53 protein-coding genes and 2 pseudogenes (2 of these 55 running past the window's edge) are annotated in these 57,389 nt (G+C 61.6%); 27 read left to right on the plus strand and 28 right to left on the minus strand.

The genetic code is table 11. The features are described from left to right. On the plus strand, positions 1–188 hold the 3' end of the coding sequence (locus tag AC07OT_RS28105; RefSeq protein ID WP_027605060.1) for a lipocalin family protein. The gene continues 382 nt to the left of window position 1, outside the view; the window shows 188 of its 570 coding nt (coding positions 383–570); its start codon lies off the left edge, out of view; the stop codon is at positions 186–188. Positions 189–243: 55 nt separating this feature from the next. Here the strand turns inward: AC07OT_RS28105 and AC07OT_RS28110 are convergent, their stop codons facing one another. Continuing rightward, the gene (locus tag AC07OT_RS28110) at positions 244–1,608 is read right to left on the minus strand and encodes a formimidoylglutamate deiminase (RefSeq protein WP_495109605.1); all 1,365 of its coding nucleotides are present in this window, start codon (positions 1,606–1,608) and stop codon (positions 244–246) included. Positions 1,609–1,755: 147 nt separating this feature from the next. On the opposite strand from AC07OT_RS28110, the gene hutC reads away from it, so the two are divergent. The 22 genes and pseudogenes from hutC (at position 1,756) to AC07OT_RS28220 (ending at position 28,332) form a co-directional block, all read left to right on the plus strand. Then, positions 1,756–2,466 carry a histidine utilization transcriptional repressor HutC gene (hutC, locus tag AC07OT_RS28115; protein ID WP_223841674.1) on the plus strand — a complete coding sequence of 237 codons (711 nt, stop codon included), beginning with the start codon at positions 1,756–1,758 and terminating at the stop codon, positions 2,464–2,466. Next, a complete protein-coding gene (locus AC07OT_RS28120) occupies positions 2,463–3,023 on the plus strand; it encodes a HutD/Ves family protein (RefSeq protein ID WP_495109606.1) in 561 nt (186 codons plus the stop codon). Before hutC ends, AC07OT_RS28120 begins: the two co-directional genes overlap by 4 nt. 406 nt (positions 3,024–3,429) lie before the next feature. Continuing rightward, positions 3,430–5,100, plus strand: a complete 1,671-nt coding sequence (hutU, locus tag AC07OT_RS28125; RefSeq protein WP_065940753.1) for a urocanate hydratase — start codon at positions 3,430–3,432, stop codon at positions 5,098–5,100. A 69-nt stretch (positions 5,101–5,169) separates the two neighbouring features. Continuing rightward, complete coding sequence (locus tag AC07OT_RS28130; protein ID WP_495109607.1) at positions 5,170–6,618, plus strand: purine-cytosine permease family protein; 1,449 nt, start codon at positions 5,170–5,172, stop codon at positions 6,616–6,618. Between the two features lie 70 nt (positions 6,619–6,688). Further along, entirely contained in the window at positions 6,689–7,654 is a 966-nt protein-coding gene (locus AC07OT_RS28135) for an ABC transporter substrate-binding protein (RefSeq protein WP_495109608.1), read from the plus strand. 71 nt (positions 7,655–7,725) lie between these two features. Beyond that, positions 7,726–8,577, plus strand: a complete 852-nt coding sequence (locus tag AC07OT_RS28140; RefSeq protein ID WP_027605053.1) for an ABC transporter permease — start codon at positions 7,726–7,728, stop codon at positions 8,575–8,577. Further along, positions 8,574–9,398, plus strand: a complete 825-nt coding sequence (locus AC07OT_RS28145) for a quaternary amine ABC transporter ATP-binding protein (RefSeq protein WP_051429333.1) — start codon at positions 8,574–8,576, stop codon at positions 9,396–9,398. Before AC07OT_RS28140 ends, AC07OT_RS28145 begins: the two co-directional genes overlap by 4 nt. A 54-nt stretch (positions 9,399–9,452) precedes the next feature. Then, the gene (gene hutH / locus AC07OT_RS28150; RefSeq protein WP_495109609.1) at positions 9,453–10,961 is read left to right on the plus strand and encodes a histidine ammonia-lyase; all 1,509 of its coding nucleotides are present in this window, start codon (positions 9,453–9,455) and stop codon (positions 10,959–10,961) included. Positions 10,962–10,994: 33 nt separating this feature from the next. After that, positions 10,995–12,533, plus strand: a complete 1,539-nt coding sequence (gene hutH, locus AC07OT_RS28155; protein ID WP_495109610.1) for a histidine ammonia-lyase — start codon at positions 10,995–10,997, stop codon at positions 12,531–12,533. A 160-nt stretch (positions 12,534–12,693) separates the two neighbouring features. After that, complete coding sequence (locus tag AC07OT_RS28160) at positions 12,694–14,103, plus strand: amino acid permease (protein ID WP_065925740.1); 1,410 nt, start codon at positions 12,694–12,696, stop codon at positions 14,101–14,103. 15 nt (positions 14,104–14,118) lie between these two features. Beyond that, the gene (gene hutI, locus AC07OT_RS28165; RefSeq protein WP_495109611.1) at positions 14,119–15,324 is read left to right on the plus strand and encodes an imidazolonepropionase; all 1,206 of its coding nucleotides are present in this window, start codon (positions 14,119–14,121) and stop codon (positions 15,322–15,324) included. An 11-nt stretch (positions 15,325–15,335) separates the two neighbouring features. Next, positions 15,336–16,136 (plus strand): N-formylglutamate deformylase, encoded by an 801-nt coding sequence (gene hutG, locus AC07OT_RS28170; RefSeq protein WP_495109612.1) that lies wholly within the window; start codon positions 15,336–15,338, stop codon positions 16,134–16,136. A gap of 131 nt (positions 16,137–16,267) precedes the next feature. Beyond that, on the plus strand, positions 16,268–17,215 hold the full coding sequence (locus AC07OT_RS28175) for a choline ABC transporter substrate-binding protein (protein ID WP_495109613.1): 948 nt from the start codon (positions 16,268–16,270) through the stop codon (positions 17,213–17,215). 336 nt (positions 17,216–17,551) lie between these two features. Next, the gene (locus AC07OT_RS28180) at positions 17,552–18,481 is read left to right on the plus strand and encodes an alpha/beta hydrolase (RefSeq protein WP_495109614.1); all 930 of its coding nucleotides are present in this window, start codon (positions 17,552–17,554) and stop codon (positions 18,479–18,481) included. A gap of 103 nt (positions 18,482–18,584) precedes the next feature. Then, positions 18,585–19,556 carry a prolyl aminopeptidase gene (gene pip / locus AC07OT_RS28185; protein WP_027605045.1) on the plus strand — a complete coding sequence of 324 codons (972 nt, stop codon included), beginning with the start codon at positions 18,585–18,587 and terminating at the stop codon, positions 19,554–19,556. Then, positions 19,553–19,990: a D-aminoacyl-tRNA deacylase gene (gene dtd, locus AC07OT_RS28190; protein WP_076951701.1), complete on the plus strand. Its 438-nt coding sequence runs from the start codon at positions 19,553–19,555 to the stop codon at positions 19,988–19,990. Before pip ends, dtd begins: the two co-directional genes overlap by 4 nt. 323 nt (positions 19,991–20,313) lie before the next feature. After that, a complete protein-coding gene (locus AC07OT_RS28195) occupies positions 20,314–21,993 on the plus strand; it encodes a glucan biosynthesis protein G (RefSeq protein ID WP_495109627.1) in 1,680 nt (559 codons plus the stop codon). Next, positions 21,986–24,558: pseudogene (mdoH, locus tag AC07OT_RS28200) on the plus strand (glucans biosynthesis glucosyltransferase MdoH); the annotation flags it as partial. The gene AC07OT_RS28195 and the pseudogene mdoH, both read left to right, overlap by 8 nt. Before the next feature lie 175 nt (positions 24,559–24,733). Continuing rightward, positions 24,734–25,543, plus strand: a complete 810-nt coding sequence (locus AC07OT_RS28205; protein WP_495109615.1) for a transporter substrate-binding domain-containing protein — start codon at positions 24,734–24,736, stop codon at positions 25,541–25,543. Positions 25,544–25,753: 210 nt separating this feature from the next. Next, complete coding sequence (locus AC07OT_RS28210; RefSeq protein ID WP_065940764.1) at positions 25,754–26,551, plus strand: transporter substrate-binding domain-containing protein; 798 nt, start codon at positions 25,754–25,756, stop codon at positions 26,549–26,551. A 94-nt stretch (positions 26,552–26,645) separates the two neighbouring features. Next, entirely contained in the window at positions 26,646–27,605 is a 960-nt protein-coding gene (locus tag AC07OT_RS28215; RefSeq protein ID WP_065925730.1) for an amino acid ABC transporter permease, read from the plus strand. Continuing rightward, positions 27,598–28,332, plus strand: a complete 735-nt coding sequence (locus AC07OT_RS28220; protein WP_027605038.1) for an amino acid ABC transporter ATP-binding protein — start codon at positions 27,598–27,600, stop codon at positions 28,330–28,332. Before AC07OT_RS28215 ends, AC07OT_RS28220 begins: the two co-directional genes overlap by 8 nt. Before the next feature lie 12 nt (positions 28,333–28,344). Here AC07OT_RS28220 and AC07OT_RS28225 read toward each other — a convergent pair whose 3' ends face one another. The 12 genes and pseudogenes from AC07OT_RS28225 to ubiE form a co-directional block, all read right to left on the minus strand. Beyond that, positions 28,345–30,252: a methyl-accepting chemotaxis protein gene (locus AC07OT_RS28225; RefSeq protein ID WP_495109616.1), complete on the minus strand. Its 1,908-nt coding sequence runs from the start codon at positions 30,250–30,252 to the stop codon at positions 28,345–28,347. A gap of 165 nt (positions 30,253–30,417) precedes the next feature. Then, entirely contained in the window at positions 30,418–31,290 is an 873-nt protein-coding gene (locus tag AC07OT_RS28230) for a methyl-accepting chemotaxis protein (RefSeq protein ID WP_371856075.1), read from the minus strand. Continuing rightward, a pseudogene (locus tag AC07OT_RS28235) lies at positions 31,276–32,334 on the minus strand (methyl-accepting chemotaxis protein); the annotation flags it as partial. The gene AC07OT_RS28230 and the pseudogene AC07OT_RS28235, both read right to left, overlap by 15 nt. Before the next feature lie 127 nt (positions 32,335–32,461). Then, entirely contained in the window at positions 32,462–33,169 is a 708-nt protein-coding gene (locus AC07OT_RS28240; RefSeq protein WP_141156526.1) for a 16S rRNA (uracil(1498)-N(3))-methyltransferase, read from the minus strand. Then, positions 33,166–33,957, minus strand: coding sequence for a twin-arginine translocase subunit TatC (gene tatC / locus AC07OT_RS28245; protein WP_092490204.1), 792 nt, complete (start codon positions 33,955–33,957; stop codon positions 33,166–33,168). Before tatC ends, AC07OT_RS28240 begins: the two co-directional genes overlap by 4 nt. Beyond that, positions 33,954–34,382 (minus strand): Sec-independent protein translocase protein TatB, encoded by a 429-nt coding sequence (gene tatB, locus AC07OT_RS28250; RefSeq protein WP_141156527.1) that lies wholly within the window; start codon positions 34,380–34,382, stop codon positions 33,954–33,956. The genes tatC and tatB overlap by 4 nt, the downstream gene beginning before the upstream one ends. 10 nt (positions 34,383–34,392) lie before the next feature. Then, a complete protein-coding gene (locus AC07OT_RS28255) occupies positions 34,393–34,671 on the minus strand; it encodes a twin-arginine translocase TatA/TatE family subunit (RefSeq protein WP_003171180.1) in 279 nt (92 codons plus the stop codon). Between the two features lie 26 nt (positions 34,672–34,697). Then, on the minus strand, positions 34,698–35,030 hold the full coding sequence (locus tag AC07OT_RS28260; RefSeq protein ID WP_027605032.1) for a phosphoribosyl-ATP diphosphatase: 333 nt from the start codon (positions 35,028–35,030) through the stop codon (positions 34,698–34,700). Between the two features lie 2 nt (positions 35,031–35,032). Next, entirely contained in the window at positions 35,033–35,425 is a 393-nt protein-coding gene (gene hisI / locus AC07OT_RS28265) for a phosphoribosyl-AMP cyclohydrolase (RefSeq protein WP_012721796.1), read from the minus strand. Positions 35,426–35,466: 41 nt separating this feature from the next. Further along, on the minus strand, positions 35,467–37,071 hold the full coding sequence (ubiB, locus tag AC07OT_RS28270; protein ID WP_495109617.1) for a ubiquinone biosynthesis regulatory protein kinase UbiB: 1,605 nt from the start codon (positions 37,069–37,071) through the stop codon (positions 35,467–35,469). After that, the gene (locus AC07OT_RS28275; RefSeq protein ID WP_495109618.1) at positions 37,068–37,691 is read right to left on the minus strand and encodes a ubiquinone biosynthesis accessory factor UbiJ; all 624 of its coding nucleotides are present in this window, start codon (positions 37,689–37,691) and stop codon (positions 37,068–37,070) included. The genes ubiB and AC07OT_RS28275 overlap by 4 nt, the downstream gene beginning before the upstream one ends. Next, entirely contained in the window at positions 37,691–38,461 is a 771-nt protein-coding gene (gene ubiE, locus AC07OT_RS28280) for a bifunctional demethylmenaquinone methyltransferase/2-methoxy-6-polyprenyl-1,4-benzoquinol methylase UbiE (RefSeq protein WP_003171186.1), read from the minus strand. Before ubiE ends, AC07OT_RS28275 begins: the two co-directional genes overlap by 1 nt. Positions 38,462–38,605: 144 nt before the next feature. Between ubiE and AC07OT_RS28285 the strand changes: the two genes are divergently transcribed. From AC07OT_RS28285 to AC07OT_RS28295, 3 genes are all read left to right on the plus strand, one after another. After that, the gene (locus AC07OT_RS28285; RefSeq protein ID WP_065940772.1) at positions 38,606–38,881 is read left to right on the plus strand and encodes a polyhydroxyalkanoic acid system family protein; all 276 of its coding nucleotides are present in this window, start codon (positions 38,606–38,608) and stop codon (positions 38,879–38,881) included. Positions 38,882–38,986: 105 nt separating this feature from the next. After that, the gene (locus AC07OT_RS28290) at positions 38,987–39,409 is read left to right on the plus strand and encodes a phasin family protein (protein WP_065940773.1); all 423 of its coding nucleotides are present in this window, start codon (positions 38,987–38,989) and stop codon (positions 39,407–39,409) included. Positions 39,410–39,421: 12 nt separating this feature from the next. Then, complete coding sequence (locus AC07OT_RS28295) at positions 39,422–40,387, plus strand: phasin family protein (protein WP_065940774.1); 966 nt, start codon at positions 39,422–39,424, stop codon at positions 40,385–40,387. Positions 40,388–40,455: 68 nt separating this feature from the next. Here AC07OT_RS28295 and AC07OT_RS28300 read toward each other — a convergent pair whose 3' ends face one another. The 6 genes from AC07OT_RS28300 to AC07OT_RS28325 form a co-directional block, all read right to left on the minus strand. Beyond that, positions 40,456–40,986: a fimbrial protein gene (locus AC07OT_RS28300; RefSeq protein ID WP_495109619.1), complete on the minus strand. Its 531-nt coding sequence runs from the start codon at positions 40,984–40,986 to the stop codon at positions 40,456–40,458. Between the two features lie 18 nt (positions 40,987–41,004). Beyond that, positions 41,005–41,940 carry a fimbrial protein gene (locus tag AC07OT_RS28305; protein WP_065940981.1) on the minus strand — a complete coding sequence of 312 codons (936 nt, stop codon included), beginning with the start codon at positions 41,938–41,940 and terminating at the stop codon, positions 41,005–41,007. Between the two features lie 70 nt (positions 41,941–42,010). Beyond that, positions 42,011–44,587 (minus strand): fimbria/pilus outer membrane usher protein, encoded by a 2,577-nt coding sequence (locus tag AC07OT_RS28310; RefSeq protein ID WP_495109628.1) that lies wholly within the window; start codon positions 44,585–44,587, stop codon positions 42,011–42,013. A 123-nt stretch (positions 44,588–44,710) separates the two neighbouring features. Then, entirely contained in the window at positions 44,711–45,478 is a 768-nt protein-coding gene (locus AC07OT_RS28315; protein WP_495109620.1) for a fimbrial biogenesis chaperone, read from the minus strand. 1 nt (position 45,479) lies between these two features. Continuing rightward, positions 45,480–46,265: a fimbrial biogenesis chaperone gene (locus AC07OT_RS28320; RefSeq protein WP_253492983.1), complete on the minus strand. Its 786-nt coding sequence runs from the start codon at positions 46,263–46,265 to the stop codon at positions 45,480–45,482. Between the two features lie 22 nt (positions 46,266–46,287). Then, on the minus strand, positions 46,288–46,866 hold the full coding sequence (locus AC07OT_RS28325; RefSeq protein ID WP_495109621.1) for a fimbrial protein: 579 nt from the start codon (positions 46,864–46,866) through the stop codon (positions 46,288–46,290). 354 nt (positions 46,867–47,220) lie between these two features. Here AC07OT_RS28325 and AC07OT_RS28330 point away from each other — a divergent pair, with 354 nt between their 5' ends. After that, positions 47,221–47,883 carry a response regulator gene (locus tag AC07OT_RS28330; RefSeq protein WP_495109629.1) on the plus strand — a complete coding sequence of 221 codons (663 nt, stop codon included), beginning with the start codon at positions 47,221–47,223 and terminating at the stop codon, positions 47,881–47,883. Here the strand turns inward: AC07OT_RS28330 and AC07OT_RS28335 are convergent, their stop codons facing one another. From AC07OT_RS28335 to argS, 9 genes are all read right to left on the minus strand, one after another. Next, positions 47,884–48,504: a TetR/AcrR family transcriptional regulator gene (locus AC07OT_RS28335; RefSeq protein ID WP_065940780.1), complete on the minus strand. Its 621-nt coding sequence runs from the start codon at positions 48,502–48,504 to the stop codon at positions 47,884–47,886. A gap of 27 nt (positions 48,505–48,531) precedes the next feature. Further along, positions 48,532–50,214, minus strand: coding sequence for a class II poly(R)-hydroxyalkanoic acid synthase (phaC, locus tag AC07OT_RS28340; protein ID WP_495109622.1), 1,683 nt, complete (start codon positions 50,212–50,214; stop codon positions 48,532–48,534). Positions 50,215–50,302: 88 nt separating this feature from the next. Next, entirely contained in the window at positions 50,303–51,148 is an 846-nt protein-coding gene (gene phaZ, locus AC07OT_RS28345; RefSeq protein ID WP_027605018.1) for a poly(3-hydroxyalkanoate) depolymerase, read from the minus strand. Positions 51,149–51,282: 134 nt separating this feature from the next. Beyond that, entirely contained in the window at positions 51,283–52,962 is a 1,680-nt protein-coding gene (gene phaC / locus AC07OT_RS28350; RefSeq protein ID WP_495109623.1) for a class II poly(R)-hydroxyalkanoic acid synthase, read from the minus strand. A 249-nt stretch (positions 52,963–53,211) separates the two neighbouring features. Beyond that, positions 53,212–53,589 (minus strand): gamma-butyrobetaine hydroxylase family protein, encoded by a 378-nt coding sequence (locus AC07OT_RS28355; RefSeq protein WP_027605016.1) that lies wholly within the window; start codon positions 53,587–53,589, stop codon positions 53,212–53,214. A 149-nt stretch (positions 53,590–53,738) separates the two neighbouring features. Continuing rightward, a complete protein-coding gene (gene hslU / locus AC07OT_RS28360; RefSeq protein WP_065940783.1) occupies positions 53,739–55,076 on the minus strand; it encodes an ATP-dependent protease ATPase subunit HslU in 1,338 nt (445 codons plus the stop codon). A 37-nt stretch (positions 55,077–55,113) separates the two neighbouring features. Next, a complete protein-coding gene (gene hslV, locus AC07OT_RS28365; RefSeq protein ID WP_010563201.1) occupies positions 55,114–55,644 on the minus strand; it encodes an ATP-dependent protease subunit HslV in 531 nt (176 codons plus the stop codon). A 256-nt stretch (positions 55,645–55,900) separates the two neighbouring features. After that, positions 55,901–56,602, minus strand: coding sequence for an SPOR domain-containing protein (locus tag AC07OT_RS28370; RefSeq protein WP_027605014.1), 702 nt, complete (start codon positions 56,600–56,602; stop codon positions 55,901–55,903). 1 nt (position 56,603) lies between these two features. Beyond that, on the minus strand, positions 56,604–57,389 hold the 3' end of the coding sequence (gene argS / locus AC07OT_RS28375; RefSeq protein ID WP_027605013.1) for an arginine--tRNA ligase. Its footprint extends 951 nt past the window's final position; 786 of the gene's 1,737 nt are visible here — the last part of the coding sequence; its start codon lies off the right edge, out of view — the gene reads right to left on this strand; its stop codon occupies positions 56,604–56,606.

Below are 57,389 nucleotides of genomic sequence, written 5' to 3' on the forward strand. Positions count from 1 at the left end.
GCGATGACTACAAGACCGCCATCGTTGGCAGCCCGAGCCGCCGCTATATGTGGATCCTGTCACGCACGCCGACGGTCAGCGCGGACACCCGCGAAGACCTGTTGAGCAGGGCGCGGCAGCAAGGGTATGACACCACGCGGTTGATCTGGCGTACGTCGGATAAGCAGATGGCGAAGACTTCGCAGTAACGCGAACACCCCATCAATCAAATGTGGGAGGGGGGCAAGCCTCCTCCCACATTCATCAGCCCAACAAATCCCTCAAGACCTGCGTGAACGACCGGTTACTCTCTTCCTCGCCGGCATGCCGCCCATCCCGCACCACCCACTTGCCATTGACCAGCACATCCCGTACCTGCCGATCACCCCCAGCGAACAGCCAACGGTTGAGAATCGCGTCTTCGGTGGCTGTCGCCAGGTAAGGATCGTTACCGTCCAGCACGATCCAATCCGCACGCTTGCCCACTTCCAGTCGACCTATCGGCTGCCCCAGCGCTTGTGCGCCGCCGTCCAGCGCCGCATCGAACAATGTACGGCCGACCATCGGCTGGTCGCTGCGATACAAGCGATTGCGCCGTTGATCGCGCAGGCGTTGGCCGTATTCCAGCCAGCGCAGTTCTTCCACCACGCTCAGGGACACATGGCTATCGGAACCGATGCCCAGGCGTCCGCCTTGGGCGAGATAATCCACGGCCGGGAAAATCCCGTCGCCCAGGTTGGCTTCGGTGGTCAGGCACAAGCCGGCAATCGCGCGGCTCTTGGCCATGCGCGTCACTTCTTCCGGGTTGGCATGGGTGGCGTGCACCAGGCACCAGCGTTCATCGACCTCGACGTTGTCGTACAGCCATTGCAACGGGCGTTTGCCGCTCCAGGCCAGGCAGTCGTCGACTTCCTTTTGCTGTTCGGCGATATGGATATGCACCGGGCACGTCTTGTCGCTGGCGGCCAATACCTCATTGATCTGCTGTGGCGTAACCGCGCGCAGGGAGTGGAAGCACAAGCCCAGTTGCTGCGCCGGTTGCGCCGCGAGGATCGGTTTGAGGTGCGCTTGCAGGTCCAGGTAATGTTCGGTGCTGTTGATAAACCGTCGCTGCCCCTCATTCGGCGCCTGGCCGCCAAACCCTGAGTGGGTATAGAGCACCGGCACCAGCGTCAGGCCGATGCCGCTACTCGCTGCGGCCTGGCTGATCTGCCGCGACAGTTCCGTACGGTCGGCATAGGGCTGTCCGCTGACATCGTGATGCACGTAGTGGAATTCAGCCACCGAGGTGTAACCGGCCTTGAGCATCTCGATGTACAGCTGGCGGGCGATCGCCTGCAGTTGCTCCGGGCTGATCTTGCCGACCATGCGGTACATCAGGTCGCGCCAGGTCCAGAAACTGTCATTCGGGTTGCCGGCCACTTCGGCCAACCCGGCCATGGCGCGCTGAAAGGCGTGGGAGTGCAGGTTCGGCATGCCCGCCAATACCGGGCCCCTGAGCCGTTCGGCACCGGCTGCGCTGGCGTTGGCCTCAACCTGTGTCAGCAGGCCATCGGCGCTGACTTCAAGACGTACATCGTTGGCCCATCCACTAGGCAGCAGCGCGCGTTCGGCAAAGAAAGCGGACATGATTAGAGCACCCCGGTCGTGTGTTTATTTGTATATACATATACAGACGTTTGCCTGCTCGGTAAACTCCGGCAATCTATGCATCTTTTCCCCTTGCAAGGATTCCCTGTGCCGACTCCGCCCGCCAAGTCTTCACTGGCTGCCCACATGGACGAAAGTCCGGCGCCCTTGTATGCCCGCGTCAAACAGATGATCAGCCAGCAGATCCTCAACGGCAACTGGCCGCCCCATTACCGCGTACCGTCGGAGAGCGAACTGGTCAGCCAGTTGGGCTTCAGCCGCATGACCATCAACCGCGCGCTGCGTGAGCTTACTGCCGAAGGTTTGCTGGTGCGCATGCAAGGTGTCGGTACGTTCGTCGCTGAGCCCAAGAGCCAGTCGGCGCTGTTTGAAGTGCACAACATTGCCGATGAGATCGCCTCCCGCGGTCATCGGCATACCTGCCAGGTCATCACCCTGGGCGAAGAGGCTGCCGGTTCCGAACGCGCCGTCGCCCTGGAAATGCGTGAAGGCGGGCGGGTGTTCCACTCGCTGATCGTGCATTACGAAAACGATATTCCCGTGCAAATCGAGGACCGTTTCGTCAACGCCCTGGTCGCGCCGGAATACCTGCAACAGGACTTCACCCTGCAAACCCCCTATGCCTATCTCAACCAGGTGGCGCCGTTGACAGAGGGCGAGCACGTGGTCGAAGCGATTCTCGCCGACGTTGCCGAGTGCAAGTTGTTGCAGATCGAGCCGAGCGAGCCGTGCCTGTTGATTCGCCGGCGTACCTGGTCCGGCCGTCAGCCGGTGACTGCCGCGCGTTTGATCCACCCCGGTTCCCGTCACAGCCTGGAAGGACGGTTCAGTAAATGAGTGCAGTAAAAGTCTGGCGCGCCGCCGATTACGTGCGCATGCCGTGGAAAAACGGTGGCGGCAGTACCGAAGAAATCACCCGCGATGCCGGCGAGTGCCTGGAAGGCTTCGGCTGGCGCCTGTCGATTGCCGATATCGGCGAGTCGGGCGGGTTTTCCACCTTCGCCGGCTACCAGCGCGTGATCACCGTGATCAAAGGCGCAGGCATGGTGCTGACGGTGGATGGCGAGGAGCAGCGCGGGTTGTTACCGCTGCAACCGTTCGCCTTCAAAGGCGACAGCCAGGTTTCATGCCGCTTGATTACCGGGCCGATCCGCGACTTCAACCTGATCTACTCGCCCCAGCGTTACCATGCGCGGTTGCAGTGGGTGGATGGTGTGCAGCGGTGCTTTACTACGGCGCAGACGGTGCTGGTGTTCAGCGTGGCGGATGAAGTGAAGGTGCTGGACGAGGTACTGGGCCATCACGATTGCCTGCAAGTGGACGGTAACAGCGGTCTGCTGGATATTTCCGTCACGGGTCGCTGCTGCATCATCGAACTGACCCCGCGGGGTTAAAAAATGTGGGAGGGGGCTTGCTCCCGATAGCGGTGGATCAGTGGGTATATCCTGGGCTGACACACCGCAATCGGGAGCAAGCCCCCTCCCACATTTGTTTTTGTGTCGCTTATAGAATCTGTTTCCAGTCCCTGCACCAATTTGTTACCGAACGCCCCAGCTCGGCGCAAAACCGCGCTGTCGTGACACACCTCCTTCGCTATAAACCCTCTTCGCAAGAAATTTCATCACGCCTCGAAGCCCTGATTTCCAAGGCTCGCACACGCTTTTCGGAAAAATCCTAACACCTCCCTCGGAAAGTTGGCCGCTTGATTGCATATGCTTGTATGTACAAGTAAAGATGTGTGCGTAAGACTCTCCTTCGCACCATCCATGTTCGCGCATCGATCGCCGAGGAGTTCTTGTTGTGACCAAGCCTACAAAATACCGTGACGTCGAAATCCGCGCCGCCCGCGGTAACAAGCTCACCGCCAAAAGCTGGCTGACTGAAGCGCCGCTGCGCATGCTGATGAACAACCTCGACCCCCAAGTGGCCGAGAACCCGAAAGAACTGGTGGTGTACGGCGGTATCGGCCGTGCAGCGCGCAACTGGGAGTGCTACGACCAGATCGTCGAGAGCCTCACCCACCTGAATGACGACGAAACCCTGCTGGTGCAATCCGGCAAGCCGGTCGGCGTGTTCAAGACCCACAGCAATGCCCCGCGTGTGCTGATCGCCAATTCCAACCTGGTGCCGCACTGGGCCAGTTGGGAACACTTCAACGAACTGGACGCCAAGGGCCTGGCCATGTACGGCCAGATGACCGCCGGCAGCTGGATCTACATCGGCAGCCAGGGCATCGTCCAGGGCACCTACGAAACCTTCGTCGAAGCCGGTCGCCAGCACTACGATTCAAACCTCAAGGGCCGCTGGGTCCTCACCGCCGGCCTCGGTGGCATGGGCGGTGCCCAGCCTCTGGCCGCGACACTGGCCGGCGCGTGCTCGCTGAACATTGAATGCCAGCAGGTCAGCATCGATTTCCGCCTCAACAGCCGCTATGTCGACGAACAAGCCACCGACCTCGACGACGCCCTGGCCCGCATCGCCAAGTACACAAAGGAAGGCAAGGCGATCTCCATCGCGCTGCTGGGTAACGCCGCTGAAATCCTGCCGGAACTGGTCAAGCGTGGCGTGCGCCCGGACATGGTCACCGACCAGACCAGCGCCCACGACCCGCTCAACGGTTACCTGCCGGCCGGCTGGACCTGGGACGAATACCGCGCCCGCGCCAAGACCGAACCGGCTGCCGTGATCAAGGCCGCCAAGCAGTCGATGGCGGTGCACGTCAAAGCCATGCTGGAATTCCAGAAGCAAGGCATCCCGACCTTCGACTACGGCAACAACATTCGCCAGATGGCCCAGGAAGAGGGCGTGGAAAACGCCTTCGACTTCCCAGGCTTCGTACCGGCGTACATCCGCCCGCTGTTCTGCCGTGGCATCGGCCCGTTCCGCTGGGCTGCGCTGTCGGGTGACCCGCAGGACATCTACAAGACCGACGCCAAAGTCAAAGAGCTGATCCCCGACGACGCCCACCTGCACAACTGGCTGGACATGGCGCGCGAGCGCATCAGCTTCCAGGGCCTGCCGGCGCGTATCTGCTGGGTTGGCCTGGGCCAGCGCGCCAAGCTCGGCCTGGCGTTCAACGAGATGGTGCGCAGCGGCGAGCTGTCGGCGCCGGTGGTGATCGGCCGTGACCACCTGGACTCCGGCTCGGTCGCCAGCCCGAACCGCGAAACCGAATCCATGCAGGACGGTTCCGACGCCGTGTCCGATTGGCCACTGCTCAACGCCTTGCTCAACACCGCCAGCGGCGCGACCTGGGTTTCGCTGCACCACGGCGGCGGCGTGGGCATGGGCTTCTCCCAGCACTCCGGCATGGTGATCGTCTGTGACGGTACCGACGAAGCGGCCGAGCGCATTGCCCGCGTGCTGCACAACGACCCGGCCACCGGTGTGATGCGTCACGCAGACGCCGGTTACCAGATCGCCATCGACTGCGCCAAAGAGCAGGGCCTCAATCTTCCAATGATCAAGTAACCCGATGTGGGAGGGGGCTTGCCCCCGATGGCGGCGAACCCAGGACAATCCATCAGAGGTTGAATACACATGGCTGCAAACGACACCACCCCGTTGATCGAAAGGCGTTCGATCGACTACATCCCGGAAGCGGAAAGACACGGTCGTCTATTGAGCCAGTTCACCCTGTGGCTGGGTGCCAACCTGCAGATCACCGCGATCGTCACCGGGGCCCTGGCCGTGGTGCTGGGCGGTGATGTGTTCTGGTCGTTGCTCGGTCTGTTGATCGGTCAATTGCTGGGCGGCGGCGTCATGGCGTTGCATGCGGCGCAGGGGCCCAGGCTGGGCCTGCCGCAGATGATCTCCAGCCGGGTGCAGTTCGGTGTGTACGGCGCGGCGATCCCGATCGTGCTGGTCTGCCTGATGTACCTTGGTTTCACCGCAACCGGCACCGTGCTTTCCGGCCAGGCCCTGGGCCAGTTGTTTGGTGTCAGCGACAGCGTCGGGATCCTGATCTTCGCCAGTGTCATCGTGCTGGTCACGGTGCTCGGTTACCGGGTGATCCACTTCATCGGCCGCGTTGCCAGCGTTATTGGCGTGATTGCCTTTGTCTACCTGTTCAGCCGTCTGATGAGCCAGGCCGACGTTGGCGCACTCCTGCAAATCCGCCACTTCAGCTGGAGCAGCTTCCTGCTGGCGGTGTCGCTCGCGGCATCCTGGCAAGTCGCCTTCGGCCCGTACGTGGCGGACTATTCACGCTACCTGCCGAGCAACACGTCCTCGCTGAAAACCTTTCTTGCCGCAGGTGCAGGTTCGGTGGTTGGCGCGCAGGTGGCGATGATCCTCGGCGTGTTCGCGGCGGCCATGTCCAACGGGCAATTTGCCGGTCACGAAGTGGCCTACATCGTCGGCCTGGGCGGTACCGGAGCCACTGCGGCGCTGCTGTATTTCAGCATCGCGTTCGGCAAGGTCACCATCTCCACGCTGAACTCCTACGGCAGCTTCATGTGCATTGCCACGATCATCAGCGGCTTTCGCGGTCGCCTCGAGGTCACGCGCTTGCAGCGCCTGTTTTTCGTACTGGCCATCGTTGGCACGGCGACCCTGATCGCCTTGCTCGGGCAGCACTCGTTCCTGGGGGCGTTCAAGTCCTTCATCTTGTTCCTGCTGGCGTTTTTTACCCCATGGAGCGCGATCAACCTGGTCGACTACTACTGCATCACCCGCGATCGCTACGACGTGCCGGCGCTGGCCGATCCGAACGGGCGCTATGGCCGTTGGAACCTGCTCGGTATCAGCGTGTATGTCTTCGGTGTGCTGGTGCAATTGCCGTTCATCTCTACCAAGTTCTACACCGGCCCCCTGGTGGCGGCCCTGGGGGATGTGGATATTTCCTGGATCATCGGCCTGGTTCTTCCCGCCGCGCTCTATTACTGGGCGGCGAAAAAGTGGCCTCGCGCAACGCCTGAACACCTGACCCTGCCGACAGAGCAGGGCGCTGCACCGACGACGACAAACGGGCTGGTTGCACAGGCCTGATGGGACGTGGACAGGGCAGGATGCCTACTGACTGCCGTAATCCATTTCAAGATTTGGGAGCGTCACAACAATGAAAATGCATAAGACCCTGTTGGCCACCGTGTTTTCTGCGGGCTTGCTGGCCACTGCTGGCGCCCAGGCGTCCGGTTGGTGTGAATCCGGCAAACCGGTGAAATTCGCCGGCCTGAACTGGGAAAGCGGCATGTTGCTCACCGACATCCTGCAAACCGTGCTGGAAAAAGGCTACGACTGCAAAACCGACAGCTTGCCGGGCAACTCCATCACCATGGAAAACGCCCTGAGCAGCAACGACATCCAAGTGTTTGCCGAAGAGTGGGTCGGCCGCAGCGAAGTCTGGAACAAGGCCGAGAAGGCCGGCAAAGTCGTCGGTGTCGGTGCCCCGGTGGTGGGCGCCGTCGAAGGCTGGTACGTACCGCGCTACGTGATCGAAGGCGACGCCAAGCGCAAGCTGGAAGCCAAGGCGCCGGACCTGAAAAACATCGCCGACCTGGCCAAGTACGCCGCGGTGTTCAAGGACCAGGAAGAACCGTCCAAGGGCCGTTTCTACAACTGCCCGGCCGGCTGGACCTGCGAGCTGGACAACAGCGAAATGCTCAAGAGCTACGGCCTGGAAAGCACCTACACCAACTTCCGCCCAGGCACCGGCCCGGCGCTGGATGCGGCGGTGCTGTCGAGCTACAAGCGTGGCGAGCCGATCCTGTTCTACTACTGGTCGCCAACCCCGCTGATGGGCCAGGTCGACCTGGTCAAGCTGGAAGAAAAACCCGGTGTGGATAAGACCGTGAGCATCAAGGTCGGCCTGTCCAAGACCTTCCACGAGCAAGCCCCGGAACTGGTGGCCGTGCTGGAAAAAGTCAACCTGCCCATCGACCTGCTGAACCAGAACCTGGGGCGCATGGCCAAGGAGCGCATTGAGTCGCCGAAACTGGCGAAAATTTTCCTCAAGGAACATCCTGAAGTCTGGCACGCCTGGGTAAGCGACGAGGCAGCCAAGAAAATCGACGCGGCCTTGTAGGTCAAGTGTGCCCGGCTACCCTCAGGGGTAGCCGGGCGCCTGGCCACAACCCACTGGATCGAGAGCACGCTATGTTTCCTGAGAGTTTTACGTTTTCCATCGCCGACTGGGTCAATGGTTGGGTGGATTCACTGGTTACCAACTACGGCGATGTGTTCCGGCACATCTCCGACACCCTGCTGTGGGCCATCGTCAACCTGGAAGGGCTGCTGCGCGCCGCCCCATGGTGGCTGATGCTGGCCATCGTCGGCGCCGTTGCCTGGCATGCCACCCGCAAGGTGCTGACCACGGCGGTGATCGTCGGTCTGCTGTTCCTGGTGGGCGCGGTCGGCCTGTGGGACAAGCTGATGCAGACCCTGGCGCTGATGATGGTTGCCACGGTGATCTCGGTGTTGATCGGCATCCCGCTGGGCATCCTGTCGGCGCGCAGCAATCGCCTGCGTTCGGTGCTGATGCCGCTGCTCGACATCATGCAGACCATGCCCAGCTTCGTGTACCTGATCCCGGTGCTGATGCTGTTCGGCCTGGGCAAGGTGCCGGCGATTTTCGCCACGGTGATCTACGCCGCGCCGCCACTGATTCGCCTCACCGACCTGGGGATTCGCCAGGTCGACGGCGAAGTCATGGAAGCCATCAACGCCTTTGGTGCCAACCGCTGGCAACAGCTGTTCGGCGTGCAATTGCCGCTGGCGCTGCCGAGCATCATGGCCGGTATCAACCAGACCACCATGATGGCGTTGTCGATGGTGGTGATCGCCTCGATGATCGGCGCCCGTGGCTTGGGTGAAGATGTCCTGGTCGGCATCCAGACCCTCAACGTCGGCCGTGGCCTCGAAGCCGGGCTGGCGATCGTGATTCTCGCCGTGGTCATCGACCGTATTACCCAGGCCTATGGTCGTCCACGGCATGAGGCGAGCAAATGACTACTGTCAGCAAAATCGAAGTTAAAAACGTCTTCAAGATCTTTGGCGCCCGCTCCAAGGAGGCGCTGGCGATGGTTGGCCAGGGCAAGACCAAGGACCAGGTGCTGGCCGAGACCGGCTGCGTGGTCGGCGTGAACGATTTGTCCCTGAGCATCGGCACCGGTGAGATCTTCGTGATCATGGGCCTGTCGGGCTCGGGCAAGTCCACGCTGGTGCGCCACTTCAACCGCCTGATCGACCCCACCAGCGGCGCGATCCTGGTGGACGGCGAAGACATCCTGCAACTGGACATGGACGCCCTGCGCCAATTCCGTCGGCACAAGATCAGCATGGTGTTCCAGAGCTTCGGCCTGCTGCCCCACAAGAGCGTGCTCGACAACGTCGCCTACGGCCTCAAGGTGCGTGGCGAAACCAAGCAGGTCTGCGCCGAACGCGCGCTGCACTGGATCGAAACCGTGGGCCTCAAGGGCTACGAAAACAAGTACCCGCACCAGCTTTCCGGTGGCATGCGCCAGCGTGTCGGCCTGGCCCGCGCCCTGGCCGCTGACACCGACATCATCCTGATGGACGAAGCCTTCAGCGCCCTCGACCCGCTGATCCGCGCCGAGATGCAGGACCAGTTGCTCGAGCTGCAAAAGACCCTGCACAAGACCATCGTATTCATCACCCACGACCTCGACGAGGCCGTGCGTATCGGCAACCGCATTGCGATTCTCAAGGACGGCAGGCTGATCCAGGTCGGCACGCCGAGGGAGATCCTGCATTCGCCGGCGGATGAGTACGTGGATCGGTTTGTCCAGCGGCGTGCGGCGGTGGTCTGACCCAGGTTCTGTGGTGAGGCCGGCAAAGCTGTAGAGAATATGAAGAGGTCAACAATGTCCCAGGCAGCAAAAATCATCATCGCCGACATCCCCCTGCGCTGGCAGGACGTGGTCGCCGTGGCCCGTCACGGCGCGGTGCTCGAACTCTCGGGCCAGGCCTGGGCGCGGATCGACAATGCCCAGGCCATCGTGCAGCGCATCGTCACCAGCGGCGAACGCGCCTACGGCGTGAACACCGGGCTGGGCGCGCTGTGCAACGTGCCCCTTGAGGGCGAGCAGCTGAGCCAGTTGTCGCGCAATACCTTGCTCAGCCACGCCTGTGGCGTCGGCCCGGTCCTCAGCGACGAGCAGACCCGCGCGATCATCTGCGCGGCGGTCATCAACTACAGCCACGGCAAATCCGGCCTGCATCCGCAGGTGGTGCATTCGCTGCTGGCGCTGCTCAACCACGGCATCACGCCGCAAGTACCGTCCCAGGGCTCGGTGGGTTACCTGACCCATATGGCCCATGTCGGCGTGGCGCTGCTGGGTGTCGGACATGTGAGCTATCGCGGCCGGATCGTGCCGGCGCAACAGGCCCTGGACGAAGAAGGTTTGCAGCCGGTGGTCCTCGGCGCCAAGGACGGCCTGTGCCTGGTCAACGGCACGCCGTGCATGACCGGCCTGAGCTGCCTGGCCCTGGCCGACGCCCATCACTTGCTGCAATGGGCCGACGTGATCGGCGCCATGAGCTTCGAGGCACAACGCGGCCAGATCGATGCCTTCGACGAAGAAATCATCGCCCTCAAGCCGCACCCGGGCATGCAGCATGTCGGCCGCAACCTGCGTGCGTTGCTCGATGGCAGTGAAGTGATTGCGAGCAGCAAAGGCATCCGCACCCAGGACGCCCTGAGCCTGCGCTCGATCCCGCAGATTCACGGCGCGGCGCGCGACCAGGTGGAACACGCCACTCGCCAGATCGAGACCGAACTCAACAGCGCCACCGACAACCCGCTGGTGCTCGGCACGCCGGACCACTACCGCGTGGTGTCCCAGGCCAACCCCCACGGCCAGTCCGTGGCGCTGGCCGCCGACCTGCTGGCGATTGCCCTGGCCGAAATCGGCTCGGTGGCCGAGCGCCGCCTCGACCGCCTGATCAACCCCCACGTCAGCGGCCTGCCGGCGTTCCTGGTGAGCAACCCCGGGGTCAACTCCGGGATGATGATCGTGCAGTACGTCGCCGCCTCGCTGTGCGGACTGAACCGCCAGTTGGCGCAACCGGCGGTGCTCGACAACTTCGTCACCTCGGGGCTGCAGGAAGACCACCTGAGCATGGGCACCAACGCCGCGCTCAAGCTGCACCAGGTCGTGGCCAACGTCACCCAGATCCTCGCCATCGAGTACCTGCTGGCGGCCCAGGCCTTCGAATTCCTGAAAGACCAGCGCTTCGGCGCGGGCACCGATCGCGCCTGGCGCCTGTTGCGTGAAGTGGTGCCGGCCTATGAGCAGGACCGTTGGCTGGCGCCGGATATTGCGGCCGCCGCCAAGGTGCTCAAGGACACCGCATTACCGAATCTGCACTGAACACTTATTTCAAAAGAATAATTCACAAGGAGTATGAATGTGACTGCGCTAAACCTGATTCCAGGCCAATTGAGCCTCGCCCAACTGCGGGCCATCTACCAGCAGCCGGTAACCCTGCGCCTGGATGACAGTGCCTCGGCCCAGATCGAAGCCAGTGTGGCCTGCGTGGAGCAGATTCTCGCCGAGAACCGCACCGCCTATGGCATCAACACTGGTTTCGGCTTGCTGGCCTCGACCCGCATCGCCAGCGAAGACCTGGAAAACCTCCAGCGTTCCCTGGTGCTATCCCACGCCGCCGGCGTCGGTGAGCCGATCAGCGATGCGCTGGTGCGGCTGGTCATGGTACTCAAGGTCAACAGCCTCAGCCGTGGGTTCTCCGGGATTCGCCGGCAGGTGATCGACGCGCTGATTGCGCTGATCAATGCCGAGGTGTACCCGCATATTCCCCTGAAAGGTTCCGTTGGTGCTTCCGGTGACCTGGCGCCGTTGGCGCATATGTCCCTGGTGCTGCTGGGCGAAGGCAAGGCGCGCTACAAGGGCGAATGGCTGGAGGCTACCGACGCGCTGAAAGTCGCCGGCCTGACGCCGCTGACCCTCGCCGCCAAGGAAGGCCTGGCGCTGCTCAACGGCACCCAGGTGTCCACCGCCTATGCCCTGCGTGGCCTGTTCGAGGGCGAAGACCTGTTCGCCGGCGCCCTGGCGTGCGGCGGCCTTACCGTGGAAGCGGTGCTGGGCTCGCGCTCGCCGTTCGACGCGCGTATTCATGCGGCTCGCGGTCAACGTGGGCAGATCGATTCGGCGGCGGCCTACCGTGACCTGCTGGGTGAGAGCAGCCAGGTGTCGCAATCGCACCAGAACTGCGACAAGGTGCAGGACCCGTACTCCCTGCGCTGCCAGCCACAAGTCATGGGCGCCTGCCTGACTCAGTTGCGCCAGGCGGCCGAGGTGCTGGTGGTCGAAGCCAACGCCGTGTCCGACAACCCGTTGGTATTTGCCGCTGAGGGTGACGTGATCTCCGGTGGCAACTTCCACGCCGAACCGGTGGCCATGGCTGCTGACAACATGGCCCTGGCCATCGCCGAAATCGGCTCCCTGAGCGAGCGTCGCATCTCGCTGATGATGGACAAGCACATGTCGCAACTGCCGCCGTTCCTGGTGGGCAATGGCGGGGTGAACTCCGGTTTCATGATCGCCCAGGTGACCGCCGCCGCCCTCGCCAGTGAGAACAAGGCATTGGCTCATCCCCATAGCGTCGACAGCATTCCGACGTCCGCCAACCAGGAAGACCACGTGTCGATGGCCCCGGCTGCCGGCAAGCGCCTGTGGGAAATGGCCGAGAACACCCGCGGCATCCTCGCGGTGGAATGGCTGGCCGCGTGCCAGGGCCTGGACCTGCGCGAAGGCCTGAAAACCTCGCCGAAACTGGAAAAAGCCCGTGGCATCCTGCGCGCCAAAGTGGCGTTCTACGACAAGGACCGCTTCTTCGCCCCGGACATCCTCGCCGCCAGCGAACTGCTCGCCAGCCGCTGCCTGAATGAGCTGGTGCCGGCCACGTTGCTGCCGAGCCTGTAAGCGGTTCAGAGAACGGCATGGCTCTCTGTGGTGAGCGAGCTTGCTCGCGCCGGGCTGCGCAGCAGCCCCAAAAAAGGCCGCGAGCGCTTCGCACTCGAACGCGAGCAAGCTCGCTCACCACAAACAACTTTCTCAGGATAAAAATAATTAGGGACGAGAAATGCACCAGCAAGAAAAGGGTTTGAAACGCGGGCTGAGCGCCCGACATATTCGCTTCATGGCCCTCGGTTCCGCGATCGGCACCGGGCTGTTCTACGGGTCCGCCTCGGCCATCCAGATGGCTGGCCCCGCCGTGCTGCTGGCCTACCTGATCGGCGGCGCCGCGGTGTTCATGGTGATGCGCGCCCTCGGTGAAATGGCCGTGCACAACCCGGTCTCCGGCTCCTTCGGCCAATACGCCAGCACCTACCTGGGCCCGTTGGCCGGTTTTATCCTGGGCTGGACCTACGCCTTTGAAATGATCATCGTCTGTCTCGCCGACGTCACCGCCTTCGGCATCTACATGGGCTTCTGGTTTCCCGAGGTCGCACGCTGGGTCTGGGTGCTCGGCATCGTGTTTTTGATCGGCGGCCTGAACCTGTGCAACGTCAAGGTCTTTGGCGAGATGGAGTTCTGGCTGTCGCTGCTCAAGGTCGGCGCCATCGTGGCGATGATTCTCGGCGGCTTCGGCATCATGCTGTTCGGCATCCACTCGGCCGGCGAAACCCAGGCCAGCGGCCTGAGCAACCTGTGGGCCCACGGCGGCTTCATGCCCAACGGCATTGGTGGGCTGATCGCCTCGTTTGCCGTGGTGATGTTCGCGTTTGGCGGCATCGAGATCATCGGCATCACCGCCGGTGAAGCCAAGGACCCGCAGCGCGTGATCCCCAAGGCGATCAACGCCGTGCCGCTGCGCATCCTGTTGTTCTACGTGCTGACGTTGTTTGTCTTGATGGCCATCTATCCATGGCCGCAGATCGGCAGCCAGGGCAGCCCGTTCGTGCAGATCTTCAGCAACCTCGGGATAGGCTCGGCGGCGACCCTCCTCAATATCGTGGTGATTTCGGCGGCCGTGTCGGCCATCAACAGCGACATCTTCGGTGCCGGCCGCATGATGTACGGCCTGGCGCAGCAAGGGCAGGCGCCCAAGGGCTTTGCCCGGTTGTCCAGGCAAGGCGTACCGTGGATGACGGTGGTGGTGATGGGCGCCGCCTTGCTCGGCGGTGTGCTGCTCAACTACCTGATCCCGGAAAACGTGTTCCTGCTGATCGCGTCGATTGCCACCTTCGCCACCGTATGGGTGTGGCTGATGATCCTGTTCACCCAGGTCGCCATGCGCCGCTCGATGACGAAAGAGCAGGTCGCCGAATTGAAATTTCCGGTGCCGTTCTGGCCCTACGCGCCGGCTGCGGCCATCGTGTTCATGCTGTTTGTGTTTGGCGTGCTCGGTTACTTCCCGGACACCCAGGCGGCCTTGCTGGTCGGTGCGGTATGGATCGTGTTGCTGGTCGTTGCCTACCTGCTGTGGGTCAAGCCCGCCGCCGGGCAAGCGGCCAAGGTCCATTACGACCCGGCCTTGTCTCATCGATAACTTAGGGAGGCGTTGATGAAAACCCTTTGGCAACACTGCCACGTCGCAACCATGGCCCAGGGCAAATACTCGATCATCGAGGATGCCGCCCTGGTCACCGCCGGTTCGCTCATCGAGTGGATCGGTCCGCGCAGCGAAGTACCGACGGCGGATTACGCCCAGGTGCATGACCTGCAAGGCGCGTGGGTCACCCCCGGGCTGATCGACTGCCACACCCACGCGGTGTTTGGCGGCAATCGCAGCGGCGAATTCGAGCAGCGCCTCGAGGGCGTGAGCTATGCCGACATCGCGGCCAAGGGCGGCGGTATTGCCAGCACCGTGCGTGCCACCCGCGCCGCCACGGAGGATGAACTCTTCGCCAGCGCCCATAAGCGCCTGCGCAGCCTGCTGCGTGACGGCGTGACCACCGTGGAGATCAAGTCCGGCTACGGCCTGGACCTGGCCAACGAGCGCAAGATGTTGCGGGTGGCTCGGCGCCTGGGCGAAGCGCTGCCGGTCAGCGTGCGTGCCACGTGCCTGGCGGCCCATGCATTGCCGCCGGAGTACAAGGACCGCGCCGACGATTACATCGAGCACATCTGCAATGAAATGCTGCCGGCTTTGGCGGCGCAGGGGTTGGTGGACGCGGTGGATGCGTTCTGCGAATACCTGGCGTTTTCCACCGAGCAGGTCGAGCGCGTGTTCAAGGTCGCCCGGCAACTCGGCCTGCCGGTGAAACTGCATGCCGAGCAGCTGTCGTCGCTGCACGGCTCCAGCCTGGCGGCGCGTTACCACGCATTGTCGGCGGACCACCTGGAATTCATGACCGAAGAAGACGCCATCGCCATGGCCGCTGCCGGCACCGTCGCGGTGTTGCTGCCGGGGGCGTTCTACTTCCTGCGCGAAACCCAGCTGCCGCCGATGGACGCCCTGCGCAGGCACGGCGTGAAGATCGCCATCGCCAGCGACCTCAACCCCGGCACCTCGCCGGCGCTGTCGGTGCGCCTGATGCTGAACATGGCCTGCACCCTGTTCCGCATGACCCCGGAAGAAGCCCTGGCCGGTGTCACACAACATGCGGCCACCGCCCTGGGCATGGGCGACACCCATGGGTCCCTGGAAGTGGGCAAGGTGGCCGACTTTGTCGCCTGGCAGATTGATCGCCCCGCCGACCTCGCCTACTGGCTGGGCGGTGAGCTGGATAAACGCGTCGTGCGCCACGGCGTCGACGTCACCCTATAAGGAGCACTGCTGTGGATAAGGTTCTGAACTTCAAACAAGGCCGTGTGCCGCTGCTGATCAGCATGCCCCACGCCGGCCTGCGCCTGACGCCTGCGGTGGAAGCCGGGTTGATCCCCGAGGCGCAAAGCCTGCCGGACACCGATTGGCACATCCCCACGCTGTATGACTTCGCCGAAGCGCTGGGTGCCAGCACCTTGTCGGCGGAGTACTCGCGGTTTGTCATTGACCTGAACCGGCCTTCGGACGACAAGCCGCTGTACGCCGGTGCCACCACCGGCCTGTACCCGGCGACCCTGTTCGATGGCGTGCCGTTGTTCCGGGAAGGGCTGGAGCCGAGCGAGACAGAGCGCGCCAGTTACCTGCAAAAGATCTGGGGCCCGTATCACCGCACGCTGCAAGAGGAACTGGCGCGGCTCAAGGCCGAGTTCGGCTACGCGTTGCTGTTCGATGCGCACTCGATCCGCTCGGTGATCCCGCACCTGTTCGACGGCAAGCTGCCGGACTTCAACCTCGGCACCTTCAACGGCGCCGCCTGCGATCCGGAACTGGCCAGCCAGCTCGAGGCCCTCTGTGCCACCCATCCTCAGTACACCCATGTATTGAACGGGCGCTTCAAGGGCGGGCATATCACCCGCCATTACGGCAATCCGGCGCAGGATATCCATGCGGTGCAGCTGGAGTTGTGCCAGAGCACGTATATGGAAGAGTTCGAGCCGTTCCACTATCGCCCGGATCTGGCCGAGCCGACGCAGGTGGTGTTGAAGCAGCTGCTGGAAGGCTTGCTGGCGTGGGGGCGCAAGCGCTACGAGTGACGAACGGTCGCCCCTGTGCAACTCACAGTCGCCACAGGTCGTGTTGGGAGAGGTCTCGCTCGGTAAGGTTGTGGTTATGGCGCACCAGACGCCACTTCCCATAATAAAAGCTGCCGAGTGAGACCTCTTTCATGAAAGGACTGTTCAACCGTTACCTGTTGACCCTCACCGGCGCCGCACTCCTCAGTGCCCAAGCCATGGCCGCCGAACCGGCCTCCTGCAAAACCGTGCGCATGGGCGTGGTCAGTTGGACCGATGTGGTCGCCACCTCGGGCATGGCCGACGTGCTGCTCAGCGGCCTGGGCTATGACAGCAAGCAGACCAGCGCCGTGCAGCAGATCATTTTTGCCGGTATCCGCGATAAACGCCTGGACGTGTTCCTCGGCTATTGGAAGCCGGCAATGGACAACAACATCGCGCCGTTTCTGGCCGCCAGGCAGGTCAAGGTCTTTGATAAACCCAGCCTCGCCGATGCCCAGGCCACTCTGGCCGTGCCGCAATACGTGGCTGACGCCGGGCTGAAGACCTTTGCCGACATCGCCCGTTTCAAGGACAAGCTGGGCGGCAAGATCTACGGCATCGAGCCCGGCAGCGGCGCCAATACCGATATCCAGAAAATGATCGACACCAACCGCTTCGGCCTCGGCGGCTTCAAGCTGGTGGCTTCCGGTGAGGCTGGCATGTTGGCGGCGGTGCAGCGCGCGGTGAACCGCAAGGAGTTCGTGGTATTTGTCGGGTGGACCCCGCACCCCATGAACATCAATATGAAAATGGCCTATCTCACTGGCAGCGAAGACGTGTTCGGCCCTGACGAAGGGCGCGCAACGGTCTCCACCGTGACCGCGCCGGACTTTGCCGAACGCTGCCCCAACGCTAACCGATTGCTCGAGAACCTGACCTTCACCGCCGCCCAGGAAAGCCAGTTGATGGTGCCGATCATGGAGCGCCAGTCGCCGCAGGACGTGGCCAGGCAATGGCTGCGCGACCACCCCGAGGATTTGCAGCGCTGGTTGGCCGGGGTTACAGCATTTGATGGCAGCGATGGCTTGGCGTCGCTCCAGGCCTACCTCAAACCCTAAGCCAAGTGCAGCCCCGATAGCCATGGGTATCTTAAGGGTTGACGCATAACGCTGTGGTGAGCGGGCTTGCCCCGCGCTGGGCTGCGAAGCAGCCCCAATAAAGGCGCCGGGATTTTTCTGTTAGTACTCAGCGTGTGGGATTTTAGGGCTGCTTCGCAGCCCAGCGCGGGGCAAGCCCGCTCACTACAAGGACTTCATTACCTCAGGTTATGCTTTCACCGAAGATGTGCAGATACGACTGCCCCGATAGCGCCATGCCAGGCCACCTATCGAGTGACTGATCCATCGCAATCGGAAGCCCCCACCTTGAACCTGCCGCGCCAGAGATCATCGCGTATGTACCCGATATCCCCGCAACTCGCGGCCTTCGTCGCAAAAACCGAGTCCTTCACCTGCGCCGACTCTTCCCTGACGAGCCAGCGCCAAAGTTACCAGCGCATGTGCCAGGCATTCACCCCGCCGAAACCGGAAGGCTTGCAGCTCACGGACTTCACCCTGGCCGGCGTGGACGTGCGCAGTTATCTGCCCCCCACACCGCCACCCGCCGACGGCTGGCCATGTCTCCTCTATATACACGGCGGTGGCTGGGTGGTCGGCGGCCTGGATTCCCACGACTTCATCTGCTTCGAGCTGGCCAATGCCCTCCGGGTGCTGGTGATCGCCATCGACTACCGCCTGGCGCCCGAGCACCCATTCCCGGCTGCATACGACGACTGTCGCGCGGTGTGGCAGGCGATCCAGGCAGAGGAGGGCCCGCACGCCATCGATCGGCAACGCCTGGCGGTGGTCGGTGACAGCGCAGGCGGCAACCTGGCGGCGGCGTTGTGCCTGGGGTTGCGCAATGATGGCCAGCCTATGCCGCGGGCCCAGGTCCTTATTTACCCCGGGCTGGGCGGCCCGGCCGATTTGCCCTCGCGCCGTGACTGCATGGATGCACCGCTGCTCAGCACTGCCGACACCGACTACTACCTGGCGCTCTACCTGCACGATTTGGCTAAACCATCGCCCTATGCCATGCCGCTGCTGGCCGATGATTTCAGTGGTTTGCCCAAGGCCTTGATCGCAGTAGCCCAATTCGACCCGCTGCGCGACGACGGCATGCTGTACGCCGAGCGCCTGCAACAGGCCGGTGTGCCTGCACTGTTGTATCCGGGCAAAGGCCTGGTCCACGGCTGTCTACGCGCAAAGGGCCAGGCCCCGGAGGTGGATCGGCTGTACGGCTACCTGTTGGATTACCTGAGGAGCGAACTACTGACGCAGCTCTAAGCGCTCAAGGACATGCTCATTGCACAATTCGGGTTTATAGTGCCAGACGGCAAAATAAAAGACGTCCCCCCAGGGATGAACCCGACCCCCTACGGAGCGCGCAATGCAGACTTGGTACCCGCAGATCAAACCCTACGCCCGGCACGATCTGGCCGTCGATGACACCCACACGCTGTACGTCGATGAAAGTGGCTCCCCCGAAGGCTTGCCTGTCGTATTCATCCACGGTGGCCCTGGCGCCGGTTGCGATGCCCAGAGCCGCTGCTATTTCGATCCCAACCTGTACCGCATCGTCACCTTCGACCAGCGTGGCTGCGGCCGTTCCACCCCGCGCGCGAGCCTGGAGAACAACACCACCTGGGACCTGGTCGCCGACCTCGAGCGCATCCGCGAACATCTTGGCATCGACAAATGGGTGCTGTTCGGCGGCTCCTGGGGCTCGACCCTGGCCCTGGCCTACGCGCAAACCCACCCCGAACGTGTGCATGGCCTGATCGTGCGCGGTATTTTCCTCGCCCGCCCCCAGGACATCGAATGGTTCTACCAGGCCGGTGCCAGCCGCCTGTTCCCGGACTACTGGCAGGACTACATCGCGCCGATTCCCGCCGATGAGCGTCACGACATGATCGCGGCCTACCACAAACGCCTGACCGGCAACGACCAGATCGCCCAGATGCACGCCGCCAAGGCCTGGTCTGGCTGGGAAGGGCGCATGCTCGGCCTGTGCCCGAGCCCGCAGCACGTGGAGCGCTTTTCCGAGCCTCAGCGCGCGCTGTCCATCGCGCGTATCGAGTGCCACTACTTCACCAACAACTCCTTCCTGGAGCCCAACCAGCTGATTCGCGATATGCACAAGATCGCCCATCTGCCTGGCGTCATCATCCATGGCCGCTACGATATGATCTGCCCGCTGGATAACGCCTGGGAGCTGCATCAGGCCTGGCCGAACAGCGAACTGCAGGTCATCCGTGAAGCGGGCCATGCGGCGTCCGAGCCCGGTATTACCGATGCACTGGTACGCGCGACTGGCGAAATGGCGCGGCGCCTGCTTGATCTGCCGCCAGAAGAAGCATGAAGGGCTTGCTGCAACGGGTGCGCGGCGCCCGGGTCGAAGTGGCGGGCGAAATTGTCGGGGCGATCGACCAGGGTTTGCTGGTGCTGGTGGCCGTCGAACCTTCAGATACGCCCGAGAGCGCCGACAAACTGCTGCACAAGCTGCTTAACTACCGGGTGTTCAGCGACGACGAGGGCAAGATGAACCTGTCGTTGAAGGATATCGATGGGGGATTGCTGCTGGTGTCGCAGTTCACTTTGGCGGCGGATACCAAGAGCGGCCTGCGGCCGAGCTTTTCCACCGCTGCCCCGCCGGCCCTGGGAGCGGCGCTTTTTGATCACTTGCTGTTACAAGCGCAACAATTGCATGGCAAGGTGGCCTCGGGGCGTTTTGGCGCGGATATGCAGGTGCATTTGGTCAATGATGGCCCTGTGACCTTTCTCTTACAGACATGAATGTATTAAAAACGACTTTAATGCCTAAAAACGTAGGGTTTCGCTACAAATACTTCGTTGTCCCTGATGCGTTGTCTCGCGGGCTACTAGATAATCGCGCGCTACGGGGATCAGCGTTGTTTGGTCCATTTTTGACTTAGGTAGAGACTTGTCCGATAACCACTGGGGAATCATTTTGACCCAGGGGAGTCGGAACAATGCTCGCCAACCTGGCATATAGATAGCTGGCCGTTGGTTTTTTGATCTGTTTTCGGCGAGGGTTGCTCGTGATTGTTAGTCCCTGTAATGCACCAAAATTGTCTGCCAAACGGTTACGAAACGCACTGGTGACGGGCTCCGCCCTGTTTTGCCTGTTCGGCGCGGGTCAACTGTGGGCATTCAGTCTGGATGATGTGTCGGCCAAGGCAAAAGAGCTGGCCGGGCAGAAATACGAAGCTCCGCGCAGCAATCTGCCGAACGAATTCCGCGAAATGAAGTTCGCGGACTACCAGAAGATTCGTTTCCGCAATGAAAAAGCCGAATGGGCCGATCAGAACACTCCGTTCAAGTTGTCCTTCTATCACCAGGGTATGCATTTCGATACACCGGTGAAAATCAACGAAGTGACCGCCGACAGCGTCCAGGAAATCAAATACGACCCGACTCGCTTCGATTTCGGCGACGTGAAGTTTGATCCTAAAGCCACCGAGCAGCTGGGTTACGCCGGTTTCCGTGTGCTGTATCCGATCAACAAGGGCGACAAGCAAGACGAAATCATGACCATGCTCGGCGCCAGCTATTTCCGCGTCGTCGGCAAGGATCAGGTCTATGGCCTGTCCGCCCGTGGCATGGCGATCGATACCGCGCTGCCGTCGGGTGAAGAATTCCCGCGTTTCACCGAGTTCTGGATCGAGCGTCCAAAACCGGGTGACAAGCACCTGGTGATCTTTGCCCTGCTGGATTCCCCACGTGCGACCGGCGCCTATCGCCTGATCCTGCGTCCGGGCACCGACACGGTTGTGGATGTGAAATCCCAGATGTTCCTGCGTGACAAGGTCAGCAAACTGGGCGTTGCTCCGTTGACCTCCATGTTCCTGTTCGGCGCCAACCAGCCGTCCAAGGTGCTCAACTACCGTCGCGAGCTGCATGACTCCAGCGGCCTGTCGATCCATGCCGGCAACGGCGAGTGGATCTGGCGCCCCCTGAACAACCCTAAACACCTGTCGGTCAGCAACTTCACCGTGGAGAACCCGCGTGGGTTCGGCCTGCTGCAACGCGGTCGCAACTTCAGCCACTACGAAGACCTCGACGACAACTACGACAAGCGCCCGAGTGCGTGGATCGAGCCTGAAGGCGACTGGGGCAAGGGCTCCGTCGACCTGGTTGAGATCCCGACTGCCGACGAAACCAATGACAACATCGTTGCGTTCTGGAGCCCGGCGGAGTTGCCGGAAGTCGGCAAGCCGCTGGAAGTGGCCTACCGCCTGCACTGGACCCTCGATGATGCCGCGTTCCATTCGCCGGACAGCGCCTGGGTCAAGCAGACCCTGCGTTCCACCGGTGATGTGAAGCAATCCAACCTGATCCGTCAGCCGGATGGCAGCGTGGCGTACCTGGTGGACTTCGAGGGCCCGTCCCTGAAGAAACTGCTGCCGGACGCCCCGGTGCGCAGCCAGGTGAGCGTGGGCGACAACGCCGAGCTGGTAGAAAACAGCGTGCGCTACAACGAACACACCAAAGGCTGGCGCCTGACCCTGCGTATGAAGATCAAGGACGCAGGCAAGCCGACCGAAATGCGCGCAGCCCTGGTTCAGGACATCACGCCGCCTGAGCCTGAGCATGTTTCGACCCAGGTGCTGAAGGCCGACAAGGTTCTGGCCAAGCAACACGAGAAACAGGCCAAGAAAGACGCGAAAGACAAGGAAGCCAAGCAGCCGGAAGCTGCCCCAGCCACACCGGAGCCGATCAAGACCGAGCAAGTCCTGACCGAAACCTGGAGCTATCAGTTGCCTGCCGATGAGTAATTCTCAAGTCCAGCCAGAGACTCTCTCCGAGTACCTGGCGCATCTTCCGATGACCGCTGAGCAGCGCGCCGAGTTGGCGGGCTGCACATCCTTCACCGAGTTGCACGAGCGCTTGTCGTCCAAGGCGTTCGATGCCCCCGTCGACGCCGCCCAGGCGTCGGTGGGTCCTCGCTTGACCCTCAGCACGGCCGAAGAGCTGCAAGACGCCGAAATGCTCGGGCTCGACGCCAGTGGGCGCGTGTGCCTCAAGGCCACGCCGCCGATCCGCCGTACCCGCGTGGTACCTGAGCCGTGGCGCACCAATATCCTGGTGCGCGGCTGGCGGCGGATCACCGGCCGCAGCAACCCGCCGACCCCGCCGAAGGATGAGCGCGTATTGCCGGCAGCCCGCTGGCGTACCGTGGGTTCGATTCGTCGTTACATCCTGCTGGTGCTGATGCTCGGCCAGACCATCGTGGCCGGCTGGTACATGAAAGGCATCATGCCGTACCAGGGCTGGTCGCTGGTCGACTTCGACGAGATCCGCAACCAGACCCTGCTGCAAACCGCCACCCAGGTGCTGCCTTACGCCTTGCAGACCAGCATCCTGATCATGTTCGGGATCCTGTTCTGCTGGGTCTCGGCCGGTTTCTGGACTGCATTGATGGGCTTTCTCGAACTGCTCACCGGCCACGATAAATACCGGATTTCCGGTAAAAGTGCCGGCGATGAGCCGATCCCGAAAGACGCGCGCACCGCGCTGGTCATGCCGATCTGCAACGAAGACGTGCCGCGGGTATTCGCGGGTTTGCGCGCGACGTTCGAATCGGTGGCCGCCACCGGTGACCTCGATCGTTTCGACTTCTTCGTGCTCAGCGACAGTAATGAGGCCGACATCTGCATCGCCGAGCAGCAAGCCTGGCTCGACGTGTGCCGAGAGGCGGGTGGCTTCGGCAAGATCTTCTATCGCCGCCGTCGCCGTCGCGTGAAGCGTAAAAGCGGCAACCTCGACGACTTCTGCCGTCGTTGGGGCGGCGACTACAAGTACATGGTGGTTCTCGACGCCGACAGCGTGATGAGCGGCGAATGCCTGACCAGCCTGGTGCGCCTGATGGAAGCCACGCCGGATGCCGGGATTATCCAGACCGCGCCGCGTGCGTCGGGCATGGACACCCTGTATGCGCGCATGCAGCAGTTCGCCACCCGGGTGTACGGCCCGCTGTTCACCGCCGGCCTGCACTTCTGGCAGCTGGGTGAATCCCACTACTGGGGTCACAACGCGATCATCCGCATGAAACCGTTTATCGAGCACTGCGCCCTGGCGCCATTGCCGGGTAAAGGGGCATTCGCTGGGTCCATCCTGTCCCACGACTTCGTTGAAGCGGCGCTGATGCGCCGTGCCGGCTGGGGCGTGTGGATTGCCTACGACCTGCCGGGCAGCTACGAAGAACTGCCGCCGAACCTGCTGGATGAACTCAAGCGTGACCGTCGCTGGTGCCACGGCAACCTGATGAACTTCCGCCTGTTCCTGGTCAAGGGCATGCACCCGGTGCACCGCGCGGTGTTCCTGACTGGCGTGATGTCCTACCTGTCGGCACCGTTGTGGTTCCTGTTCCTGGTGCTGTCGACGGCCTTGCTGGCGGTCAACACCCTGATGGAGCCGCAGTACTTCATGGCGCCACGCCAGTTGTACCCGCTGTGGCCGCAATGGCACCCGGACAAGGCGGTGGCGCTGTTCTCCACCACCATCGTGCTGCTGTTCCTGCCGAAATTGCTGAGCATCATCCTGATCTGGGCCAAGGGCGCGAAAGAGTTCGGTGGCAAGTTCAAGGTGACGATGTCCATGCTGCTGGAGATGCTGTTCTCCATGCTGCTGGCGCCGGTGCGGATGATTTTCCACACCCGTTTCGTGCTCGCCGCGTTCCTCGGCTGGGCCGCGACCTGGAACTCGCCGCAGCGTGACGACGACTCCACCCCGTGGGGCGAAGCGATCAAGCGTCACGGCACGCAGACCCTGCTTGGCTTCTTCTGGGCCCTGCTGGTGGTGTGGTTGAACCCCAGCTTCCTGTGGTGGCTGGTGCCGATCGTGGGTTCGTTGATGCTGTCGATCCCGGTGTCGGTGATCTCCAGCCGGGTCAACCTCGGCCTGAAGTCCCGCGATGAGAGCCTGTTCCTGATCCCTGAGGAATACAATCCGCCGCAAGCGTTGCTGTCCACCGACAAGTACACCCACGAAAACCGTTGGCACGCGCTGAAAGACGGCTTTGTGCGCTCGGTGGTCGACCCGCAGCAGAACGCCCTGGCCTGTGCCCTGGCGACCTCGCGTCACGGTCAGGCCGAGCCCATCGAGTACCTGCGTACCGAACGTGTGCGCCACGCGTTGAAAGTCGGCCCTGCCGGCCTCAACAACGGCGAACGCCTGGCGTTGCTCAGCGACCCGGTAGCCCTGGCCCGCTTGCATGAGCAGGTCTGGAGCGAAGGGCATGCCGAGTGGCTCGCTGCCTGGCGCAATTCGATCAAGGCCGACCCGCACGCGCCGTTACTGCCGCTGCAACCGCTGTCGTCCCAGGCCCAACCGGCCTGATTCAGACGCCCCCGAGGGTTCACTTCGGGGGCGTTCGAAGCGCTGGTCCTACAGCGTTTCTCTATCGCCCTAACTCCTTGTTATTTCGAAACAAAAGTCCCTTGTCCGAGGCATATTTGCGTGCCCGCGAGTGGGGTAGGATCGCCCCCCAAATTTGACTCGATCACAGGGGGATTCATGATCAAAAGGTATTGTTCGGCATTGCTGATCGGCGTTATCGCATTGATTCACAGTGGTCTGGTGCAGGCCGGTGCCATCGACGATGCGGTTCGGCGTGGTGTGTTGAAGGTGGGTACTACGCCCACCTATGTGCCCTTTGAAATGACCGATAAAGAGGGCCGTATCGTGGGCTTTGAAGTCGACCTGCTCAAGGTGATGAGCCAGGCCCTGGGCGTTGAGCTTGAATTGGTCAGCGTGCCCTATACCGAGTTGCTGCCTGGGCTGCAGGCGAAAAAGTTCGACCTGATCGGCAGCGGCATGACCGTCACCCAGGAGCGCAACCTGAAGCTGAATTTCAGCGACTCCTTTATCGTGGTGGGGCAAACCGTATTGCTGCACCCCAGCCTGAGGGGCAAGGTCACCAGTGTCGAAGACCTGGACGACGCCACTTACCGCGTCACCACCGTCCAGGGCACCACTGGCGAGGCGGCGGCGCAACGTTTCCTGGGGGCGGCACGCTTGAGCAGTTTTGCAACGCCCCGGGAGGCTGTGCACCAAGTAGTGAACGGTGCCGCCGATGCCTTTATTTATGATGCGCCCTACAACCTGATCGCCCTGAGCTTGCCGGAAAACCGCGAGTTGCTGGCGCTTGAACAGCCGTTCACCTTTGAACCCTTGGCGTTTGGCGTGAAGAAAGGCGATTTTGACAGCCTCAACTGGATCAATCATTTCCTCAATCAAGTCGCCCAGGACGGGACCTACGATCGCTTGCACGACAAGTGGTTCAAGGACATGGACTGGCTGGTAGAGGTCGACTGGAAGTCATAACTTCTTACACATCAACCCGTTGTCAGCGCTGCCAACGCAAGCGTCTATCCCAGCAGTTGGCTGCGTTGTTGTGGGACTTTTCCGACATACGCAGATAACAAATACCCGTGAAACCTTTGTGACAGGCAATGAGTGGGTTAGGATCGCACCCCGAATTGGTGCAGCCCTTTTGCGCGCCGACCGTATAAGAATCGTTCAGGGGACTTGATGATGAAAAAGTATCTTTCGATGCTGCTGCTCGGCGTCGCCGCGCTGGTTGCGGCCAATGCCGCCCAGGCCGGTGCCATCGATGATGCGGTCAAGCGCGGCACGCTGAAAGTCGGCATGGACCCGACCTACATGCCGTTCGAAATGACCGACAAACGCGGCGAAATCATTGGGTTCGAGGTCGATATCCTCAAGGCCATGGCCAAGTCCATGGGCGTCAAGCTGGAGCTGGTGTCCACCGGCTATGACGGCATCATCCCGGCGTTCCTCACCGGCAAGTTCGACATGATCGGCAGCGGCATGACCCTGACCCAGGAACGCAACCTGCGCCTGAACTTCAGCGAGCCCTTCATCGTGGTTGGCCAGACCCTGCTGATCCGCAAGGACCTGGAAGGCACCATCAAGTCCTATAAAGACCTGAATGACGAGAAGTACCGCCTGACCTCCAAGCTCGGCACCACCGGTGAGATGGTCGCCAAGAAGCTGATCTCCAAGGCCAAGTACCACGGCTATGACAACGAGCAGGAAGGTGTGCTGGACGTGGTCAACGGCAAGGCCGATGCCTTCGTGTATGACGCGCCGTACAACGTGGTCGCCGAGAAAAAAGTCGGTAACGGCAAGCTGGTGTTCCTCGAAGAACCCTTCACCTTTGAGCCGCTGGCGTTCGGCCTGAAGAAGGGTGACTACGACAGCATCAACTTCATCAACAACTTCCTGCACCAGATCAAGAACGACGGTACCTACGATCGCATCCATGACAAGTGGTTCAAGAGCTCCGAGTGGCTCAAGGACATGGAATAAAGCGGGACTGTTTTCTGGTGTGAGAGGGCTTGCTGTGGGGAGCCCGCTCGCCACCTCAGGTGTGCGGGCCTCGATTTTTTTGGATGCTGAGTAGATGAAACAGAAAAAAGCCCAATGGCCCTGGCACCTGCTGACCGTCGTCGTGCTGGTCGGCCTGGCTGGCGCCTTGTACTACGCCACCTCGCTGATGTCCTACGAGTGGCGCTGGAACCGGGTCCCGCAATACTTCGCCTACCAAGCCGAAGAGTCCCAGCGCGCTGCGGACATCTCCACTGTCGTGGAGCTGGTCCGCAAGGGCGATGTGGCCGAAGTCACCCTGCGCAACGATGCCGGCGTCGAACAGCGCGTGAGCGTGGCCGACAACAGCCTGCAAGTGGCGCGCGGTGATGATGTGGCCGAAGGCGACGTCATCGGGGTTAACCGCCATTGGGCGTTGGGCCCCTTGATGTGGGGCCTGTGGACCACGTTGTGGCTGTCGGTGGTATCCGGGATTCTCGGCCTGGCGATCGGTCTTGCCACCGGGCTGTGCCGACTGTCCAATAACCCGACCCTGCGCGATCTTTCGACGATCTACGTCGAACTGGTGCGTGGTACGCCACTGTTGGTGCAGATCTTCATTTTCTACTTCTTTATCGGCACGGTGCTCAACCTGTCCCGGGAATTCGCCGGGATCGCCGCCCTGTCGCTGTTCACCGGCGCCTATGTGGCGGAAATCGTCCGCGCGGGGGTGCAGTCCATCACCCGTGGCCAGAACGAGGCGGCTCGCTCCCTGGGCCTGAGCGCCAGCCAGTCGATGCGCCATGTGGTGCTGCCGCAGGCCTTCAAGCGCGTGTTGCCGCCGTTGGCTGGGCAATTTATCAGCCTGGTGAAAGACACCTCGCTGGTCTCGGTGATCGCGATTACCGAGCTGCTCAAAAGCGGTCGCGAAGTGATCACCACCTCGTTCTCGCCGTTTGAAATCCTGTTCTGTGTGGCAGGGTTGTACCTGCTGATCAACCTGCCGCTGTCGAAAATGGCCAGCCGGCTTGAGCGGAGGCTCGCCCAAAGTGATTGAAGTCCGCGATCTGGTAAAAGTCTTCGATACCCGCGGGCACGTGGTGCGCGCGGTGGACCATGTGACCACCCAGGTGGCCAAGGGCGAAGTGCTGGTGGTGATCGGCCCGTCCGGCTCCGGCAAGTCCACGTTCCTGCGTTGCCTCAATGGCCTGGAAGAATTCGATTCCGGCTCGGTGAGCATCGATGGCCTGCAACTGGCCGACCCGAAAACCGATGTGAATGCCTATCGCCGTGAAGTCGGCATGGTGTTCCAGCACTTCAACCTGTTCCCCCACATGACCGTGCTGGAAAACCTGTGCCTGGCGCAAAAAGTCGTGCGCAAGCGCGGCAAGAAGGAGCGCGAAGCCAAGGCCCTGGCGCTGCTGGAAAAGGTCGGCATTGCGCAGAAAGCCAACGAGTTTCCATCACGGCTTTCCGGCGGCCAGCAACAGCGCGTGGCGATTGCCCGGGCGTTGGCGATGGAGCCCAAGGTGATGCTGTTCGACGAGCCCACCTCGGCCCTCGACCCGGAAATGGTCGGCGAAGTGCTGGACGTGATGAAGACCCTGGCCCTGGAAGGCATGACCATGGTCTGCGTCACTCACGAAATGGGTTTTGCCCGTGAAGTGGCGGATCGGGTGCTGTTCTTCGATCATGGCAAGTTGCTGGAAGATGCGGCCCCGGCCGAGTTCTTCGCGGCGCCCAAAGACCCGCGCGCCCAGGCGTTTCTGCGCCAGGTGCTATAGGGCGCGGGGCGTTCATACCTTGAACCGCCCCACGCATTGCTGCAAATCCGTTCCCAGCCGCGCCAGTTCGATACTGGCCGCTGCCGTCTGTTCACTGGCGGCGGCGGTTTGCTCCGAGGCGTCGCGTACTTTCAATACGCTGCGGTTGATCTCTTCGGCCACCGCACTTTGCTCCTCGGCGGCAGCGGCGATCTGCGGGTTCATTTCCTGGATGACCGACACCGTGCGGGCAATCTCCGTCAGGGAGTCCCCGGCGTTGCGGGCCAGGCCGACGCTGTTGTCGGTCAGGGTGCGGCTGTAGTCCATGATGTCGGCCACCTGTTGTGTACCGCTGTGCAGGCCGCCAATCAGTTCTTCGATTTCCTCGGCGGACTGCTGGGTCCGTTGGGCGAGACCGCGCACCTCATCGGCGACCACCGCGAAGCCTTGACCGGCCTCGCCGGCCCGTGCGGCTTCTATGGCCGCGTTGAGCGCCAGCAGGTTGGTCTGCTGTGACACTGACTTGATCACATCCAGCACACTGCTGATTTTCTGGCTTTCCCGTTGCAGCCCCACCATGGCCTGACCCGCGCGCGCCATTTCATGGGCAAGGTGCTCGATTTGCGCCACGGCATCCGTTACTACCTGATCGCCCAGCTCAGTCTGTTGATTGGCCTGTCCGGCGGCGAGGGAAGCCTGCTCGGCGTGGCGCGCAACCTCCTGGGCGGTGGCGAGCATCTGGTTCATGGCGGCGGCGACCTGCTCGGTTTCATCGCGCTGATGATTCACCCCGGCGCGAGTTTGTTCGGTCACGGTGGAGAGCTCCTCGGCGGCGCTGGCAATTTGCCGCGCGTTGTCGCTGATGTTGCCAATCAGCCCCCGCAGGTTCAGCGTCATTTGGCTCATGCTGCGTTGCAGTTGGCCCAACTCGTCACGCCGTCGGGATTGCACGTCATGGCTCAGGTCGCCTTGCGCAATGCGATTGGCAGCGGACAGCGCTTTGCGCAGCGGTTTCACGATCTGCCCGGCAATCAGCCAGGCCGCGAGGGTGCCCAGCAGCAAGGCGGCAGCGGTCGTACCAAGGGTTTGGGTGCGGGCCTGTTCGGCTTCGCGTTCGCGCCGTTGAGTCTGGTCCTGGCTCAAGAGATCGCTCTGGGCGAGCAGTTGGTCCAGTTGCTGTTCCAATTGATTTTGCGCGCCTTCGGTTGTGAGTTGCGTGTCCTTGAGGCGTGTGAGGTGGGTGCGGATACTGAGCACGGTATTTTTCAGGGCGCCGCTGTCGACCGGCAATTTTGCTACGCCCGCCTGGGCGAGTTCGAGGTTGCGCTCGGCGTCGCTGACGGCCTGGGCGTAGGCATCCAGCGAGCTGGCGGCCCAGGCAGGGGTTTGGGCTCGATCCTCCGCCTGCTCTATGGCCTGGCGCAGGTTTTCGATGGCATCGAGGGCTTTTTCATCCTCCTGGTCGGGTAAGTCGCTGGCCAGTTGTGCGAGTACATCGCCGGTGCGTACGGAGCTCTGCTTGAGCTGTTCACGGGCACTCTCACGTGTCTCGACCAGCGCGGGCACATCCTTGAGTGTGGCTTTGAACGTTGCAGAAAGGCGGGTCATCTCCTGCAGGTACTGAATGGGTTTTGGGGCTTTAAGGCGGTTGGAAAGCTCGCTCAGGAGCCCGTCTATTTTTTCTATGCTCACGCTCAATTTGTTGAGGCTGTTGGTATCGTCCAGGGTGCGGTAAACGATTCGGTCAGCCCGCAGTTCTTCACCCGTCACGGCCAATTGCGCGAGCACGGTCAGGGTCTGCGAGCGGTAAAGGGACGCGGCCAGCGCCTGCCAGCCAGTCACGGCAATCACAAGGCTCAATGCCAGGACCAGGGAGAAGCCCAGGGCCAGTTTGAGAGTGACACTGGCGTCACCCAACAGGTAAGTCATTCGACGAAGCATGATCAACCTCCGACAAGTGAACAGTGGGCGTTCTCAACGTGCGCAGGCACATTGAGCTGAATTGAACGCTAGTTCTCTCGGCGCAGAGGTGGGGCTGATAAGCGCGTAGGAAATTTCACAGATTGCATGCGGCGACCCAGGGCGGGTCGCCACGCGGGGAAGGGGTCAGACCCGGAAGCGGCCGACCAGCGCCTGGAGATGAGTGCCCAGGCGCGCCAGTTCGGTACTCGATGCGGCAGTCTCTTCACTGGCCGAAGCCGTCTGCTCGGAGATATCGCGCACGTTCAACACACTGCGATTGATCTCTTCCGCCACGGCGCTTTGCTGCTCGGCGGCGGTGGCGATCTGGGAGTTCATCGCCTGGATGGTCGAGACCGTACGTGTGATGTTCTCCAAGGCGCTGCCGGCGCGGCGCGTCAACTCGACACTGCTGTCGGTGAGGCCACGGCTGTTGTCCATGATGTTCGCCACCTGCTGGGTGCCGCTTTGCAGGCCGACGATCAACTCTTCGATCTCTTCGGTGGACTTCTGGGTGCGCTGGGCCAGGCTGCGCACTTCATCGGCCACCACCGCGAAACCGCGTCCGGCTTCACCGGCACGCGCCGCTTCAATGGCTGCATTGAGGGCCAGCAGGTTGGTTTGCTGGGCCACGGACTTGATCACATCGAGCACGCTGCCGATCTTGTCGCTTTCGCGCTTCAGATCGGCCATGGCGACCGTGGAATTGCCGACTTCAGTGGCAAGGCGTTCGATCTGGGCGATCGCTTCGCCGACCACTTTGTCGCCTTCGCGGGCCTGCTGGTCGGCGGCCACTGCGGCTTCGGAGGCTTCCTCGGCATTGCGCGCCACTTCCTGCACGGTGGCGGCCATTTCATTCATGGCGGTGGCCACTTGGTCGGTCTCGACTTTCTGGCTGTTGACCCCCGCGTTGGTTTGTTCTGTGACGGCCGACAGTTGCTCGGCGGCGCTGGCGATCTGGGTGACCCCTTCGCTGATGCCGCCGATCAACTCGCGCAGGCCCACGGTCATGCTTTGCATGGCGCGTTGCAATTGGCCCAATTCATCCTGGCGCAGTGAAATGAGGTTGTGGCTCAGATCACCCGAGGCGACGCGCTCGGCCACTTCGAGGGTCTGGTTCAGCGGAAGAATGATCTGCCGCGTGATGGCCCAGGCCGCTACCAGTCCGAAGACCAAGGCAAGCACGGTGGCCAGCAGCAACAGGCTCTTGGCTTGGGCTGCGTCGGTATCGCGCACGACGGTCTGGGAGAGGGTCAGTTTTTTACTGCGCTCAAGCAAGATGTCGCCCTGTTCGCCCATCTTTTTCATGGCGGCGGTACTCGCGACCTGGGAGTCTCGGTATTGGCTGACGGCCGCGCGGTAGGCTTGCAGCGAAACGCTGGCCTGTTGCAGGTTGGTTGCGTACTGCTCAGGCAGCGTGCCGTTGAGGGTGGCGATTTTCTTCAGGGCGTTATCAATGGCGTCCAGGGCCGGCTGTTCTGCTTCAACCTTGCCGCTGTAGGTGTAGCCGCGCACCTGGAAGCGCGCCTGTTGGATCAGCTTGCTCAGCTCGACCACGCTGTTGAACTGGGTGACGCTGTCGCCTTGCAACAGGGATTTTTCGATCTCGCCGATCTTGAGCACCGCATTGTCGGCCGTATCGCCCAGCTTGCTACGGGCGTTTTCACGGTTGGCGCCGGCCTGGACCATATCGTCGAACGCATGCTTGTATTGGGCGATCGCGGCCAATTGCTCGTCCACCAGCAGATTGTCGGCGGGTTGATCGATCAAGGTGTCGGCGGTTTTCAGGCCGCTTTCAAGCTTGCTCATCAGCTCGTTGACCGCCGTCGGGCCTTGTTCGCCCCGGCGCATTTCGTAGTCCAGGCGCGCCAGGCGCAGGTCCTTGGTCAGCTCATTGAGGCTGGAGATGTAACCCAGTTTGTCGCCCCGGCTGATCACGCTGCCCAGGCCGCTCCAGCCGGTGAAGGTGATCATCAGTGTCAACAGCAATACCAGGCCAAAGCCCACCGCCAGCTTGGTTTTGACGCTGACATTCCCCAGTTTTTCGGCTAACCAACGATACATGCTGCGAACTCCCCTGGAACAAAGCTTGGACTTATTCACGGGTTATCGGCCTGCATACGGGATTCTGTAGCGACGCTCTACCCTGTGGGAGGGAGCAAGCCCCCTCCCACAGGGATATGCGGTGTGGTTAGAAAAGGCGGGCGAGCAGGGCGGTGACGGCCGTTTCGACGCGCAGGATGCGGGCGCCCAATTGCACCGGCTGCAAGCCGGCCTTGGCCAGCAGGTCCACCTCATAGGGGATCCAGCCACCTTCCGGGCCTATGGCCAGGGTGACCGGTTCATCCAGCCCACGGGGGCAGGGTGGGTAGTCGCCGGGATGGCCGATCAGGCCAAGGGTGCCTTCGGTCATGGCCGGCAGGCGGTCTTCGACGAAGGGCTTGAAGCGCTTTTCGATAACGATTTGCGGCAGCACCGTGTCCCGTGCCTGTTCCAGGCCGAGGATCAGTTGTTCGCGAATGGCCTCGGGCTCCAGGAAGGGGGTCTGCCAGAAGCTTTTTTCCACCCGGTAGCTATTGACCAGCACCACTTTCGGCACGCCCATGGCCGCCACGGTTTGCAGGACCCGGCGCAGCATCTTCGGACGTGGCAGGGCCAGCAGCAGGGTCAGGGGCAATTTGGCCGGCGGTGGTTGGTCGAAGCTCACTTGCAGTTCGGCTTCGCGGGCTTCCAGGCGCAGCAATTGCGCGTTGCCCATCAACCCGCCAAGGCGCCCGACCCGCAGGCTGTCGCCTACGGCGGCGCGGTGGACTTCCTGCATATGCACCAGGCGCCGATCACGCAGGATCACCCGGTCGGCCGCAATGAAGTCGGCATCGAACAGCAGCAGCAGGTTCACGGCTGGGTCGCTGGCGGCTGGTCGTCGTCGGCGGGTTGGTCATCCGGGTGATCGCCACGCTTGCTGATCAGGCCGCTGAACAGGATGCCGATCTCGAACAGCATCCACATTGGCACGGCCAGCAGGGTCTGGGAGAAGATGTCCGGCGGCGTGAGGATCATGCCGACCACGAAGCAGCCGATGATCACGTACGGGCGGATTTTCTTCAGGTACGCCACGTTGACCACGCCGATCCACACCAGCAGCACCACGGCCACGGGGATTTCGAACGCCACGCCAAAGGCGAAGAACAGCGTCATCACGAAGTCGAGGTAGCTGGTGATGTCGGTCATCATCTCCACGCCGGCCGGGGTGGCGGCGGCGAAGAACTTGAAGATCAACGGGAACACCAGGAAGTAGGCGAAGGCCATGCCGGTGTAGAACAGCAGGATGCTCGACACCAGCAAGGGCACGGCGATGCGCTTCTCATGCTTGTACAGGCCCGGCGCGATAAAGCCCCAGATCTGGTGCAGGATCACCGGGATCGCCAGGAACAGCGAGACCATCATCGTCAGCTTCAACGGTGTGAGGAAGGGCGACGACACATCGGTGGCAATCATCGTCGCGCCGGCCGGCAGGTACTGGCGCAGCGGCGTGGAGACGAAGGTGTAGATCTGCTGGGTAAAGGCGAACAGCCCGGCAAAGATCACGAAGATCGCTGCCACGCAACGCAGCAGGCGGGTCCGCAGCTCGGTCAGGTGCGAGACCAGCGGCATATGCTGGTCGTTTTCCGGTTTATCAGCGCTCATGGGGCTCGCGGCGGCAATGTAGGGTCATGGGGCGCGGGCGACGCAGCGGGCGTCGGCGCAGGCTCGGTTGCAGCGGTCGGGGTCGGGGTCGGGGCGGCTGGCGGGGTATCCACCGCAGGCGCAGGCGCAGGCGCGATGCTGTGCTCGGCCACAGGCTCCACCGGTTTGGCGGGCTCCTGCACCGGCGACAGGATCTTCCGGGCTTCCTGTTCCAACGACAGAATATGTTCGTTGTGCAGTTGGCGACGGATCTCGTCGGCGCCGATTTCCCGTTCAACTTCCTGTTTGATGGCGTTGAAACTGCGTTTCAGGCGCCCGATCCACAGGCCGGCCGTGCGTGCGGCACCGGGCAGGCGTTCCGGCCCCAGTACCAGCAAGGCAACCAGGCCGACGAGCAGCAGTTCAGAGAAGCTGATACCAAACATTAGTCAGTGCTCACGAGTCTTTGCGGGTCGGCTCTTCGACTTTTTCAGCCTGCACGTCGAAGGTACGACGCTCGGTGATCGGCTGGGTGGCCTGGGGGTGTACAGGCTGGGCCGGTGGCACCGGGTTGGCGGCCGGGTCGGCAGGCTTCTCATCGTCGTTCATGGCTTTACGGAAGCCCTTGATCGACTCGCCCACGTCGGTGCCGAGGTTTTTGAGTTTCTTGGTGCCGAATACCAGTACCACCACCACCAGAATGACGATCCAGTGTTTCCAGTCAAAAATGCCCATGCTGCAAATCCTCTAGTAAAAGTTATTCAAGCGGACGGGCGCGAGGCCTTTTCGGCGTGCCCGGACAAGCCGAAGCGACGGTCCAGTTCATCCAGCACGGCCTGTGGATGCTGCCCCAGTTGGGCGAGCATGACCAGGCTATGGAACCACAAGTCGGCGGTCTCATAGATGACATCGCTGCAATCGCCGCTGATTTGTGCGTCCTTGGCGGCGATGATGGTCTCGATGGACTCTTCGCCGAGTTTTTCCAGGATCTTGTTCAGGCCCTTGTGGTACAGGCTGGCGACGTAGGAACTGTCGGCGTCCGCACCTTTGCGGTCCTCCAGCACCTGGGCCACACGGTTGAGGGTATCGCTCATGGTCAGTGTCCTGCCGAGTAGATGGCGTGCGGGTCTTTGAGCACCGGCTCCACGACCTTCCATTCGCCGTTCTCGAACACGCGATAGAAGCAGCTGTGGCGGCCGGTGTGGCAGGCGATGTCACCGATCTGCTCGACCTTGAGGATCACCACGTCGGCGTCGCAGTCGATGCGCATCTCGTGCAGGGTTTGCACGTGCCCGGACTCTTCGCCCTTGCGCCACAGTTTGCCACGGGAACGTGACCAGTAAATGGCGCGCTGCTCAGTGGCGGTGAGGCTCAGGGCCTCGCGGTTCATCCAGGCCATCATCAGCACGCGCCCGGTCTTGTAGTCCTGGGCAATGGCCGGCACCAGGCCGTCACTGTCCCACTTGATCTCGTCCAGCCAGTCTTTCATCTTCGGCTCCGGCAATTTGCGACAGTGTATAACCGGATTGGCTATCGACGCACGATCAGATAAACACCCACGGCGACCATGATGCCGGCCGGCCAGTGGCCCAGTTGGTTCAGCGGCCCGCCAATGGCCAGCATCACGCCACCGACCAGGTGCGCAGCACCCAGCAGGCGCAGGAACCAGTCGTCCTTGCGCTTCTGCCAGGGCGGCGCGGGGTCTTTGGCATGGGGCTGGGACATGCGCTCCAGCAGGTCGCGGGTCATGTTGGCCAGGTGCGGCAGCTGTTCGAACTGGCTGTGCAGGTTGCCCAGCAGGGTTTTCGGGCTGACCCGCTCGCGCATCCAGCGTTCCAGGAACGGCTGGGCGGTGTTCCACAGGTCGAGGTCCGGGTACAGCTGACGGCCCAGGCCTTCGATGTTGAGCAGGGTTTTTTGCAGCAGCACCAGTTGCGGCTGCACTTCCATATTGAAGCGCCGCGCGGTCTGGAACAGGCGCATCAGCACCTGGCCGAAGGAGATATCTTTCAGGGGTTTTTCAAAGATCGGCTCGCACACGGTGCGGATCGCCGCTTCGAATTCATTGAGCTTGGTTTCCGCCGGCACCCAGCCCGAATCGATGTGCAACTGCGCCACGCGGCGGTAGTCGCGCTTGAAGAAGGCGAACAGGTTGCGCGCCAGGTAGTCCTGGTCTTCCGGGGTCAGGCTGCCGACGATGCCGCAGTCGATCGCAATGTACTGCGGGCTCCACGGGTTGACGGTGCTGACGAAGATATTGCCGGGGTGCATGTCGGCGTGGAAGAAACTGTCGCGGAACACCTGGGTGAAGAAGATCTCCACGCCGCGCTCGGCAAGCATCTTCATGTCGGTGCGCTGGTCGGCCAGGGTGGCGAGGTCGGTGACCTGCACGCCGTAGATGCGCTCCATCACCAGCACTTTCGGGCGGCACCAGTCCCAATACACCTGCGGCACGTACAGCAGCGGCGAGCCTTCGAAGTTGCGCTTGAGCTGGCTGGCGTTGGCTGCTTCGCGCAGCAGGTCGAGTTCGTCGTAGATGGTTTTCTCGTAGTCGGCGACCACGTCCACCGGGTGCAGCAGGCGCGCATCGGCAGAGAAACGTTCGGCGGCGCGGGCCAGGATAAACAGCCACGCCAGGTCCTGGCCGATGATCGGCTTGAGGCCCGGGCGGATCACCTTCACCACCACTTCTTCGCCGCTCTTCAACTGCGCGGCGTGCACTTGCGCCACCGAGGCCGAGGCCAGCGGTTCGACGTCGAAGCGGCTGAACACCTCGCTGATCTTCTTGCCCAACTGGTCTTCGATGAGCTTCATCGACTGCTGGGAATCAAACGGCGGTACGCGGTCCTGCAACAGCATCAGTTCGTCGGCGATGTCTTCCGGCAGCAGGTCGCGGCGGGTCGACAGAATCTGCCCGAACTTGATGAAGATCGGCCCCAGGTCCTGCAACGCCAGGCGCAGGCGCGCGCCTCGGCTCAACTCCAGCTGTTTGCGCGGGAACCAGCGCCAAGGCAGCACATAGCGCACCGCCAGCAGGAACCATGGCAAGGGCAGGGCGAACAGCAGGTCATCGAGGTGGTAGCGGATTACGACGCGCTGGATACGGAACAAACGGCGGACGGCGAGCAGCTTCATGCGTTATCGCTTGGATCAAGGGAACGGCTCAAGCGCTCGAAGCGGGCCTCGAGGCGTTCCAGGTCGATTTTGGCCTTGTCGAGTTCACGAAAGCGCGCTTGCGCTTCCCGTTCTCCGACCAGGGTGCGCGATTCTTCGCTCAGGTATTCGGCGAGGTTCTGGTTGAGGCTGGCGAACCCCTGCTGGTACCAGCGCGTACGACTGCGCAGGTGCCCGCTGATCAGCTGGGTGGCGACGGGGCCGATCCAGCGTGACAGCTCGTATTCCCAGTCCAGCTCCAGGTCCTGCAGCACGGCGGCCAGGTCCATCAGGACCGCGCTGTCGCCTTCCAGGTGCACTTCGGGGCTGTGAAGGATGGCGGTCTTGTTGCGGCTCAGCGCCAGGTGCAACAGGCTGGAGGCCGGTGCACGCAGGGTGCAGTCGGCTTCGGCGGCCCATTGAGTGGCGAGCAGCAGGCCTTCATCGCTGGGCAGGATAAACAGCTGCAGGGCGGGGCTGCTGCAGTCCACGGCGATGACCTTGCCGTTCAAGTGCGCGAGCCGTGCCAGGGCGGTGCTGTCCAGGCGCAGCACACGGTTGAGGCCGTGTTCGACGCTGGCAAGAAGGCCTTTGAGCAGCATCAGGGCTTGATGCCACGGTGCAGGGCGACAATGCCCGAGGTCATGTTGTGGTAGGTCACGCGGTCGAAACCGGCCTCTACCATCATCGACTTCAGGGTTTCCTGGTCGGGGTGCATGCGGATCGATTCGGCCAGGTAGCGGTAGCTTTCGGCGTCATTGGTGATCAGCTTGCCCATCAACGGCATGAAGGCGAAGGAGTAGGTGTCGTAGACCTTGGACATCAGCGCGTTGGTCGGCTTGGAGAACTCCAGTACCAACAGGCGACCGCCCGGCTTGAGGACGCGCAGCATCGAGCGGATCGCGTCTTCCTTGTGGGTCACGTTGCGCAGGCCGAAGGCGATGGTCACGCAGTCGAAATGGTTGTCGGGGAACGGCAGCTTTTCAGCGTCGGCCTGGACGAATTCGATATTGCCGGCCACGCCTTTGTCGAGCAGGCGATCACGGCCGACCTTGAGCATCGAGCCGTTGATGTCCGCCAGCACCACCTGGCCGGTAGGGCCGACGAGCTTGGAGAACTTGGCCGCCAGGTCACCCGTACCGCCGGCGATGTCCAGCACACGGTTGCCGGTGCGTACACCCGACAGCTCGATGGTGAAGCGTTTCCACAGGCGGTGCATACCGCCGGAGAGCACGTCGTTCATCAGGTCGTACTTGGCTGCCACGGAGTGGAACACCTCAGCGACTTTTTCCGCTTTCTGGCTTTCCGGGACGTTCTTGAAGCCGAAGTGAGTGGTGGGTTCGGCATCGCTGCCTTTGCGCTGATCAGTCATATCGCTGTCACCAAAAGAGAATGCGGGACATGATAATCCCCAAGGCCTGCTTTGTCTTGGCAAGGCTGCAGGTAAGATAGAGGGTCACCGAGACCTTTTGCCGCATTCAAGGTATTCAAATCCCTATAAAGAGGAGTCATCGTAATGGCCCGTATAACCGTTGAGCGTGCACATTCCCTGGGTAAAGAAGGGGCACGCGCAAAGGCCGAGAAGTTGGCGCATAAACTCCAGGAGCAATATGGCCTGGAGCCCTCCTGGTCCGGCGATACCTTGAACCTCAAGCGTTCGGGGGTTAAAGGCACCGTATTGGTGGCGGATGATTTGCTGCGCATTGATGTGGAACTGGGCCTGTTGATGTCGGCCATGAGTGGCACCATCAAATCCGAAATCGAGAAAGCCCTGGATAAAGCCTTGGCCTGATCCGCGAGTACTTAGGGTGCCGATTCTAATTTTCCAGCCTACTTTGTGCCCAGGTCCTCAACTCCTGCGGGCCGTTCCTCCCCCCTTTCCTGCGTGAGGTGCACCATGGCCAAAGTTATCCTGAAGAAAAAAATCGATGCTCAGACCGGCGCGTTGAGTGACGTTAAAACCTACGCCCGCAAGATCTGGTTGGCAGGTCTTGGTGCCTACGCGAAGGTCGGCAGCGAGGGCGGCGACTACTTCAAAGAGCTGGTTAAAGCCGGTCAACATGTTGAAAGTAAAGGCAAAAAAGTTGCAGTGGAACAACTTGATGCGGCCAACAGTCAGATTGATCAAGTAAAGAGTAATGTCTCCGCGGTCAAAGGTCTGGTAGAAGTTCAGCTGGATAAAGTTGAAAAAGCTTTTGATACTCGCGTTGCCAGTGCCTTGAATCGAATTGGCATTGCGTCTAAACATGACGTGGAGACACTCTCTGCTAAGCTCGAAGAGCTGACGGCATTGCTCGAACGTGTCGCGCGTAAACACTAAGGAGACATCGGGATGGCTGTTAAAAAGACTACTCAGAAAGAAGGCAGCTCGTGGGTCGGGAAAGTTGAAGAGTATTCCCGCAAGATCTGGCTGGCTGGTTTAGGCGTTTACTCGAAGATCGACAGTGACGGCAGTAAACTCTTCGAGACGTTGGTTAAAGACGGCGAGAAAGCCGAGAAGTTGACCAAGAGCGCAGTGGGTAAACAAGTAGGTGCTGCCAAAGCGACTGCCGGTTCGCGCATCAGTGATGCGAAAAAACAGGTATTGGGTACTTGGGGCGAACTCGAAGGGGCTCTGGACAAGCGCCTCAACAGTGCTATTTCGCGCCTGGGCGTGCCGAGTAAGGCTGAGCTGAAGACCCTGCACAGCAAGGTCGATACCCTGACAAAGCAAATTGAAAAACTGACCGGTGCCAAAGTGGCTCCAGTGAAAGCGGCTGCCGCTAAACCGGCTGCCAAGCCTGCTGCAAAAACGGCCGCTGCCAAACCGGCGGCTAAAACGGCTGCCAAACCTCTGGTGAAAGCTGCCGCCAAGCCAGCTGCAAAACCTGCGGCCAAGGCTGCTGCAAAAGCAGTCGCTAAACCGGCTGCCAAAACCGCAGCGGCCAAACCGGCTGCCAAGGCCACCGCTAAACCCGTGGCTGCGAAAGCCGCTGCCAAACCTGCGGCCAAGCCAGCAGCCAAAGCCGCTGCCAAACCGGCCGCTAAGCCAGCCGCCAAACCCGCGGCCAAGCCTGCCGCTGCTAAACCTGCAGCCAAGCCTGCTGCCGCGAAACCGGTGGCCAAGCCAGCCGCCAAACCTGCTGCGGCGAAGAAGCCAGCTGCAGCGAAAAAACCGGCAGCGCCTAAGCCTGCTGTTGCCGCCAAGCCGGCAACCACGGCACCGTCTGCTTCGACAGCCAACTCGGTGTCGGCACCCACGCCTGCTGCCGCCCCGACTGCAACGCCGGTCACCCCGACGCCAACCAGTCAGTCCTGATTTTTCCGGGACACAAAAAATGCCCCACCTGAGAAGGTGGGGCATTTTTTTTGCGCGTTGTCAGTGCCTCAGTTGTAAGTGATCGAGACAGTCACCGCGCTGGCCAGTGTTCCTTGGGTGATCGCTACGCCGGTTTTGTGATATGCCGCCGTGAGTGGTATCACGGCTTTCTTACCTTTTGTTGCAATCGTACGGCTGCGCTGCTCGACCTTGCCGTTCGCCGGGATGGCGTACGCCTTGGCCGCGCGGTGTGATAACGCCAGGGCCGTCCCTGTCGACGTTCCGGTATTGGAGAACAACAAGGGGTTCGCCTCTGCGGGTGTGCCCCCGAACTGGAAAACCACCTTGCGTATATCCGAGTCGCATTCGGCAGAAATCTCAAAATCAAGCGAGCCTGCCGTGGAGGTCGAATCGAAGTCCGAAATCTTGATGGCCGGCAGGGCGAGGCTGCGGTTCAGGTCACCTGCGGCAAGGTCGCAGGTACCGGCGTTGACTTGGCCGGTAAAGTTTAAAGTGCCGGTGGTATCGGCGTGCACGGCAGGCAGGAAGGCCAGGCTCGCAGTCATTGTCAGCAGCAGGGCGCGCGTTCGGATCTTCATCAAAGAGTGCTCAGGGTTTCAGTTGTAGGTAATGGTGACGGTGGCGGTACTGGCGAGCGTGCCCTGGCTGACCGTGCCGTTCAGGTGGTACGCCGCGCCAAGCGGCAAGACTGCACGGTTGCCGGAAACCGGTACCGTGCGGCTATTCTCGGTGCCATTGGCGAGAATGTTCTGGACGCCCCCATCGAGGCGGGAGTAAAGCCATAGGGCCACTCCGCCAGCGGTGCCGGTATTGGCGAACAGCCGGTCATTGCCTGGTGCGGGGGTGCCAGAAAAACTGAAGGTGACGTTGGAGGCGTTGGTGCACTGCGCCGACAGCTCAAATTCGCGGGCGCCGACGGTGGTGGAGTGTTCGAATGCGCCGACTTGCACCGGGTCTAGGGAGATCGTGCGGTTGGCGTCGCCGGCTGCCAGATCGCAGGTGGCGGCGGGCCTGACAAAGCGTACTGCGTTGCCGAGCCTCAGGGTAAAACTCTCCGGGCGGTTATCCAGTCTCTGCACCCAAATGTCTCCGGCAGGCACTGTCCCGTCTGTTACAGGCCCGGCCTTATAGAACCTCAACTCCGCAGCCATGAAGCTCGTGAGCGCACCGCTGATGGTGTTTTTTTGACTATGCATGCCAAAGAAAGGGTAAAGCGCGCCGGAATGTCGGATGCGCATGTGTACACCCACACCGGGAACCTCGGTCTCGTAGTACTTTGCGTGAGACCTTGGGCCATAGCGCCCGGTAATCGTTAATAAAGTGTTGCTGCAGTACATAGTGAAATAGGGTGCCGTGCCAGTGAACTCCTTAATGACAATTTCAGACTCCACCGGGAGGCTGTCCGGTACGACGATTGTGGAAGGAAGGGTGAGTGTGAATGTGTCGTTCTGATACCTGTCACACGCCGCTTGAGCCGCGATTGGCGAGCCAAGGATCAGCACTGTTGATATGAGTTGTATGGCGCGTTTCATCTTCAGTCCCGCAAAAGAAATAGGGCGTTTGCAGGCAAGCAGTGCAATGGCATTACTCGCCTGCGCCGGATCAACTGCTTGCATTGCTCTCGCTCGAGGGTGTCATGCGCTGTGCTGTATCGGGCCGGCAGGTGCCCGCGTTCAGATTGAGTAAGCGCTGGGTGCCGGCAGTGTTCGACTGTGTAGCCAAGTCGTAATGCAACTGACATGCGGCACCGGCATGGGGACCCCACTTGATCGTCAATGGCCCCTGTGTACGGGGCACGCGCACAAAAGCCTGACCGCCCTGCCCGACCACCCCGACGCTCGCGCCGTCCTCATCGAACACATCCGCACCGAACGGCAACGAGCTGCCATCCTCGCGCAGTGCCGTGATCAACAAGGCCTGGCCGCTGGTCGTCTCGAACTGCAGTTTCACCACTGCACCGGCGCGGGGGGCCACGTTCCGGGCCGCGGTCTTGAGCTCCACATCGGTGGACAGATCCTTCGGGTCCAGTTCCACGATGTTCTGGCGGTAAGGGGTGAGGTGCGGCACCACGGCAAAGCCGCCTTTGCCGATTTGCGCGCTGTGATTGCCATTGATTCGCGCGCCTTGGGCGTCAGGCGCCTGGACGATGCCGATGGTATCGCCGAGTTCTGGGGCGAGGGTCACACCGTCTGCGTGGGCGACAATGCCTCCGGTCATGCCAAGCGATGTGGAGCGGTATGTGCTGCTCTGGCCATGGCTGGCGGAGAGTACGCCATGGCGGGTGTGGTATTTCATGTCGGCACTGGTGGCGTTGCTGTTGCCCTGGGTCCGGTTGGCACTGACGCTGTAGCTGAACTGATTGTGCTCACCCAGGCTGCCGCCCAGGCTGGCGCGCTCGCCGCTGCCTTGATCGCCGCCATAGGCGGTGGTGGTCAATGTCGGCGAATGGGCGTGGCTGCCCAGTGGCAGGCTCAAGGTGAGCTCCAGTTGCTTGTCCCCGTGCTCACTGCGCAGATCACGGCTGCGCTGTGCGCTCAGCAGATAGTGGAGGCCCCGCCACGTGCCGCTGTACCCGGCGGTAAAGGTCAGGTTGCCATGGGTGCGGTTCCAATAATGTTGTGAAGAACCGGTCAGGTACACCGAACCGTTGCCCAGGCTCTGGTTGAGGCTGATGTCCATTCTGTTGCGCAGCCGCGACAGGTTATCCGGGTTCAGTCCGTCGATGGCCAGGTCGCGAATGCGCGCGGCATCAGCCACATTCAGGAAACCTTCGGTGGAGTAGCGGTACGCCCCGAGGGCAAAGTGGGTGCCCGTGTCGGTGAAGTTCTTGCTGTAGCGCAGTTGTACGCTTTGCCCCTGGCGTGAACCATGCCCCGGCAGATGCGCGCTCGAATGCGTCAGGTCGCACGACAACGCACCTACTGAGGTGTTGAACGCCGTACCCAGCAACTGCGATTGGTAGTCGTCGCCGAGCGTTGCGCCGGTGTACCCCGTGAGGCGATTGCTCAGGCCATGCTGATAAGTGGCCTGCACCAGCGCGGGCGGATGGTGCAGGCCCACTTCATCCAGCTGGCCGACGCTCAATGCATAGCGGCTGTGGCCGGGACGCAAGAGGTTGGCGTTGGCGGCGAACGGTACGATGAACTCACGCTGGCGGCCGTCGGCCTCGGTGATGGTGACGCTCAGGTCGCCCCCATACCCGGTGGGAAACAGGTCGTTGAGGACAAACGGGCCGGGTGCTACAGACACTTCGTCCAATAACACGCCGCGTTGGCGCACGCTGACCCGCGCGTTGGTCTCGGCAACGCCACGCACTACCGGTGCAAATCCGCTCAATGAGTCGGGCAGCATCCGATCGTCGCTGGACAGGCTGGCACCCCGCAGGCGCACGCTATCGAACAGTTCGCCCGGCGTGTAGATTTCGCCCGCCATCAGTTGGGACTGCAACGTGTCCACTTCGTGCTGCACATAGGTGGCGCTGCTTTGATAGCTCGAGGCAACCTCTGAATGGCTGTAGCTGCCGCTATGTCGCCAGTGCCAATCGCCCAGATTGAGCCCAGTGTTCAGGCCCAGGTAGCTGGAGCCGAGTGCGCGCGTATCGGTCTGGGTGGCGAACGTATTGACGTTGTACCGCACAAAGGCGGCATCGATCCCGCTGTCCCAGTGCTGCGGGTCGACATAGCCCCGCGCCTTGCGCGCCAGGAAAACCTGCGGCACTTGCAAATCCAGACGGTTTTCACCTGAATCAAATTGGCTGCTGGCTCCCGGCAGGTAGGTGCCGATATCCGCACAGCGCGCAAACGGCGTACGGGACGCCTGATTGGCTTCAGTGGTTTGCAGGTCAATGCCAAACCTGAGCAGCACATCACGCTCCAGGCACAACTGCGCGACCTGCTGACCTTCCACGGCAATGAACGTCAGGGTTTCACGCCCAACCCATTGGCCATTGAGGTGGATGTCGGTGCGATAGTTGCCAGGGAGCACGACGTTGCCTTGGTTGAACCGTGCAATATCGATCGGCAGCCCGCCCCGGCCGCCGGTAAAGAAAGCCGGGTTGAACTCAGCCTGTTCTGCACTATTGGCGGCCATGGCATGGGCTCCGCTTACCAACAGCACGCCACGCAGCGTCTGCTTTAAACGGGGCCGGCTTACGAGCCTGGCAGGCGTGTAAAAACTCATTTTTCGCGTTTCCATAAACGGGCTCCCCGAATGTCGGCAAAGGGCATCCCTACCCACTGAATGGGGTATCAATCGACGGTGCTTTCGATAAGGCGAAGTGGGATTGCTACAGAAGAACGGCCGTCATGGAGAGACCTCGCTGCTGTGGTGGGTCTTGACCCCGAAATCGTCGAGCGTCTGGAACTCGACGGTTGCAGCGCTGCCCATCGGGGTTTTCAGGCGAGGCCACTCAAAGCGGGCGCGCCCACCGGGCGTCACCATATTCTCCGTACCCGACGCCGCCGGTTCGCGGACATGGTGCTGCCCTGCCACTTGCACTTCGATGCGCTCGAACGTCACGTGGTAAGGCGTCGGATTGAAGACTTCCAGCGCCTGGCCATGTTCGCCCCGGACAGACCGCCACTGCAGCTTCCCGGGGGCTTCCTCGACCTGGTAAGGCAGGTTCGACGGGCGCAAAAACACCTTGATGCGCGAGCGGAAGGCGAACTGCACCTGATCGCCCTGCTGGCCGCCCTGGGAGCGTGAGGGCACCTCCAGCACGTTGAACCAGAACAGGCTTTCCTGTGCCCTGGGCAAGGCTTCGCCGGTGTAGGCCATACGTACCACCTGTTGCTTGCCTGGCTCCATGCGGAAGATCGGTGGCGTGAGGACGAAGGGCGCTGTCGCCAGATCCGGTGTTGATTGCTCATCGCCGCTGTCCAGCCAAGCCTGGATCAGCACCGGTGCCTGGTTCTTGCTGTGCAGTCTGATCGTCACCTCCTTGTCGTCCTGCGGGTAGACAATTCGGGTGCTGTTGATGACCACGCTCGCCTGCACGGGGAGGGTGGTCAACAGCGCAAGCACCAACGCCATGCACCGGGCCGGCAGGTGTGAGCGGATAGCTGTCTTCATGTCATCGGTCATCCTGCGGTTGAAGGGCAAGGCGGGCCGAGTGACGGACTCGAGCACCAAAGTCGCTGACGGTGGTGAATTCGACCGTGGCTGCATCGACGGGGTGATGGCGCAGCAGGGGCAGCACAAACAGTTTCACGTCACCGTCCGGCATCAGCAGACTGTCGTTGGCGTCTTTGTTGGCGGCTTTACTGAAACGTTTCCCGTCGTTCAGCAACTCGATCGAGGCGATGGAAATATGGTACGGCGTGGGGTTGGTGGCTTGCAGGGCGAAACCCTGTTCATGGGCCACCAGCTTCCACTGCAGTTTTTCCGGGGCGCTGTCGACGGGGTAGGGCAATGCCGGCGGGCGCACAAACACCCGCAAACGGGTGCGGAACGACAATTCGATCTGGTTGTTGTGTGCAGCGTCAGCGGCAAGCGGTGGTACTTCCAGCACGTTCAACCAAAACAGGCTTTCACGGTCGGCCGGCAAGGCGCCTGCGCCATAGCGCAGGCGCAAAGCCTGTTGCTGGTGCGGCTCAATGCGGAAGAGCGGTGGCGAGAGAATGAACGGTGTGTGGGCCGTTGCCGGTGTCGAATGCCGGTCGCCCGTGTCCAGCCAGGTTTGCACCAGCGCCGGAAGCGGCCCCTTGTTCTCCAGGCGCACCACGACTTCCTGCTGCTGCATGGGGTAGATCACGCGTGTGCCATGGATGATCACGCCTGCGCGGGCAGGAAGCGGCAACAGCCAGAGCCACGCGCAAGCCGCGGTGGCAACCAGCGTCAGGCAGGCGATTCTTTTCATCGTGTCAGGCCCCTGGGTTGCCTTACTCGGCGTACTCGATCAAGAAGCCCACACGGGTGTTGACCTTGCCTTCGGTGGCAGGGCCGCTGGCATACATTTGCGCCGCGAGCGGGATCACGGCCTGGTTGTCGACGATCACCGCGCCGGCCGATTTCTCGGTGTAGACGTTGATCGGCGTGCCATCACGTTGAGTCACTTCCACCTGTACGTTCTTGGCGGTGCTGGTGTCGGACGGGTCATCGTAGCCGTCGATGTTCAAGCGCCCGGTCGCCACATCAATGGCCGGGCTGGTTGGATCGAACGCGACCATGGCGGTACGCCCGTTGCTGCAGCTGCCTTCACCCGGCGCGCCGATACGGATGGTGAAGCCCGTCGGGTTGGCACGACTGCCCGCGCTTGCCAGGCGTGCCGCCGAGACGCCTCCCAGGTTGACGTCCTTGACGACTGCGCCAGTGCCGGGGGCTGCACCTTCGACCGTGCACGTCAGGTCTGTCACAAGACCACTGAACTTGATGATGCCATCTGCTGCGTGCGCCGGTTGTGAAGCGGCGACGGTCAAGGCCAGCACGGCCGTAATCGTGGAGAGGGGGTTAACGTTCATGATATTTCCAGTCGTCATTCATAGGTCTAGCCCGTCGCCGATGAAGATCGCTGATCTTTCGAATGGCGGGGTGCCCTAATTTGTCGCGTTTGCCGAGTGCTATCCATAGAGAACCAGCGAGACTTATCTCGTGATCGTTCGATAAGTTAATTTAACTTTTGTAGGTGTTTTCTGTAGTACTGGGAAATATCTGTAAGTTATGCCTGAAGGGTTTTTTCTTATTGAATTGTCGTATTGATCCTCGCCTGTAACTGGGTATACCGTGTATTTAACCAGAGCGATTATGGGTGTGGTGCTGTATTCACTTGTATGGGTGTAATTATGGCTACTTCAATGTCCACTACGCATACCGTCATGCTGCTGGATGATCACGAGATGGTTCGGCAGGGCATCGAGTTGGGGTTGAGCAAGGAGGCCGACCTTGCGGTGATCGGTTCCTTCGGAACCGGCAAGGAACTGCTGGAGGCTCTTACGCGGCGGCCGGCCGATGTCGTGGTGATGGAATTTAGCCTCGCGCCATCGGACAGCGATGGCCTCAGCCTGATCGAGGCGCTGCACCGGCGTTTCAGCACCTGCAGGCTCTTGATTGTGTGTTCGCACTACACGCCCGCCACTGTTTCTTTATCGTTGAAGGCGGGATGCCGGGGGATCATGGGAAAAACCCAAAACCTGACGGAGTTGATCACGGCAATCCGAACGGTCGCCCAGGGACGGATTTACCTGCAGCTTTGCATGGTGCCTGCGCTGCAGGGTGTGCAATCCGTATTGAAGGAAGGAAAGATTAAATCGGACAGAGACTTTTCGAAGCCTTTGCAGTTTAACGAATGCCTGACGCCAAAAGAGCAGGAAGTATTGCGGTGTTTTCTGGACGGTATGTCCGTGAACTCCATTGCGGCTAAGTTTTCTCGAAGTGCAAGTACGATCAGCACGCAAAAACAATCCGCCTATCGAAAATTGGGAATCAGGAACGACAGTGAACTGTTCAAGTTTACTCACCAGTTCGGAAAGCTCGGGTAGTCAGCCCTGATCGTCCAGATAACGTAGCGCCAATCGTTCCGTCGCCTGTCGCGCCGGCAACAGCAGGTGTGGCGCCACCAGCATCATGACCTGATACACCACCACCCGCACCTCGCCCTCACGGTCGAGAATGCGTTGGTAGTCCAGGGAGAACAGCAGGGTCATGGTGATCTGCTCCACCAACTGGCCCAGCGCCTGGGTGTCACTGACCAGTTGCCCGTCCGCCTTCAGACGCGCCAGCAAGGACGCGAGGGTGCGCTTGAGTGCGGTCAGCAGGTTGCGAATGCCCTTGGCCAGTTTCGGCAGGCGCCCCGCCAGGTTCGACAGGTCCTGGAACAAAAACCGGTATTGGGCCATGCGTTCTATGATCAGGTGCAGGAACAGCCAGTAATCCTGGGCCTGCAGTTGCGCGTCCGCCGGCGGGTCGAGCAGCGGCGCCAACTCGCCCTGGAAGCGCTCGAACAACCCCAGCACCAGCGGTTCCTTGCCATGGAAGTGGTAGTAGAGGTTGCCGGGGCTGATCCCCATTTCATTGGCCACCTCCATGGTCGACACGTTCGGCTCGCCCTTCTGGTTGAACAACTGCAGGGCACATTCAAGGATACGGTCGCGGGTCTTCATCCAGTCTTCTTAATCTGATCGTTGAGCTCAGCGCACTCGCACATAGGTGCCGGGCGCCGCTTCCATCGGTGGGTAGTTCTGGTTGCCCAGGGCGGTGAGGGTTTCGCGCTGTACGCCCGAGCGCTGCTGGATCCACGCCAGCCACTGCGGCCACCAACTGCCCTCGACGTGGTTGGCGTCGTAGTACCAGGCACGCGGGTCGCTGCTCAGCTTGGGATTTTCGACGTAGTTGGCCTTGGGGTTGCCCGGCGGGTTGAGGATGCTCTGGATATGCCCGCTGTTGGACAGCACGAAGCGCCGCTCGCCACCGAGCAATTGTGTGGAGCGATACACCGCGTCCCACGGCGTGATGTGGTCGTTGATCCCGGCCACGCTGAAGCTGTCCACCGTGACCTTCTGCAGGTCGATGGGGGTGCCGCACACTTCCAGGCCGCCGGGATGGCTCAGCGGGTTGTGCTTGAAGAAATCGAGCAGGTCGCCATGCAGTGCGGCGGGCAGGCGCGTGTTGTCGTTGTTCCAGTACAAAATGTCGAAAGCCGGCGGTTCCTTGCCCAGCAGGTAGTTATTGATCCAGTAGTTCCAGATCAGGTCGTTGGGACGCATCCAGGCGAACACCTTGGCCATGTCGCGGCCGTCCAGCACTCCTTGCTGGTAGGAACGACGCTTGGCGGCTTCCAGGGTTTGCTCATCGGCGAACAGCATGGCGGGGCTGTCGATCTGGCTGTCCAGCAGGCTCACCAGGTAGCTGGCGCTGGAGATACGACGCAGCTGGCGCTTGGCTTGCAAGTGGCCTTGCAGGGCGGCGATGGTCAGGCCACCGGCGCAGGCGCCCATCAGGTTGACCTCACGGGCGCCGGTGATGGTCCGGCAGACGTTGAGTGCTTCCTCCAGCGCCGCCACATAGGTGGACAGGCCCCATTCGCGGTGGCGTACGTCCGGGTTGCGCCAGCTGACCATGAAGGTCTGCAGGCCGTTCTTGAGGGCGTACTGCACGAAGCTGTTGGCCGGGCTCAGGTCGAAGATGTAGTACTTGTTGATTTGCGGCGGCACGATCAGCAGCGGCCTGGCGTACTGTTTTTCGCTCATGGGCTTGTATTGGATCAACTCCAGCAGCTCATTGCGAAACACCACCGAGCCTGGGGTGGTGGCCACGGTCTTGCCGACTTCAAAGGCTTGTTTGCTCACCTGGCGTGGCAGGCCGTTATTGTGCAGCAGGTCGTCGAACAGGTTGCTCACGCCGCGCACCACACTGTTGCCGCCGGAGTTGAGCAGCTCCTTGACGGCCAGCGGGTTGAGCAGGGTGTTGGAGGGCGACACGGCGTCGTTGATCAAGGCGAAGGCAAAGTGCGCGCGGGCGCGGTCGTCGTCACTCAGTGAGCTGTCATCGATCCACTGGCGGGTCTGCTTCTGCCAGCTCAAATAGGCTTGCAGGCTGCGTCGGTAGAACGGGTTGAGCGTCCAGGTCGGGTCGCTGAAGCGGCTGTCCCGTGGGTTGGGCTCGTGCACCGTCTCACCCAGCAGCACTCGACCCAGCTGACCGCCCAGGGCCAGGGCGTGACGGGCGGTATGCACCGGGTTGCGCCAGCCGTGGGCGGCAACGCTGCGCAAGGTCGACAGCAAATCCCGACCGCGCAGGCCGGTGATCGCGTTTTGTGCGTTGATGAACGCGGCAGGGGTGGGCGCCGGGTTCGTCACGGGTCTTTCTCGCATGAGCCAACACTCCTTCCTCAAGCCATCAACAGGCACGCCAATTCAGAACCATAGTCGGTTCTCGGCAAGTTGCGCGGCGGTGTGGTCCTTACACCGCTGGTCGCGGGTGAATCACGGCCCGCATGCGCTCCTCCTCGAGAAACTTCATGATGATCGGCGCCACGGCTTCAGCCCGGGTGATCAGGAACAGGTGGCCGTCATCGATGATGTGCAACTGTGCGTTGGGAATGCGCCAGGCCAGCATGCGCATGTTGACCAGCGGGATCAGCGGGTCGTCGTCCCCGGCCAGCACCAGGGTCGGCTGGCGGATCTTGTGCAGCCAGTGGATGCTGGTCCAGCCCAGCCCCGCGAACAGCTGCCAGTAGTAGCCCAGCTTGCCGGCCGAGCGCACTTTGCTCGCGTGCTCGGCCGCCAGTTTCGAATCGCGGCGGAACGAACCGCCATAAATCATCGGTGCGATGCGCACCACGTGGGACGGTTGGATGTAGCGCCGGGGGCTGGCCATCAGCCACAGCACCTTCGGCTTGCCTGGCACCATAAAGGCACCGGCCGCGGTCGCGGCCAGGATCAGCTTCTTGCAGCGCTCCGGGTAGTCGTAGGCAAACTGCTGCGCCAAGGCGCCACCCCAGGACACGCCCACCGCATTCACCTGGCCATAGTCCAGGTAGTCCAGCATGCGTGCGGTGAGCTTGGCCAGGCCGGGAAAACGATAAGGCCGGTTGGGCGTCGAGGAGCCACCCACGCCCGGCACATCGAAGGCGATCACTTCCAGGTCGGGGTCCAGGGCCTGGACGAACGGAAACACCAGCTCAAGGTTGGCGCCGATGCCGTTGAAGATCAGCAATGGCGTCAAGTGGGGCTTGCCCGGGCGTACCGCCGTGCGGATGGTCTGGCCATCCAGGTCGATGGTACGGAAGATGAACGGTTGCGGCATGCTCAAGCCCTGTGAGATGTGACGGTTGGAATGCAGGCCAACTGTGGGAGGGGGCTTGCCCCCGATTGCAATTGATCAGCCAATGGATCAGATGGCTGACACACTGCGATCCCCACACTCGACCCCATTTCAATTCAGCGTTCGTGTACGTAAGTCCCGGGGGCTGCTTCCGCTGCGGCATAGGTCTTGTTACCCAAAGTCGTCGGTGCCTTCTTCAGCTTGCCCGCCCGTTCCGCTTGCCACGCCTGCCAATGCAGCCACCACGAGTCAGTATGCTTGGTCGCGTTCTCCTGCCACTCCAGTGGCTTGCCCGCGAGGCTGTCGCTGGTCTGATAGCGCGCCTTGGGGTTGCCGGGCGGGTTAAGGATGCTCTGGATATGCCCGCTGCTGGACAGCACGAATTCCACCTTGCCACCGAACAACTGTGCCGACTTGTAGCACGACTGCCAGGGCGTGATGTGGTCGTTGGTGCCGGCCAGTGAATAGATATCGGCCGTGACCTGCTTGAGGTCGATGGGCGTGCCGCACACTTCCAGGGCATTGGCGCGCACGAGTGGGTTGTTTTTGAACAGTTCGATCAGGTCGCCGTGGAAGGCCGCCGGCAAGCGTGTGGTGTCGTTGTTCCAGAACAGGATGTCGAACACCGGCGGCTCATTGCCCAGCAGGTAATTGTTGACCCAGTAGTTCCAGATCAGGTCGTTGGGGCGCATCCAGGCGAACACCTTGGCCATATCGCGGCCTTCCAGTACACCGGCCTGGTAGGAATGGCGCTTGGCCGCTTCCAGGGTCTGCTCATCCACGAACAGCGCCACCTGGGTGTCCAGGGTGGTGTCCAGCACGCTCACCAGCAGGGTCAGGGCGTTGACCTTCTTCTCCCCCAGCGCCGCGTAGTGGCCCAGCAGGGCGGTGCAGGTGATACCGCCGGAGCAGGCGCCGAGTATATTCACGTCTTTGCTGCCGGTGATCGCGGTGACCACGTCGACCGCTTCCTTGAGCGCCTCGATATAGGTCGACAGGCCCCACTCGCGCTGGGCCTTGGTCGGGTTGCGCCAACTGACGATAAAGGTCTGCTGCCCGTTGCGCAGGCAGAAGCGCGCCAGGCTCTTCTCCGGGCTCAGGTCGAATACATAGAATTTGTTGATCTGCGGCGGTACCACCAGCAGCGGGCGTTCGTGCACCTGTTCGGTGATCGGCTTGTACTGGATCAGCTCCAGCACGTCGTTGCGAAATACCACCGCCCCTTCGGTGATGCCCAGGGTCTTGCCCACTTCAAACGCGCCCATGTTGACCTGGCTCGGCATGCCGCCGTTGTGCACCATGTCCTTGGCCAGGTGCGACAGGCCGTCGAGCAGGCTCTTGCCGCCGGTTTCAAAGAAGCGTTTGACCGCCGCCGGGTTGGCTGCGCTGTTGGTGGGGGCCATGGCTTCGGTCATCAGGTTGATCACGAAGTGGCCGCGGCTGATGTCCTGCTCCGACAGGTTACTGTCGCCGATCCAGTCGTGCAGTTCCTTGCGCCACGCCAGGTAGGTTTGCAGGTAGCGTTTGTAGAGCGGGTTCTGGCTCCAGGCTGGGTCGTGAAAGCGACGGTCATCGCTTTCGGGCTGCAGCTGCGATTTGCCGAACATCACGTTCTTCAATTCAACGCCAAAGTGGGCGACGTGCTTGACGCTGTGCAACGGCTGCTTGATGGCTTGGGTCAGCACCATCTTGGCCGAGGCCAGTAAATCCTTTTTACGTAACGCGATGATCGGGTTGAGCCCCAGGGTGTTTTCCGAGGCCTGGCGTTTCAAGTCATCGTTGTTCTTGTTACTCATCTACGACGCTCCATTGTCCGAAAGACGAGTACCGGGTACCGCTGCGCACCAGGTTTCGATACACAACACAAGCCAGGTACTGCGACTCGGGTGACCGTTGATACCGCATCGTCAAATGCAGGGAACTTGCCAGTTCCATTGGTTACCCGAGTTTAATTTTTTTCGCAAGCGGGCCAATCGTTGGCCACGCGACAGGGCATTCAAGCAGATGAAATTAGAAAATGCCCTCTAAAGAGCAAGAAGCCTGGACTAGAGCATCAGCCGCACGACCGACTCGCTCGGATCGCGGGTTTTGCCGGCTGCCTTGAGCTCGGCGAGATAATCGGCCCACAACGCGTCCTGACGCACGGCCAATTGGTAGAGGTAGTCCCAGGTGAACAGTCCGCTGTCATGCCCGTCGTCGAAGGTCAATTTCAGTGCGTACTGGCCGGCCGGTTCGATCTTGGTCAACCGCACGTTGAGCTTGCCGAATTGCAGGATAGGCTTGCCGTGGCCCTGGACCTCGGCGGAAGGCGAATGCACCCGCAGCAGTTCGGCGGGCAACTGGTAGACCTCGTCGGGGCCGTAGGTGAGGCCTAGAGTGTTGGAGGTTTTGTGCAGGTTTACAGCGGTAGGAAACTTGGCCATATGAGGTGCTCTTGAATAAACCGGCTTAAAAATGTGGGAGGGGGCTTGCCCCCGATTGCAGTGGGTCAGCTATAGATAAGCTGACTGATCCACCGCTATCGGGGGCAAGCCCCCTCCCACATTTGAAGCAAAGCAGTTCTGTGTGAGGCTTACAGAATATACCGCGATAAGTCCTCGTTCTGCGCCAATTCGCCCAAGTGGCTGTTGACGTAGTCGGCGTCGATCTTGATCGCTACGCCATTCTGCGCTCCCGCCATGTCGCCGGCGCTGAAGGACACTTCCTCAAGCAGGCGCTCAAGCAAGGTGTGCAGGCGGCGCGCACCGATGTTCTCGGTCTTCTCGTTGACCTGCCAGGCAATCTCCGCCAGGCGCTTGATACCGTCCGGCAGGAACTCGATGCCCAGCCCTTCGGTTTTCAGCAGCTCACGGTACTGCTCGGTGAGCGACGCATGGGGTTCGCTGAGGATGCGCTCGAAGTCGCCGGGGGTCAGCGCCTTCAGCTCTACGCGAATCGGCAGGCGGCCTTGCAGCTCGGGCACCAGGTCGCTTGGCTTGCTCAGGTGGAACGCACCCGACGCGATAAACAGGATGTGGTCGGTCTTGACCATGCCCAGCTTGGTATTGACGGTGCAGCCTTCGATCAGCGGCAGCAGGTCGCGCTGCACACCTTCGCGCGATACATCGACGCCGCCGGCGTTGCCGCGCTTGGCCACCTTGTCGATCTCGTCGATAAACACGATGCCGTGCTGCTCAACCGCTTCCAGGGCCTTGGCCTTGAGTTCTTCCTCGTTCACCAGGCGCCCGGCTTCCTCGTCGCGCACCAGTTTCAGTGCTTCCTTCACCTTGAGCTTGCGGCTTTTCTTCTTGCCCTTGCCCATGTTGGCGAACAGGTTCTGCAACTGGCTGGTCATTTCTTCCATGCCAGGCGGTGCGGAGATGTCGACGCCAGAGACTTCAGCGACTTCGATCTCGATTTCCTTGTCGTCCAACTGGCCTTCACGCAGGCGCTTGCGGAACAGCTGGCGGGTGTTGGAATCCGAGGCCGGTGCGGCGTCTTCGTTGAAGCCCATGCGCGCCGGTGGCAGCAGGGCGTCGAGGATGCGTTCTTCGGCGGCGTCTTCGGCACGGTGGCTGACCTTGGTCATTTCCTGTTCGCGCAGCAGTTTCAGGGCAGCGTCGGCCAGATCACGAATGATCGACTCGACATCGCGGCCCACATAGCCGACTTCGGTGAACTTGGTCGCTTCGACCTTGATGAACGGTGCGTTGGCCAGTTTGGCCAGGCGTCGCGCGATCTCGGTTTTACCGACGCCGGTCGGGCCGATCATCAGGATGTTCTTCGGTGTTACTTCAACGCGCAATTCTTCGGGCAGTTGCATCCGGCGCCAACGGTTACGCAGCGCGATGGCAACCGCGCGCTTGGCATCGTCCTGGCCGATGATATGGCGATTGAGTTCATGGACGATTTCGCGGGGAGTCATGGACATAGTGTTTGGCGGCCTCAAGCGGGAATAAGCCTACGGCTTACTCGGCGAGGTCCTGCTCCTCAATGGTGAAGTTGTGGTTGGTGAACACGCAGATATCGCCGGCAATGCCCAGGGCGGTCTCGACGATTTCGCGGGCCGACAGGTCGGTTTTCTTCAACAGTGCGCTGGCTGCGGCTTGTGCATACCCGCCGCCGGAGCCCATGGCGATCAGGCCATGTTCAGGTTCAACCACATCGCCGTTACCGGTGATGATCAGGGACGCATCTTTGTTGGCGACGGCCAGCATGGCTTCCAGGCGGCTGAGGGAACGGTCGGTGCGCCATTCTTTGGCGAGTTCGACAGCGGCACGTACGAGGTGGCCCTGGTGTTTTTCCAGCTGGCCTTCGAAACGCTCGAAGAGGGTGAAGGCGTCGGCGGTGGCGCCGGCAAAACCGGCGAGGACCTGGCCGTGATACAGGCGACGCACTTTTTTCGCATTGCCTTTCATCACGGTATTGCCCAGGGAAACCTGGCCGTCGCCGCCCATGACGACTTTGCCGTGGCGACGTACTGAAACGATGGTGGTCAAGGGAGAGTCTCCACGCAGCGGGGCGAAAATGCCCTGATGGAAACTCATATGGGGGTGGCGGGGGGGATTTCAACCATGGGGTTTATGGCGGACGAGTGGTGTTTATCGGTCTGACACCCATTTCAGAGCGCTGCAATACCAAATGTGGGAGGGGGCTTGCCCCCGATAGCGGTAGATCAGTCAATATTTTCGGCGACTGATACACCGCCATCGGGGGCAAGCCCCCTCCCACATTTTTATCGAAGTTGAGCCAGAATCATCGGCTCTGGCGCTGTTGTAACAACAGGTTGCTAAACCCGGCCCCGGCCAATTGCTTCTGCGCCACGGTCAGCTGTTCGCGGTTGCTGAACGGCCCCACCAGCACGCGATACCAGGTCGCGTCCTTCACCGTGCCGGACTCCACCGTCACCGTCTGGCCCAACAGAATGATCTGCGCACGCACGCGATCCGCATCGGCCTGCTTCGGGAACGAGCCTGCCTGCAGGAAGAACTTGGTCACCGGCGCGGCCTTGGTTTCGGCAACCGGTGGTGCTGGCGGCGGAGTAATCCCGGCCAACGCTGCCTGGGCCCGCGCCGTGTCGATTTTCGCCGCTTCCGCAGGGGTGACGGGCGTGGTCGGCACTTGCGGCGTCGGCAGGGTTTTCTCCGGCACGGCGTCAGGCGGCACGATCACTTCCGATTCCGGCAGCAGCGTATAGAAGTCGTACTTCGGCTTTACCGGTGCCGTCGGGCTCGGTGCAGTCTTGTTGGCTTCGGCCATTTTCGTGGCCTTCTGCTGCTCCTGCTTGACCCGTTTGACGTCATCGCCCTGGCCTGGATCCAGCTTCATCAGGAACACGATAAACGCGCCGACCGTGAGGCCGATGGCCATCCACAACCAGCCTGGGATTGGCTTCTTCGCCGGGGCCTGGTAACGGCTGGCGCCGCGCTTGGGTGCAGGTTTTTTCTTGGCAGCCAACTTACATACGCTCCAGAGTTTCCAGGCCCAACAGTTCCAGGCCTTGCTTGAGGGTCCGTCCAGCCAGTGCGGCGAGGCGCAGGCGGCTTTGCTTCTGAGCTTCGTCGTCGGCGGTGAGGATCGGGCAGTTCTCGTAGAAGCTGGAGAACAACCCGGCGACTTCGTACAGGTAGGTGCACAGGATATGCGGTGTGCCTTTCTCGCCGACGCTGTTCAGCACTTCGCCGAATTGGGCGAGCTTGGCGGCCAGCTCCTGTTCATGGGGCGCGTCCAGCACGATGCGGCCTTCGACTTCGCTGAAGTCCTTGCCCAGCTTGCGGAACACACCGGCCACGCGGGTGTAGGCGTACAGCAGGTACGGCGCGGTGTTGCCCTCGAAGTTGAGCATCAGTTCGAAGTTGAAGCTGTAGTCGCTGGTGCGGTGCTTGGACAGGTCGGCGTATTTCACCGCGCCAATCCCCACCACGCGGGCGATGTTGCGCAGGTCGGCCTCGGCCAGCTCCGGGTTCTTTTCCTTCACCAGGTTGTAGGCGCGGTCCTGGGCTTCGTTGAGCAGGTCGATCAGCTTGACGGTGCCGCCGTCGCGGGTCTTGAACGGGCGGCCATCGGCGCCGTTCATGGTGCCGAAGCCCATGTGCTCCATGTGCATCGGATGGGTGACGAAACCGGCGCGACGTGCCACTTCGAACACCTGCTGGAAGTGCAGGGCTTGGCGCTGGTCGACGAAATACAGCGCACGGTCGGCCTTGAGCACGCCGCTGCGGTAGCGCACGGCCGCGAGGTCGGT

The sequence above is a fragment of the Pseudomonas sp. GW821-FHT09C10 genome, assembly GCF_059418085.1.

Bases quoted from the DNA above. Each gene is read 5' to 3' on its own strand.
- AC07OT_RS28110 (WP_495109605.1), bottom strand. From the start codon at position 1,608: ATGTCCGCTTTCTTTGCCGAACGCGCGCTGCTGCCTAGTGGATGGGCC.
- hutC (WP_223841674.1), top strand. From the start codon at position 1,756: ATGGACGAAAGTCCGGCGCCCTTGTATGCCCGCGTCAAACAGATGATC.
- AC07OT_RS28120 (WP_495109606.1), top strand. From the start codon at position 2,463: ATGAGTGCAGTAAAAGTCTGGCGCGCCGCCGATTACGTGCGCATGCCG.
- AC07OT_RS28130 (WP_495109607.1), top strand. From the start codon at position 5,170: ATGGCTGCAAACGACACCACCCCGTTGATCGAAAGGCGTTCGATCGAC.
- AC07OT_RS28135 (WP_495109608.1), top strand. From the start codon at position 6,689: ATGAAAATGCATAAGACCCTGTTGGCCACCGTGTTTTCTGCGGGCTTG.
- AC07OT_RS28140 (WP_027605053.1), top strand. From the start codon at position 7,726: ATGTTTCCTGAGAGTTTTACGTTTTCCATCGCCGACTGGGTCAATGGT.
- AC07OT_RS28145 (WP_051429333.1), top strand. From the start codon at position 8,574: ATGACTACTGTCAGCAAAATCGAAGTTAAAAACGTCTTCAAGATCTTT.
- hutH (WP_495109609.1), top strand. From the start codon at position 9,453: ATGTCCCAGGCAGCAAAAATCATCATCGCCGACATCCCCCTGCGCTGG.
- hutH (WP_495109610.1), top strand. From the start codon at position 10,995: ATGAATGTGACTGCGCTAAACCTGATTCCAGGCCAATTGAGCCTCGCC.
- AC07OT_RS28160 (WP_065925740.1), top strand. From the start codon at position 12,694: ATGCACCAGCAAGAAAAGGGTTTGAAACGCGGGCTGAGCGCCCGACAT.
- hutI (WP_495109611.1), top strand. From the start codon at position 14,119: ATGAAAACCCTTTGGCAACACTGCCACGTCGCAACCATGGCCCAGGGC.
- AC07OT_RS28175 (WP_495109613.1), top strand. From the start codon at position 16,268: ATGAAAGGACTGTTCAACCGTTACCTGTTGACCCTCACCGGCGCCGCA.
- AC07OT_RS28180 (WP_495109614.1), top strand. From the start codon at position 17,552: ATGTACCCGATATCCCCGCAACTCGCGGCCTTCGTCGCAAAAACCGAG.
- pip (WP_027605045.1), top strand. From the start codon at position 18,585: ATGCAGACTTGGTACCCGCAGATCAAACCCTACGCCCGGCACGATCTG.
- dtd (WP_076951701.1), top strand. From the start codon at position 19,553: ATGAAGGGCTTGCTGCAACGGGTGCGCGGCGCCCGGGTCGAAGTGGCG.
- AC07OT_RS28205 (WP_495109615.1), top strand. From the start codon at position 24,734: ATGATCAAAAGGTATTGTTCGGCATTGCTGATCGGCGTTATCGCATTG.
- AC07OT_RS28210 (WP_065940764.1), top strand. From the start codon at position 25,754: ATGAAAAAGTATCTTTCGATGCTGCTGCTCGGCGTCGCCGCGCTGGTT.
- AC07OT_RS28215 (WP_065925730.1), top strand. From the start codon at position 26,646: ATGAAACAGAAAAAAGCCCAATGGCCCTGGCACCTGCTGACCGTCGTC.
- AC07OT_RS28225 (WP_495109616.1), bottom strand. From the start codon at position 30,252: ATGCTTCGTCGAATGACTTACCTGTTGGGTGACGCCAGTGTCACTCTC.
- AC07OT_RS28230 (WP_371856075.1), bottom strand. From the start codon at position 31,290: ATGCAAAGCATGACCGTGGGCCTGCGCGAGTTGATCGGCGGCATCAGC.
- tatC (WP_092490204.1), bottom strand. From the start codon at position 33,957: ATGAGCGCTGATAAACCGGAAAACGACCAGCATATGCCGCTGGTCTCG.
- tatB (WP_141156527.1), bottom strand. From the start codon at position 34,382: ATGTTTGGTATCAGCTTCTCTGAACTGCTGCTCGTCGGCCTGGTTGCC.
- AC07OT_RS28255 (WP_003171180.1), bottom strand. From the start codon at position 34,671: ATGGGCATTTTTGACTGGAAACACTGGATCGTCATTCTGGTGGTGGTG.
- AC07OT_RS28260 (WP_027605032.1), bottom strand. From the start codon at position 35,030: ATGAGCGATACCCTCAACCGTGTGGCCCAGGTGCTGGAGGACCGCAAA.
- hisI (WP_012721796.1), bottom strand. From the start codon at position 35,425: ATGAAAGACTGGCTGGACGAGATCAAGTGGGACAGTGACGGCCTGGTG.
- ubiB (WP_495109617.1), bottom strand. From the start codon at position 37,071: ATGAAGCTGCTCGCCGTCCGCCGTTTGTTCCGTATCCAGCGCGTCGTA.
- AC07OT_RS28275 (WP_495109618.1), bottom strand. From the start codon at position 37,691: ATGCTGCTCAAAGGCCTTCTTGCCAGCGTCGAACACGGCCTCAACCGT.
- ubiE (WP_003171186.1), bottom strand. From the start codon at position 38,461: ATGACTGATCAGCGCAAAGGCAGCGATGCCGAACCCACCACTCACTTC.
- AC07OT_RS28285 (WP_065940772.1), top strand. From the start codon at position 38,606: ATGGCCCGTATAACCGTTGAGCGTGCACATTCCCTGGGTAAAGAAGGG.
- AC07OT_RS28290 (WP_065940773.1), top strand. From the start codon at position 38,987: ATGGCCAAAGTTATCCTGAAGAAAAAAATCGATGCTCAGACCGGCGCG.
- AC07OT_RS28295 (WP_065940774.1), top strand. From the start codon at position 39,422: ATGGCTGTTAAAAAGACTACTCAGAAAGAAGGCAGCTCGTGGGTCGGG.
- AC07OT_RS28300 (WP_495109619.1), bottom strand. From the start codon at position 40,986: ATGAAGATCCGAACGCGCGCCCTGCTGCTGACAATGACTGCGAGCCTG.
- AC07OT_RS28305 (WP_065940981.1), bottom strand. From the start codon at position 41,940: ATGAAACGCGCCATACAACTCATATCAACAGTGCTGATCCTTGGCTCG.
- AC07OT_RS28310 (WP_495109628.1), bottom strand. From the start codon at position 44,587: ATGAGTTTTTACACGCCTGCCAGGCTCGTAAGCCGGCCCCGTTTAAAG.
- AC07OT_RS28315 (WP_495109620.1), bottom strand. From the start codon at position 45,478: ATGAAGACAGCTATCCGCTCACACCTGCCGGCCCGGTGCATGGCGTTG.
- AC07OT_RS28320 (WP_253492983.1), bottom strand. From the start codon at position 46,265: ATGAAAAGAATCGCCTGCCTGACGCTGGTTGCCACCGCGGCTTGCGCG.
- AC07OT_RS28325 (WP_495109621.1), bottom strand. From the start codon at position 46,866: ATGAACGTTAACCCCCTCTCCACGATTACGGCCGTGCTGGCCTTGACC.
- AC07OT_RS28330 (WP_495109629.1), top strand. From the start codon at position 47,221: ATGCTGCTGGATGATCACGAGATGGTTCGGCAGGGCATCGAGTTGGGG.
- AC07OT_RS28335 (WP_065940780.1), bottom strand. From the start codon at position 48,504: ATGAAGACCCGCGACCGTATCCTTGAATGTGCCCTGCAGTTGTTCAAC.
- phaC (WP_495109622.1), bottom strand. From the start codon at position 50,214: ATGCGAGAAAGACCCGTGACGAACCCGGCGCCCACCCCTGCCGCGTTC.
- phaZ (WP_027605018.1), bottom strand. From the start codon at position 51,148: ATGCCGCAACCGTTCATCTTCCGTACCATCGACCTGGATGGCCAGACC.
- phaC (WP_495109623.1), bottom strand. From the start codon at position 52,962: ATGAGTAACAAGAACAACGATGACTTGAAACGCCAGGCCTCGGAAAAC.
- AC07OT_RS28355 (WP_027605016.1), bottom strand. From the start codon at position 53,589: ATGGCCAAGTTTCCTACCGCTGTAAACCTGCACAAAACCTCCAACACT.
- hslU (WP_065940783.1), bottom strand. From the start codon at position 55,076: ATGTCCATGACTCCCCGCGAAATCGTCCATGAACTCAATCGCCATATC.